The sequence below is a fragment of the Gordonia hongkongensis genome, from assembly GCF_023078355.1.
In the GTDB taxonomy this organism is placed as follows: domain Bacteria; phylum Actinomycetota; class Actinomycetes; order Mycobacteriales; family Mycobacteriaceae; genus Gordonia; species Gordonia hongkongensis.
The window spans coordinates 230,687-288,357 of sequence record NZ_CP095552.1; the positions used below are offsets into that span (position 1 = coordinate 230,687).

A 57,671-nucleotide genomic window follows, 5' to 3' on the forward strand; every position below is an offset into this window, starting at 1 on the left:
TCGAATCGTTGACTCCATCCGAACGCGCGGTGTTCGTGCTTCGTGAGGTCTTCGCGTTCGAGTACAGCGAGATCGCGGCGGCGGTCGACAAGTCCGAGCCCGCGGTGAGACAGATCGCGAGTCGCGCGCGAAATCACGTGCGCGCCAGGCGAAGCACGGCTGTTTCGGAACCGTCCCAGGCACAGGCCGTTGCTGAACAGTTCCTTGCAAGCGCCATCACCGGCGATGTCCAGGGCTTGATGGACGCACTTGCTCCTGGCGCGGTGTTCCTCGGTGACGGCGGTGGCGTCGTCTCGGCCGCACGGCGCCCCGTACGCGGGGCCGACCGAGTCGCGCGACTGCTCGTCGGCCTGCTCTCGAAGGGGACGGCGATGGGCGAACTCGGCTTCCGAATGACCGTCGTCAACGGAATGCCCGCGGTGCTCTCGTCGATTGACGGCACGATCGACAACGTCACCTGCATCGAGGTCGTCGACGAGCAGGTCACGGCGGTGTACGTCGTTCGAAACCCCGCGAAACTGACGTCGCTGAGCCTCTGAGGCGAGAACAGCGGGGAACCGGCGATCCCGAGTCGTGACGAGTGCGGCGGGCTCGCTCGTCGTCCGCATACGATCGAGGCCATGAGCGCACCCCACTCCCGAACTCTCGATCGCGACACGGTCCTCTGCGTCTCGCTCGCCGCCCGGCCGTCCAACATCGGGACGCGGTTTCACAACTATATGTACAACGAGCTCGGCCTCAACTACGTCTACAAGGCGTTCGCGCCCGCCGACATCGAGGCGGCAGTCGCCGGGATCAGGGGGCTGCCGATCCGCGGTGCTGCGGTGTCGATGCCGTACAAGGAGGCGGTGATCCCTCTGGTCGACGTGCTCGAGAAGTCGGCCGCGGCGATCGATTCGGTGAACACGATCGTCAACGACGACGGCGTTCTTCGGGCGTACAACACCGACTACCAGGCGGTGGCGGACCTGCTCGCGGCGTCGTCGTTCGATCGGACGGCCCCGGTCGCGGTGGCGGGCAGCGGCGGCATGGCGAAGGCCGTCGTCGCCGCATTGCGTGACGAGGGGTTCACCGATGTCACGGTTGTTGCGCGAAACGTCGAGACCGGCGGGGCGCTCGCCGCGAAGTACGGATTCGCGCACGCCGTGGAACTCGGCGACTCCCGCCCGACGACGTTGGTGAACGCGACACCGATCGGAATGGCCGGCGGCCCGGCATCGGAGGACCTCCCGTTCCCGCAGGACGCCGTTGATGCCGCGCAGGCCGCGCTCGACGTCGTCGCGATGCCCCCGACCACGCCGCTGATCCGCGCACTCCGCGCACGCGGCGCTGAGGCCATCAGCGGCGATGCGGTCATCGCCGGTCAGGCGGCCGCGCAGTTCGCTCTCTACACGGGGATCACTCCGACGCCGGAGCAGGTTCGTGCGGCGTCGGAGTACTCGCGGGCATAAAATCCCAGCATGCTCATCGCAGGTCTCGTCTTCGCCGCAGTGGCGGCCCTCGTGCACGTGTTCATCTTCTATCTCGAATCCATCGCGTGGACGACACCTCGGGCGCGTGCTGTGTTCGGGACCTCCGAGGCGGAGGCGGAGGCGACCAAGCCGCTGGCTCTCAACCAGGGCTTCTACAACCTCTTTCTCGCGATCCTCATCGGTGCGGGCATCGTGGTGATCGCCGCGGGGCAACAGGCCGTCGGTGCGACGCTGGTCTTCGCAGGTGCCGGAAGCATGGTGGCGGCGGGCATCGTGCTGATCGTGTCGGATCCGTCGAAGACGTCCGCAGCGCTCAAACAGCTCGTCCCACCCGCGATCGGTGTGCTGCTCCTGGCGATCGGGCTGCTGGCGTGATCAAGGTCCTCGCGTTCGACACCTTCGGGACGGTCGCCGACTGGTACACGGGAGTGTCGACGGCACTCGCGGAGACGTTCCCCGACCTCGATTCATCCAGGCTGGCGCTCGACTGGCGACGCACCTACGTGCCAGGCCTGCTCGAGGTCGAGTCAGGTGAACGTCCGTGGAAGCTGCTCGACGACCTGCATCGCGAATCGCTCCAGCGGCTGCTCGCCGACTCGTACGGCGTCACTGCGACCGCCGCACAACTCGACGCCGCCGTCCATGCGTGGCACGTGCTCCCGGGATGGCCCGACTCCTCGGACGGGCTGCGTCGCCTCAAGACCCGATTCACGATCGGGGCACTCAGCAACGGAAACGTCGCATTACTGACGGAGATGGCGAAGAACGCCGACTTCCCGTGGGACTTCGTCGGCGGGGCAGACCTGTGGCGGCACTACAAGCCCGCGGCCGAGGTGTACCTCGGCGTGGCCGACCTCATGCAAGTGCGGCCGGAAGAAGTCCTGATGGTCGCCACCCACGTCTCTGACCTCGCGGCAGCGCGATCGTTCGGACTTCAGACCGCGTACATCGAACGGCCCCGCGAGTGGGGTCCAGAGCCCAAGCCTGCCGAACGCGATCCGCTCGACCTGTTCCACGTCTCCGGCATCGATCAACTGGCAGACGCGCTCGGCTGCTGAGGTCGCACTAAGCGATCCCGCGGCCGGAGACCGTCAGCAGCAGGTCGAGGGCTGTTCCCTCCACGTCGCGGCCCTCACCCGCGACGTAGTCGCAGTCGGTGGCGATCAGGCGCAGTCCTTCGGCGCGCTCGGCTCCGCCGCCCCAGCTGACAGCAGTTCTCAATTGGTAGTCGAGTGCGTCGAGGACGGCGTCCACGGGATAGTCGCCGACCAGCCCGAGGGGCCGCCGCACGTCCTCACCGTGGACGATCGCCTCGACCAACCGGGTGGCCGGCGGCGCCGGGGGAGTGCGTGTGAGGTCGACGGCCGCACGGATGTCGGCCACAAGGTCTGCCGGTCGGGGACGGCGGCGTCGTTTCACACCGAGATCGTTGGCCCGGTCGAAGTCGAAACGCGCGAGCAGCATGTCGCGGACGAACGCGAGACGACCCATGTGGGCGGTGTCGACGATGTGCGCGACGACGTCGGCGACATCCCAACCCGGGCACAGCGACGCCGCCCGCCACATCTCGTCGGGGATCTCTGCGAGGTCGTCGGCGAGGCGTCGACGTTCGTCGTGGACCGCCGTCCACACCTCGTGCCGGCTGAGTCTCATAGAGGGGCCCATGCCGTCCATTGTCGACCGAACAGATCAATCGGGGGAGGTTTCGCGTAGTCCGGGCGTCGGCGCCTGCCTCGGTCGGTCGACTGACCATGCCGACCGGCGTGGATACGCTCCGAACCGTGAGCACACACGCGGGAGCAGACGAAGCGTCGGACGTAGCGCGACCGCACACGTCGATGGTGGGGGCGGTGATCGCACTTGCGTTGACTGCCGTCCTATCGGCCCTGGCAGGATCGGTGACCGCAGCCGATGTCGTCGAGCCTCTCCAGATGATGGTCTGGCTTCCGGCCGCCTCGTGCGTGATCTCGGTGGCGGCGATCCTGGCTGCGGGATGGAACCTCGCCGGTCGGGGAGCCTCGCCCATAGTTCGGGGCGCGGCTGTTCTCGCAGCACTCGCACCCCTGGTCGTCGTGGCCTCCGCATCAGGCGACTGGAGCGGCGCCCGGTTCGTCGATGAGGCGGGCGCGGTGGTCTGGACGCTCACCGCGGTCGTCGCGTCGTCCACCGCCCTGCTGGTGTGGGCGGGGGCGCCGCGTCGAGGAGCGCGCGGATCGATAGGACTCGGCATCGCGGTCGGAGCGGGCTGCGCGATGCTCGTCGTGCTGCTCGCGATCACGGCCGCTGTGCCGTACCTCCAGAAGACGGAAGCGGTGGTTCACAGCGAGGGCTCGCAGACATCCGAGCCCGCCGACGTGGGCACGCCACGATATCGACTGTCCGTCGCGGGACCGATCCACGCCGTCGGCCCCGGGTTCGCGCATGTACGCGGCTCGACACTCGAGGTGGTCGACGGGCCGACCGGAAGGCCGGTGTGGTCGTACGACCTCGGCGAGGTCACGGACGCCGGTCCCACAGTGGTCGTCGACGCGTCGACGAACCGGACTCCATCGGTGACCGTCCGGCGAGGACACCTTCTCGCCGTGCTCGACTCGTTCTCCGGCCGGGTCGAAGACACTCGATGGGCGACTGACTCCGCTGTCGACGACGGCGCCTCGCACAGTGACCTCACCTACGACGGCGCGCAAGTACAGCTGTCGACTCTGCCAGGCGAAGCGGTGACCAGAGCTGTCATCCGCGACCCGCACGGGGTGACGATCGACGTGTTCACGATCCGGGTCGAGTTCGATACTCGCTGCAGCGGTGGACCACGTCGACCCTGGCCGTTGTGCGCGCGCAATACACAGGGAGGCATACAGCCGCCCCGTGCTTTCCTGCGTTGTTAGCATCCCAGCGAAATGACGACGGTAGGTGTGCTCATCGAGAAGTTGAGGGATCGCTGACAGCGGCAGATCGATCAACGCGTCGTGATGATCGATCTGCAGGCCGACATGGCGGCGGGCTGAAAGCACCTGGACCACCAGCCAGCTCAACACCGGACTCTTTGCCGCGCGATTGACGATCCATCCTCTCGGGCCGCCCGGGACGTCCGGGATCAGATCGAACCACTCGGCCAACCGTGCGACGGCGTCCGCACTCTTCGGACTGGACAGAATCCCATCCGCCTCCGCCAGTGCTTCACCGCGGGTGACTGCACTTGTCGGCGGCTGAATACCCCACCGAGGCCCTCGAAGCTCAGTTGTGCGACCAGCGGCTTCGGCTTGGAGCTCTCCGGCCCATTCGACGAAACCCCTTGCGCGAGCCCGGGATGCGAGGTGAAGCAGAAGAGTGGTTAAGTTTCGGACTTCTGCGAGGTACGCGGGGGGCGCGAGAGCGCCATCGAGAACGCTCGTTTCTTCGCCTTCGATAGCGGCCGTAACCCGCTTTGCGGTCCGAATTGCACCTTCGGATGCAGCCGTCGGTTTCTCTCTCAGGATGGAGTGTCGGCAGGGAGCCGAGAATCCGAGCGGATTTCCGCACGGCTGGTGTTCATCGAGCCGAGGACGCAGCGGACTGTGGTGTCGCGTTCGAAAGCGCCGGCCACAGCTTGAACACTCAGCGACCAGGTAGACGCCGTGGTCGGGACACACTGTCGACACCGGTAGCTTCCACGACAGCTGCCAGATTCCGTCGTGCGATAGGCAGAGTGGGCATAGTTGCGTCCCATGCTGCGGGAACCACCCCTGGCAAACGATGGCGCGGTAGCTCGCCCGATCGATGTCCATGGCCATGAGAAAGTCCCCACTGGTGGCCAGGTCGAGGTCCCCGCTGGTGGCCAGATAAAAGTCCCCACCCTGTGTTCGTCGTGTCGACCCGGAACTGAGGGCCCAGGCGATGACGGTGAAGGTGCCAACCGATCACCATCACCGCCTGGGAGTTCCATTGAAGTCTGCGAAGGACCGTATGGACATCATTTCTGCTTACCGAGAACTCGGAAGCTATCGCGCCGCAGCCGAGGTGTGCGGCACCACCCACAAGACCGTCAAACGTGTGGTCGACCGGTTCGAGGCCGACGATCAACCACCCGATCGCAAGGAACGGGCCCGCAACTACGACACCGTCGCCGAGCTGGTCGCCGAGCGAGTCGAGCGGTCACACGGCCGGATCACCGCCAAACGTCTGCTACCAGTAGCGCGAGCGGCGGGCTATGCAGGCTCGGCCCGCAACTTCCGTCGTCTCGTCGCCCAGGAGAAAACACAGTGGCGCCGTGATCACCATCGTGGGCGTCGCCCGGCAGTGTGGGCTCCGGGTGACTACCTGGTCATCGATTGGGCCGTGATCGGCGGCCTGCACATGTTCTGCGCGGTGTTGGCGTTCTCACGCTGGCGGTTCGTTCGGTTCGCCACCAATGAAACATCCACCACCACACTCGGATTCATCGCTGAAGCCTTTGAGGAGATCGGTGGAGTACCCAACAAGGTACTCGCTGATCGGATGGGCTGCCTCAAAGGTGGAGTCGTCGCCAACGTCGTCGTACCCACCCCCTCGTATGTGCGGTTTGCCACCCACTACGGGTTCGCCCCGGATTTCTGTCACGGCGCCGATCCGGAATCGAAAGGGATCGTGGAGAACCTCTGCGGGTACGCGCAGTCAGATCTGGCGCAACCGTTGTGGACCGAAGCCAAGATCGCCGCTGGTCGTGACGACGTGCAGCTGGATGTGCACGCAGCGAACCGGGCCGCGCGGGACTGGTGTGTCGAGGTCAACACCCGCCGCCACAGCGACACACTGTGCGTGCCTGCTGAGCAACTCGATGTGGAACGAGAAGTGCTGTCGACGTTGCCATCTGCGGGCCCAAGTCGGCCCACCGCCGGTCACCCGAAAGGTCGATCGCCTCTCATGTATCCGGTACGCCTCGGCCCGCTACTCGGTACCCAACCGGCTCATCGGCACCACCGTGACCCTCATCCAGGACGGTGAACGGCTCCTGATCGCCGAACCCGCCTCAGGCGAGGTGATCGCCGAACATCTGCTGGCCGCACCCGGAGAGGTCGTCCTCAACGATGACCACTACGGCGGGCCACGCACACCGCCCAGTCGTGCACCACGACCCAAAACCGCAGCAGAGAAGCAGTTCTGCGCTCTCGGTGAGGTTGCTGAGCAGTTCCTGGTCGGTGCCGCCGCGATCGGTAACACCCGCCTAAGCGGTGAACTCGACGACATCCTCGGGCTCGTCACCTCCCACGGCCACGAACAGGTGCTCACCGCCCTGACCAGGGCGGTGGCATTCCGACGGTTCAAGGCCGCCGATGTGCGTTCGATCCTCGATGCCGGAGCCGGCACCCCCAACCCGCGACCGGCCGGCACAGCACTGCTCGGGCACCTGCCTACCGCGCCCACCCGCTCGCTGGATGCCTACAAGCTCGGCGCCGGCGACAAGGAGGTGTCATGACCACCACAACATCGACATCAGTTGCACCAACAGTGCCGCCACTACCGGCCGACCTCGACCAAGCGCTACGCCGATTGAAGCTCGCCTCGATCCGCCGCACCGCACCCGAGGTACTGCTCACCGCGAAAACCCAGCGATGGACACCCGAAGAAGTGCTGCGGACCCTGGTCGAAGCCGAGATCGCCGCTCGTGATGCCTCCAACATCCGCAACCGACTCAAAGCTGCCGGGTTCCCGGTCACCAAAACCCTGGAATCGTTCGACGTGGCCGCATCCTCCATCCCGGCCAACACCTTCGAATACCTATCCTCACTGGAATGGGTTCGAGCCCAACACAATCTGGCCTTGATCGGCCCAGCCGGGACTGGCAAGAGTCACACCCTGATCGGGCTGGGGATCGCCGCAGTACACGCCGGACACAAAGTGCGGTACTTCACCGCCGCCGACCTCGTGGAGACCCTGTATCGCGGACTGGCCGACAACACCGTCGGCAAAACCATCGACACCCTGCTACGCCAAGATCTGCTCATCCTCGACGAGATCGGATTCGCACCACTCGACGACACCGGCACCCAACTACTGTTCCGGCTCGTCGCCGGCGCCTACGAACGCCGCTCTCTCGCGATCGCCAGCCACTGGCCCTTCGAACAATGGGGACGATTCCTGCCCGAACACACCACCGCCGCCAGCATCCTCGACCGGCTCCTACACCACGCCACCATCGTCATCACCGACGGCGACTCCTACCGCATGACACACCGAACGGAGGTACCACCCACCTAGAACATCCCGCACAGGGTGGGGACTTTTACCTGGCCACCAGCGGGGACATCAAACTGGCCGTTGACACCGATCGAGCGGGTCGAAGCCGTCGAGGTTGAGTGGCGCGCCTCCGTCGTAACGCAACAAGGTCGAATTCTCGACGGCCGATGCCCCCAGCCCAGTGAGATCCACTATTCGGCCGACGAGCTCATCGCTAGGCCGGACCAGCATGAAAGCCGTCGAGACCGACGATCCGTCCCGGTTCTCCTTGAGCATGCGGACAAGACTCTTGGTCGTCAGATCGTTCACAAGTGCAATCCGCTCGAGGTACGAATCAAGCGACTCGCGTGGATCGATTGCAACTCGAGCGGGGAGCATTAGCTCAGCGGCTCCGTCGCCGTCGCGGTTTGGTAGCGCCCGCAGTCGGCGAGCGACTGGAAGTCACGCGCCCACACGAGTCCGGTCCTCTTCTGAGACTCGGTCCGAATCCACCACACCGAAGTCTCCACTCCCAACCTGACGCACAAGATCTTCGTCGGCGACGCAGATCGCTTCGGCGGCACTGCGAAGGATGAGACGGCCTTCAGGGTTGAGCGCAGCGTCAAATGCTTTCAGGTGTTCGGCGTCTGGCCGTGTACGCGGGCTATCACAGGTTGCATCGAACCACATCCAAGATGCGGCGAGCCGGGCGCAGCCATCGAAGTTCCGGGCGGCTGCGGGCAGGGTGCCGACCAGGTCCGGCGGGGCGGCTTCAATCCTTCTTAACGCGTCGCGGCGCTCACGGTAGTTGACGAGCTCATCGAGGCATAGGGCTCGCGCCAGATTCATCGCATGGGCAATGTCGCTCTCGCGGTGGAAGATCGGAGTCCATTTCGGCCACGCCCCTATGCAAATCGAGTAGCTACCAGCTTTCGTCAGACGGTAGGTCGGCTCGTCGGCAAGGCTCCAATGATCGCGCAACCGAACACATTGACTGAGAAGTAGCGCGACTCTGGAACGCCACAACCACTGGGCGGGGTCGAGCACGAACGGTTCGCCTTCTTGCCGGTAGATCCCTGGGATGTGGTCAAGCGTCAATTGCGTATGGCCAAGCGCCAGCCGGATCAGATCTTCGCCGCGTGGATGGCGGACTGAGCTCTTCGGTAACCGCATGGTCTTGACAGTCTTCGCGCCTGTGCGGAGTACCCGTCGAGTGAAGACCTGCGAATCGGGTATTTCAGAATTCTCTGGTCGGACAGGAGTGGGACGTGGATGTGGAGATACTCGTGGTGTCAGCCACGTTCGCTGTTCTTCCCAGGCCATTGCGATGGCCAGTGCACGAACGGCAGGAGATCGCGGTAGCTCTTCCTCGGACTCGTGACTCGTCGCAAGATCTGCCGTCGCAGTGGTCACCAACTGAGCATCCGCTGGGATCCAGTGTGCAGATCCTCGACTGAGCCGACGAGCCACCGAGGGTAGTTCCGCGCGGAGACACTCAAGTCGGTCGAGTGCATCGAAGTCATTCGCAGATCTGTGCGCAGCGGACGAGACCTCCTTGCAGACCGACAGAATCCGGTCGGGAACTCTGGTCAGCTGCGCAGTGCCGCTACCGGGCATGCCGATGAGGTGCCCGCAGTAGAAGCAGACCGGAGACAAAGCCAACGCCCACTCTCGCCGTGCCACTCCGTTTGGTGCGCAACGGCAATGCTGACCCCACTCACTTGCCAGCCAGCCTTCCTTCGCGAGCACTCGACTATGGCAGTCATCAAGGGTCATCGCCGAAATGCGCGAGAATGGCTGGCGCGTCAGCGTGGCCAGGTGCCGCAGAATCGGCTCGTAGTCAGACGCTGATCGCGGTAACTGACTTCGACCAAGGATCTTGGTGACGGTGGTGCAATTCGCCGTCGCCGCGCGCGATACGAAGGACTCCAGCGATTCATCGTCGGCTGGAATCGGTCGAGCAGGCAGATAGCCGATACGAGGCTCTCGCATGGATAGCCCCCTTCCGTTGTCTGCCGGTGACATCACACCCTGCTCTGCTTGCTGCGGCGCCGAAGATCGATTTCCGCCTCTGCTGCGTGCGCTCGTTTACTGAGGCGGACTTCCTTCAGGTGTTCTGGGTTGATCGTGTGCGTGCCGTCGGCGATCGCTGCAAGTGTCGCAATGCGGAGGAGGCGTGTCGCGTCACCGACGTAGCCCTGAGATCGCTTCCAGATGGGCCCCGCGAGCTGTGAAGTGAGAAGCCCTTCGCTTGCCCGAGGGAGATGCGGAAGGAGATAACCTTCCAGCCCGTAGAGCAGTTGCTGCCACGCGTGTTGCTCCTCCGAAGTCTCGATTCCGTACGGACTGAAGCTCATTGGCTGGAGGCGGCCGATAAGCTGGGCATCGCTCATGGCTTCACTGGATTCGAGGTCTGTCCCAACCAGAATTAAGCTGGCGTTGAATTCGCCGAGCTCGGTGTTCATGTACTTCACGTGATCGAGGACCTCCCGGCCGCCCTTCCAGTTGGTACGCAGTAGATGGAAGTCGTCGATGAGAAGGGTGCGCACGCCGTGGCGTGCCAATGCCCTGACCGCGGCGGTTGACGTCTGGTGGGCGGCGCCGCTGGCGGATAAGCGGAAGAAGTCAAGGACTTGGGAGTTGAATCCTTTGACCATCGAGCCAGATTGCAGGTTGACCCAAACGACGGGGCATAGGTCTGCGTCGATCGTTGGCTGAGGGTTCCACGTGGGCAGTTCTGCAGGGCCTTTCGGTGCGCCTACGATCCATTCCACGTATTTCCTTGTGGCCCAGCGGCGGACCGCCGTGCTCTTCCCGAGCGTGCTTGCACCTGTGACCGACGCTATTGCCTTCGCACCGGGGCCCGTTTCAGAATTCTCCTGCACGATCTCAGTGAGTCGGTCTGCGACTGCGCGGGTCTCGGCCGTTTCGACGTAGAGTCCATTCATCCATTGACGCAGCGCATCGACCGCCCGCGCGCGGTCCTCGGATGTCATCCTGTCCCAACCAGCCGACGTGTACAGAGGTGGTTCTGGCAACTCCGGTTTGGTGCAAGCCAAATGCCAAGCGAGGGAGTCCATCAGGAGTCGGCCCGCATCGTCGGCCACGGGACGTCGAGGATGTCCAAGGGAACGTCGTCCTGGGGTGAATCGGTATGGGGCGTCTTGGTGCGTGCTTCGTTGCCGCCCGACTGAGTGGCTTCGTCGCGGGTTGCACCTTGGGCTGCCTGAGCTTCTTCGTGGTCTTTGCGCGATTGTTCAACTCTGCGGTGCGCGGCTGACAGTTTGGCAGTCCAGTCAGTTGGAACGGGCCCAGAGGTGAGTTCCGTGAGCTCGTCGAGGATCTGCCGCTGCGCTGAGCCCCGACTCAGAATGTGGTTGCCGCCGCGTTCGCGGACGCGCCGCCTAACAGCCTGAACGATCGTATCGGTCATCGGCGCGTCAGTGAAGAAAGATCCTCGCCACGCAACGGGGCGTACACGGCCGGTCTCGGGGTGCGGGAACCAGATGCTCGACAAGTCGTGCGGGTCGACAAGAAAGGGAACCTTGTTGTCGTCGTCCCTGAACTGGCCCCGTGCGACATTCCGGAAATCATCGAGTAGCTTGCCGTCGTAGACCATCTCAGCAAACTCGACACCTGCGACTCCGACTGTGCCCCACTTGACCGGAAGCATCTGATAGATCATGTCTGCACGCTGCGGTACGTCGATACGGCCGGTGACGTCGAGCATGATGTCCCAGAGCTCCAAAGGACTGGTGCGAGCGGTGGGCTCACCACCGATAACCAAGCCTGTGTGCCACGACCGGTGGTAGTCCAAGGCGACGAATCGCCGAAGGTGTTCTTCCAGTTCGGCGGCCGTGACCAATGCCTCCTCGGCGACCAATCGGCCGCGCTCCGAGGTATTGCGACCTTTGTAGCCAGGGAGCTGTTGAACGGCCCGCTGTAGCGTCTCGTGCCAGCGTTCAACGTGGGGGTTGTCCGTTGGCTTTTTCCCGCGACTGAGCAACAAGTCAATCCCGAAGTCACGCAGAATCGCGCGGAAGTGATCGGACACGAAGATCGAACCGTGGTCGGCGCGGATCGCGTCCGGCATGACGCCAGGGATGTGGTGCTCTCCTTGAAGCGTAGTGAAATCGGGTGCAACACTTCTGCGCCCAACCTTGACCGCGACATCAGAAGCGTCGACGACTTGGGGCAAACCGGCCCAGCGCCAGTGACTGATGGTGGTGCCCTCCACCATCATCGAGAACGGGCGGCAGATGTCGTAAAGAAGTAGCCCGGCATCGATTCCATCGGCGCTCTTCGGCACCACGCGCAGTGCGAGGATCACTCTGGTGGCGACGTCGATCGCAGTGAGGATTTCGACGCTGAAGGGTCGCCCGAGAAGCGGGTCATATACGAGGTTATCCGCCCTCGTGGCGTCGATGGCGACTATTTGCCCAGGCCTGATTGCGGGGAAGTGCTCTTTGCCCGATACGCGCTGTAGCGACCGGCTTCTCTGGGTGCGGGTTGTTGCGCCCGCGCCCCGTTTGAGGTGCGCGAGATACTCTGCCGTCAGGCGCTGCGGCGTGGAGACATTCACGTGCCCTGCACGCTTGAGCTCAACCTTGATCCGCCGATCAAGCTCGCTGATGTTGACGTCCGCCCGATCTCCGTCCAGGGTGGCGAAGACCAACTCAGCAACAGTCCGATAGCGCTCATCGATTCGCTCCCACGTCTGTTCGCGACGCAGGGATCTGGCATCGAGGAGCCCGAGTAGTCCGTCGCGTTTCCAAGCACGCACCCAGTTGCGGATGGTGCTGTCGACCGGAGCCGATCGCTTGATCTCACCGTTCGCGATGCGGCGTTGTAGGGCACGATCTCCCGCAGCTTCTTGCTGCAACGCGACCGCCATCGCGCGACAGCGCGCCGCCTCGGAGACGCCGAAGCCTTCACCGAAGGGTGGGCGCGGTTCGCCGTCGCGCGCGAGTTCGGCGTGACCGTCCCGGTAGCCGGTCAGTATCTCTTGCACGATTTCAAGTTTGTCGAGGGCGGCTCGGCGCGTTTCCTCAGACAGGCCATCCCAGTACGGGCGGAGCGCCGGTCTGATTGGCGCTACATCGCCATCGACCACGAGTCGCACCTCGGCGAGTTCGGGCCAATCGACGTGCAAGGAATCGCCGACGCTGGTGCGGAGGTCTACGCCGGCCGCTGATACCGCTGTCACCAGACCGGTTCCCCACTCAGTCAGAAGTCGGCCACCGACCTCAACCACTGTGCGACTTGTGTCCATTACGCCACCAGTCCTGCGCGCACTGGCGTTTCCATCGTCAATCGCTTCGAGAGGTTGGTATCCAGTTCGCCGGACCAGACCATGTGCCAGACCACGGCGATGGCCTCCCCGTTTCCGGTATCCAGACGAAATAGGGAGCCCAGAGTCGCGGCGTCGTTACTTGCTTCCTTCCCGATCTCGCCAGCCACCTGGTCATACCAGGAAGGCCTTCGGCGGTAGCCGTGCAGCCACAGAAGGTTTAGGCGTTCTACGCGGTCGAGCCCGTTGAATACCTCGTGGCGCCATCCCACATTCGCGCAGGCGGCCTCGACCATTGCGACCTGAAGCTTGAATTTGTCGTCCATCTTGTGCGGCAGGCGTGCATTCCAGAGCGTTACCGACCCGGTGTCGTCAAGGCTGAGTAAGTCGGGCGTGTTTTTCGCCGAGGACGATCCGCCCCGCTTCAGCTGACACGGTTGCGGTACCAGCGCGACGACATCGTGGAGCCGGTCCAGGCGTCGCAAGAGGTCATGCTCGAGGCCCGACTCGAGTTCAAGGTGGTCGCGCATGGTCAGTGAATACGCAGTGACCGGTATGTGCCGTTGTCGCTCCGACGATCGAGGCTTGCGAATCGGAACTACACGTGCAAGATCCGGCGGACCGTCAGACTGCCAGTTCCACACACGGGACACCTTGTCGCCAGCGAATCGGAACCGCCAAGTCACCGCCGCGCCGGAACTCTCGGTCAAGTGACACCTCCGCTTCGGCAGGAATTAGCAGCAAATCTAGCAAGAAATCGAGGTCGGAGAGCCGCTAAGGGAGGAAGTCGACAAACGGTCAGCGAGGCATTTCGCGTGATAGGCCGACGTCTCCTCCGCCCCATCAGCGGTCCGTGTCGGAAGGTTGCTATAGGTTGCTCCCATGGCCAAAGGCGATCAGGTCGCGCCGTCGACGAAGTTCGAGCAGACGCTGCGGGCATCGGCTCAACTGCCGGGTGTGCAGATCAACCGGGAGGCCTTCCTCCGCAGAGAGCTGAAGCGATACTGCACCGACGAGCAGATCAAACTCGCTATCGCCACAACACCGGCCGAAGCAGGCGTAACACCTCAAGTGATCGACAAGATCGCCAACAGCGTGATCAAGTACGAGACCGGCAAGGTGACGACACTTTCCACGGCAGCTGGCATCCCCGGAGGCCTCGCAGCGATCGGCACGGTCCCGGCCGATATCGCACAGTACTATGGCTACCTTCTTCGCGTCGTCCAGAAACTCGCCTACATCTACAGCTGGCCGGAGCTCTTCGACGACAACGCCGACGGAATGGACTCCGCGACCGAAAGCATGCTCACGCTGTTCATCGGCGTGATGTTTGGCGTGAACGCGGCCCAGGCCAGCGTGGCGCAAGTCTCGAAGTTGATCGCAAGTGAAGTGGCCAGGAAGCTGCCGCAGAAGGCTCTCACCAAGGGTGCGATATATCCGGTGGTCAAGAAGGTTGCAGGGCTCCTGGGCATTCAGATGACCAAGCAGGTCTTCGCCAAGAGCGCAGCCAAGGTCGTGCCGCTGGTAGGAGCGGTTGTCTCGGGAAGCCTGACCTTCGTCACGTTCATGCCGATGTCGAAGCGGCTCCAGAAGCACCTCGCAACCCTTCCGCTGACCAAGCCCGGTCACGGAGTCACCACACAAGCGCCGAATCCGCCGAGCACATCCCCAAAACCAGCGCCAACGTCATCTGCGAATTAGACGAGCTCATCCCACTGGCCAATCGCCGATGGCCGGCCGCCAGACGCCGGTCACTTCAGACCCTTCGTCGCCCGGTTTCACCGCGCAATCGGCGATTCCCAGGCATAGATTGCCCGGCAAAATTAGCAGGAAATCACGCGAAAACGCGGGCTACGGGCAACGCTCGACCGACCATGTTTGCCCTAGTCAGGGCGGTTCTTACGCCGTGATCAGGCTTGTTAAACAAGCTGGACCACCTTGTTAATCTTCGCTGCATCTCGACACTCGCCCAACTGGCCGCGGTCGACGCGGTTCCACCCGCCTCGCTGGTCGGGCCGGCCCAGTCGGCGATCGACGCCGGGATCGTCGGCGTCGACGACGGGGGAGCGCTGCGGTTCACCCACGATCTGTACGCCGATGTCACCTATCGACAACTCGATCCGATGCTGCGCTCGGTGCTGCACGATGCGATCGCCAGCCATCCCAGTACCCGGCACGATCCGCAGTCCGTGGCTCATCATCGAATCGCTTCGGGCAGTGACGAATCCGCGATGTTCGCGGCGGTACGCCGCGCCGAGAGCGAACTCGCCAGCACACCGGCGGTCGCGGCGGAACTCCTGCAGACGTTGGCCGGCACCGCACGTCCGTCGGCGGGGGTCAACACCGCACTCGCGCTCGCCCTCGCCCGAACCGGGCAGCTCGACCGGGCTTCACGCGTCGCCGAGGACGGCATGGCACTGGCGACCGAGATCGCCGAGTTCGCCGAGCTGCATCGGATCCTGTTGTTCGCCCTGATCGCCAAGGGGGACACCGACCGGGTGCGGGACCTGATCGACGAGACCCTGCAGCTCCCGGTCGGCGACGACGTCGCCGGCACGCTCACCGACCTGCGGCACTACGTGGGCATTCTCGACGGACGAAGACCCGCGCCGGACACCCCGTTCTTCGACGTCGAGCGGGACGCGTCCACCCGATCGGTGTCCGGCCTGATCGCCGAGGCGCTACGCCGGTTCCTGCGCGGCGAGGTGGAGGAGGCGCTCGGGATCGCGCTGCTCGCCTCGCGTCGGGACGCGGCGGAATCCGCCGGCGGCACACTGTCGACGTCGTCGGCCGACATCTGGCCGTCGCTGATCGAACAGTATGCGCACGGCCCGGCGGCGGCGGCCGACCTGCTCGCGGGTGCCGCCCGGTTGCGATCGAGCCGGGGCGCCGACTGGATGACCGCCTACCACGAGTTCACCCGCGGCGGAATAGCTCTCGGGCTCGGCGACCTCGACGACTCGGCGGCATCTTTCGATGCCGGACTGGATCGCGCGGACTCCGCGGACATGGGCTGGAAGTCGATGGCGGTCGGCGGGCGGGCCATGGTCGACGTGCTGCGCGGCGACCTGGCGGCCGCGTCGACTCGCCTCGACGCGTGGGACGACACGGGGTTACCGGACCAGTTCGGTTTCCCGGTGCCCACCCGCGCCCGCGCCCTGCTGCTCGAGGCGAACCGGAAACTACGTGCGGCCGCGACGACAGCCGGCCGCGCATGGGACCACGGCCGCCGGTTCGGTCTGTACTCCTGGCTGCCCACCGTCGTTCTCGAGACCGCGCGGATCGGCGCGCGTGCGGGCGACACCGCGCTGCTCGGCAGCATTCTGGACGGGCTCGACGAGTTCCCGGTACCGCCCGCGCGGCCCATGTCCGGGCCCGTCGCGGTGGCCCGCGCGATGTGTTCGGTGGTGCTCCACGACGCGGACCCGTTGACGATCGTGCACGCCGCCGACGAGTACGCCGAGATCGTGCAGGCGGTCGGGGACCGGCAGTCCGAGGCGTGCATGTGGGAGGAAGCCGCGTGCGCGGTCGCCCTTTCGGGAGACCGGGACCGCGCCCGCGAGCTCGCCCGGCGAGCGATGCGACTGACGCGTGCCATGGGAGCAAGCACCAGCTCCGCACGCGTGGCCTCGCGGTTGCGTCCGTTGGGGATTCGGCTCGACCCCGCGGCACGCGACCGGCCGACCCATGGTTGGGACAGTCTCACCAAGACCGAGACGACCGTCGCCGAACTGGTCGCGGCCGGCATGAGCGGCGGCGAGATCGCCGACCGACTGTTCATCTCGACCCGCACGGTGCAGACCCACGTCTCCCACGCCCTCGCCAAACTCGGCCTGCGCACCCGCGTCGAACTCGCCGCGTTCGTCGTGGGTCGGCAGCAGAACTGAGCATCGTCGCACGGTTGGCGCAGATTTCTCCGTCATGACGCAGATGTACGCGTCATCGGCCCGGCGGACAGTGGATGTACCCCAACGAGGACCCACCTCGGCCGTACCGAAGGAGACCAGCCGTGAACGCCAAATCCATGATCTTGGGACTAGCCCCCTGGTTCGTGTTCGCCTGGGCGGCCGAACGCCTGGGTGCCGACCACGTCACGCTCGCCGCGATCGCCGCCTGCGCGCTGGCCCTGGCCGTCACCATCTACGAGGCCGTCCGCACCGGCGGCGGTTGGAAGATCATCGACGTCGCCGGGGTCGTCCTGTTCGGCGTCATCGCGCTCATCGGCATCGTCGGTGACACCCAGGTCGATGAAGCGCTCGTGTTCTTCGGTCGCGGTGGTTCGGCGTTCGTCCTCGCCGCGGTCATGGCCGTGTCCGCGTTCACGGTTCCGTTCACCGAGCAGTACGCCCGCGAGACCGTCGATCCCGCCCTGTGGCACTCACCGGTGTTCCGCGCGAAGAACCGCCAGATCAGCCTCTTGTGGGCCGGGGCGATCGCACTCATGGGCTGCTCGCACATCGTCGCCGGATTGCTGGCGTCGTCGGCATCGGTGTCCGGCAGCCACCCGGGCAACATCCTGCTCAACTGGGTCGTGCCGATCGCGCTGATCGTGTTCGCGGTCAAGCGGACCCGGGCAATCGCCGACGCGGCCCCCAGCGCGCCCGCCGCCTCCACCGCCCCGACCGCCGGCTGACCCCCGCGGCACAGCCCTCCTACCGACCCGCCCTAAGGACATCCGATGACCATCACCACGCCCCCCACCCCCGCCCCCGTCGACCTCGCGCATCACGCCCACCTCACCGGTGTGTACGCCCCGCAGCGGGAGGAGGTCGATGTCACCGACCTGCCCGTCCGCGGCGAGATCCCCGCGGATCTGCGCGGCAGCTACCTGCGCAACGGCCCCAATCCGCGTTTCGATCCCATCGGATCGTTCGTCTATCCCCTCGACGGTGACGGCATGGTGCACCGGATCAGCATCGACGGCGGTCGCGTCGGGTACACCAACCGCTTCGTCCGGACCCCGATGGTCATCGCGGAAGAGGCTGCCGGACATGCACTCTGGTCCGGGCTCACCGACGGGTACACACCACCCGCGAGCGTTGTCGGGGACGAACTCGCCGGCACCTACCGCGAACTGCCCGACATCAACATCGTCCGCCACGGCGGACGGTTGATGGCGATGGCCGAATCCGACCAGCCCTACCTGCTCGAGCCGTCGACGCTGGCGACGCTGGCCAAGACCGACTGCGACGGCGCGATGCGGGTCGGCAGTACCGCCCACCCGAAGATCGACCCGGCCACCGGAGAGATGGTCTTGTTCAACTACGGACTCGAGTCGCCATACCTGACGTGGTCGGTGGTGTCCGCGGACGGGACGACGACCACCGGGCCCACGCCGGTCGACGGTCTGGACAAGTCGGTCATGATCCACGACATGGCCCTCACGTCGCGGTACCTCGTACTCTTCGTGTGCCCGTTGATCTTCGACCTCGAAGCCGCGATGACCGGTGGCTCGCTGCTGTCTTGGCAACCCGACGACGGCACGCGCATCGCCCTCATCCCGCGCGACGGCGGTCCGGTGCGCTGGGTCCAGACCGACCCGTTCTGGGTGTGGCACTTCGCCAACGCCTTCGACGGCCCGAGCGCCGAGGACGGTGTCACCGTCGACTACGTGGAGTGGAGCTACCCGGGTGGTTTCGCCGCCGAACCCCGGCCGGCGACGTCGGCGCTCACCCGCGCGATCATCCGCCCTGATGGCACCATCACCCGGAACACGATCAGCGACAACGCCTTCAACATGGAGTTCCCGCGAGTCGACGACCGGTTGCTCACCCGGGACCACCACCGCGTGGCAACGGTGGCGAAGGGGCCCCGCGACACCGATGCCACCGACAGTCTCTGGTTCCACGATCTCTCCGCCGGCACCGAGACCTTCTGGAGTCCCGGAACCGCGATCGGCGAACCGATCTACATCCCGGGCGTCGAACGCGATCACTGGGGCGCGATCGGCACCGACCCCGCCGACATGCGGTCGTACTTCTACCTTCTCGCCGCCGACGAGCCGACGGCCGGACCGGTCGCCACCGTCGAACTCCCGATCCGCGTCCCCGCCGGGCTGCACGGGGCATGGCTCGCGGACCCTTCGTGACGCGCCCTCCGCAGGCTCCGGGCGCTCCTCAGGGGGCGGGGGGTGAAGCGGGGATCGTAGACTCGTGCCTCCTTCCTGAGCAGCGAGCTTCATTCTCTGTTCCCTGAGGTGCGAGCGAAGCGAGCCGCGAAGGGTCTCGCAAGGCATCTCACCAGGCCCTTCGTGGCTCGTCGCTATCGCTCCTCGCACCTCAGGGACCAGTGCTCTTGCGATTCCTTCGGTTCAGGGAAGAGTGAGTGTGCGAATTATTCGGATTTGATTCTGTACGAGGGGCCCTTCGGATCATGTAGCAACCGGCGCGGTCAACTCGATGAACCGCGCAGCGATGTCGATGGCCGACCGCGCCTCGGCCGACAGGCGGGGGATCAGCTGGAAGACGTGCCCCTGGTCCGGCCAGGCCTGGATCACCGAAACCCCTCCGGCGCCGGTGATCTCGTCGTGGGTGGCCCGGGCGTCGGCCCCCATCACCTCGCGCGCCCCGTATTGGATGAGCGTCTTGGGCAGGGTCATGTCCGGGGTGAGACGGACGCGCATCCGTGGATGATCGGGGTCGGCGGTCCGGGTGTAGAGCCGCAGGATCTTGCGGGCGGACATCGCGTCGATGATCGGGTCCCGTACCCCGGTGCGCTGATTGCGCACGGCCAGTTGGAAAGTCGGGTCGTAGAGCGGCGAGAACAGCACCATCGAACCCGGTTGCGGGGTCCCGGTGGCGTGGTTGACGGCGAGCAGGTCGAGAGCCAGGTGGCCGCCGGCGGAGTCACCCGCGACCACGATGTCCTCGGCGCGGTACCCCTGGGACAGCAGCCAGCGATAGCCGCGGACGGCGTCGTTGCCCGCGCACGGCCAGGCGTGCTCGGGGGCGAGCCGGTAGTCCAGGCTGAAGGCGGGCAGCCCGGTCTTGTTGCCGAGCCGGCCGACCAGGCCCCGGTGCGTTCGCGGCGAGCACACCACGTACCCGCTCCCGTGCATGTAATACAGAATCCGCGAACCGGGGATCGGAGCGCTCGCCTGCCGGCCGATGACCCACTCACCACGGACCTGCCCACCCCGGAAGTTCTCGCGCACGATCTCCACCCGGGTGTTGGCCGGGGGTGGGTTGATCCGCTCGATGGTCCGGTTCAATGCCGGGCGCGTCCGCTGGATCATCTGCGCGGTGACGCGGGGGTGGCTGACCCCGGCCGCGGTCATCATCGGCCAGGTGACCCGGGCCAGATAGGCGTTGACCGCACGGGAACGCCGCGAACCGTACGGATCGACGCCCAGACGGCCGAACGGATGCGCGAGGAGATCCGCTTCCGGGGTGGGCTCATCGGCCGGTACGGTGACGCTCATCACCTGACGGTAGTGGCTCGACGACGTGCGGGTGCGGGATCGGTCAGGGCGAGACCCGGCCGCAATCGGGCCGCGACCGTCGACGCTCCCGAACCGCCCGCGCGGGCCGTCTCCGGGGCGGACCCCGAATCGCCGGATTTCCGTCTGACGTGCACCGGCGGTGTCTCTGTGGTAACCGGATTTCGAGAGTGAGCCCTTCGCGTGGAAAAATGACTCACAATGCTCATACGGCTGCCCGGGGGCGCTCTGGCGTGCTGCGCGCGGTAGCTGCGATGAGCAGGGTGGTTCGGGTCCCGACGATGCGGCCCGAAGGGACCGTCAGCAACGGCGCTGACCGGGACTCACCGCCGCTGTGATCGTCGGCTCTGCCCAGGTCAGCCCCGATGCGGGTGGAGCACGACGACGCCGGGGACATCGTGGTCCGCGGCCCGACACGGCCGGGTGTGGCCCCAGACATCGACGACGGGTAGTGCGTGCACTCCTCGCGCGCAAAGTGAGGCGAACTATGAAGCAGGCTCCGGGACCGGTGGGTCTCTACGACCCACGCAACGAGCACGACTCGTGTGGCGTGGCGTTTGTCGTGGACATGCACGGGCGGCGCAGTCGCGACATCGTCGACAAGGCGATCATGGCGCTGGTCAATCTCGAGCACCGCGGCGCCGCGGGTGCCGAGCCCAACACCGGCGACGGTGCGGGCATCATGATCCAGGTCCCGGACCGTTTCCTGCGGGAGACCGTGGACTTCGAGCTGCCCGCGGAGGGCAGCTACGCGACCGGTATCGCCTTCCTGCCCCAGGGCTCGGAAGACGCCCGCCTCGCCTGCGAGGGCGTGGAGAAGGTCATCGAGGCAGAGGGTCTGACCCTGCTCGGCTGGCGCGAGGTGCCGACCAACGAGAACTCGCTCGGAGCACTTGCCCGCGATGCCATGCCGACCTTCCGGCAGGTGTTCGTCGGCGGCGCGGAGGGCATGGAACTCGAACGTCGCGCCTACGTCGTGCGCAAGCGGGTCCAGTACGAACTCGGCAACAAGGGCGCCGGCGCCGACGGGCCCGGACGTGAGACCGTCTACTTCCCGAGCCTGTCCGGACGCACCTTCGTCTACAAGGGCATGCTGACGACGCCGCAGCTGCGGGAGTTCTACGTCGACCTGCAGGACTCGCGTGTCGAGAGCGCGCTCGGTCTGGTGCATTCGCGCTTCTCCACCAACACCTTCCCGTCGTGGCCGCTGGCGCATCCGTTCCGCCGCGTCGCCCACAACGGCGAGATCAACACCGTCACCGGTAACGAGAACTGGATGCGGGCCCGCGAGGCGCTCATCGACACCGCGGCCTTCGGGGCCGACGCGGCGTCGAAGATCTTCCCGATCTGCACCCCGGGTGCGTCGGACACCGCCCGGTTCGACGAGGTGCTCGAGCTGCTCCACCTCGGTGGACGTTCCCTCCCGCACGCCGTGCTCATGATGATCCCGGAGGCCTGGGAGCGTCACGAGTCGATGAAGCCCGAGCACCGGGACTTCTACCGCTACCACTCCGCGCTGATGGAGCCCTGGGACGGACCGGCGTCGGTGTGCTTCACCGACGGCACCGTCGTGGGTGCCGTGCTCGACCGGAACGGCCTGCGGCCCAGTCGGATCTGGGTCACCAAGGACGGGCTAGTCGTGATGGCCTCCGAGGTCGGCGTGCTCGACATCGATCACTCCGACGTCGTGCAGAAGATGCGTCTTCAGCCCGGCCGCATGTTCCTGGTGGACACCGCTGCCGGCCGCATCGTCGACGACGAGGAGATCAAGGACGAGCTCGCCGCCGAGCACCCCTACGGTGAGTGGCTCGAGCAGGGACTGGTCGCGGTCGACGACATCGAGGCGCCGCCGCATCAGCACATGCCGCACGACCGGGTCGCGCTGCGCCAGCAGGTGTTCGGCTACACCCGTGAGGAACTCGACCTGCTGGTCGCGCCGATGGCGAAGACCGGTGCCGAGGCACTCGGCTCGATGGGTACCGACACCCCGATCGCGGTGCTGTCCAAGCGCCCGCGCATGCTGTTCGACTACTTCCAGCAGCTGTTCGCCCAGGTGACCAACCCGCCGCTCGATGCGATCCGCGAAGAGATCGTCACCAGCGTCGGCGGCACCATCGGCACCGAGGCCGACCTGTTGAACCCCGGCCCCGAGTCGTGCCGTCAGATCGAGCTGCCGTCGCCGGTCCTCGACAACGACACGCTCGCGAAATTGGTGGAGATCAACTCCAACCAACGACGCACTGCCCGGTTTCCGCAGCGTCCACATCCACGGCCTCTACCCGGTGGCCGAGGGTGGCGCCGGTCTGCGCAAGGCCCTCGACGAGGTGCGTGCGAAGGTCAGCGCCGCGATCGACGACGGCGTGAACCTGGTCATCCTGTCCGACCGCGAGTCGGACGAGACCTACGCACCCATCCCGTCGCTGCTGCTGACGGCTGCGGTGCACCACCACCTGGTGCGGGAACGCAAGCGCACCCAGGCCGGTCTCATCGTCGAGTCCGGTGACTGCCGCGAGGTCCACCACGTGGCCGCACTCGTCGGTTTCGGTGCGGCAGCGGTGAATCCGTACATGGCCTTCGAGTCGATCGAGGACATGACCGAGCGCGGTGTGCTCGGCAACCTCGACTTCGCCACCGCGCAGAAGAACTACATCAAGGCCGCCGGCAAGGGCGTGCTGAAGGTGATGAGCAAGATGGGCATCTCGACCCTCGCCTCGTACACCGGTGCACAGCTCTTCCAGGTCATCGGTATCTCGCAGGAGACCGTCGACGAGTTCTTCACCGGGCTCAACAGCCAGCTCGACGGCATCGGTCTCGACGAGATCGCCGCCGACGTCGCGACCCGCCACGCGCTGGCGTTCTCCGATCGCCCGTCCGAGCGCGCCCACCGCGAGCTCGAGGTCGGCGGCGAGTACCAGTGGCGCCGCGAAGGCGAGTACCACCTGTTCAACCCGGACACCGTCTTCAAGCTCCAGCACTCCACGCGCACCGGCCAGTACAAGGTGTTCAAGGAGTACACGAAGCTGGTGGACGACCAGTCCCGACAGATGGCGTCGCTGCGCGGCCTGTTCGACTTCAATTTCGGTGACCGCGACCCGATTCCGATCGAGAAGGTCGAACCGGCCCGCGAGATCGTGAAGCGGTTCTCGACCGGCGCGATGAGCTTCGGTTCGATCTCCGCGGAGGCGCACGAGACCCTCGCGATCGCCATGAACCGGCTCGGTGGTCGCTCGAATTCCGGTGAGGGCGGCGAGGATCCGCGGCGCTTCCATCACGACGAGAACGGTGACTGGCGCCGCAGCGCGATCAAGCAGGTCGCGTCGGGCCGCTTCGGCGTCACCTCGCACTACCTGTCGAACTGCACCGACATCCAGATCAAGATGGCGCAGGGTGCGAAGCCGGGTGAGGGCGGGCAGCTGCCGCCGCACAAGGTGTACCCGTGGGTCGCCGAGGTCCGTGGTTCGACGCCGGGCGTCGGCCTCATCTCGCCGCCCCCGCACCACGACATCTACTCGATCGAGGATCTCGCGCAGCTGATCCACGACCTGAAGAACGCCAACCCGCAGGCCCGCATCCACGTGAAGCTGGTGTCCGAGGTGGGCGTCGGCACCGTCGCGGCCGGTGTCTCGAAGGCGCACGCCGACGTCGTCCTCATCTCAGGGCACGACGGCGGTACCGGCGCAACGCCGTTGACCTCGGTCAAGCACGCCGGTGCGCCGTGGGAAATCGGCCTGGCCGAGACCCAGCAGACCCTGCTGCTCAACGGACTCCGCGACCGGATCGTCGTGCAGGTCGACGGCCAGCTCAAGACCGGTCGCGACGTCGTGGTCGCCGCCCTGCTGGGTGGCGAGGAGTTCGGTTTCGCCACCGCGCCGCTGGTGGTCGCGGGTTGCATCATGATGCGGGTGTGTCACCTCGACACGTGCCCGGTGGGTGTCGCCACCCAGAACCCGCTGCTGCGTGAGCGTTTCGCGGGCAAGCCGGAGTTCGTCGAGAACTTCTTCCTGTACATCGCCGAAGAGGTCCGGGAACTGCTGGCGCGCCTGGGCTTCCGCACCCTACAGGAGGCCGTCGGTCACGTCGAGGCGCTCGACACGACCAAGGCGCTCGCGCACTGGAAGTCGGAGAAGGCGGGCAAGCTCGACCTGTCGTCGATCCTGGCGATGCCCGAGTCGCCGTTCATGAACCAGGACCTGTACTGCTCCGGCGTGCAGGACCACGGCCTGGACAAGGCGCTCGACCAGCAGCTCATCGCGCAGAGCCGCGAGGCCATCGACCACGGCACGCGGGTGTCCTTCACCTCGAAGATCACCAACGTGAACCGCACCGTCGGCACCATGCTGGGCCATGAGGTCACCAAGGCCTATGGCGCACAGGGTCTTCCCGACGGGACGATCATCGTCGACTTCGCCGGATCGGCCGGCAACAGCTTCGGTGCCTTCGTTCCCAAGGGCATCACGCTGCGCCTCGAGGGCGACGCCAACGACTTCGTCGGCAAGGGTCTCTCGGGCGGTCGCCTCGTGGTCCGTCCGGCACGCAACGCGCCGGACGACTTCGTCGCCGAGCACAACATCATCGCCGGCAACGTGATCGGCTTCGGTGCCACCGCGGGCAAGATCTTCCTGCGCGGCATCGTGGGTGAGCGCTTCTGCGTTCGCAACTCGGGCGTCACCGCGGTGGTCGAGGGTGTGGGCGACCACGGCTGTGAGTACATGACGGGTGGACGCGTCGTCGTCCTCGGCGACACCGGCCGCAACTTCGCGGCGGGCATGTCCGGCGGTATGGCGTTCGTCTTCGACCCCGAGGGCAAGCTGGCCGACAACCTCAACACCGAGCTCGTCGACCTCGAGCCGCTCGAGGACGAGGACATCGAGTTCCTCGCCACGATCATCGAAGAGCACCGCGCCGAGACCGAATCCCCGGTCGCGGCAGCGCTGCTCGGCGATTGGGACAGCGCCCAGACCAAGTTCGCCAAGGTCATGCCGCGCGACTACAAGCGTGTGTTGCTGGCCATCTCCGAGGCGGAGAAGACCGGGCGAGACGTGAACGAAGCGATCATGGAGGCCGCACGTGGCTGACCCCAGAGGATTTCTCAAGCACCCCGAGCGGGAGCTGCCCGACCGCCGCCCGGTGGAACTGCGTCTGCTGGACTGGAAAGAGGTCTACACCGACTTCGACAAGGGCCATCTGAAGACGCAGGCGAGCCGCTGCATGGACTGCGGTATCCCGTTCTGCCACAACGGCTGCCCGCTGGGGAACCTGATCCCCGAGTGGAACGACCTGGTCTACAAGGACCAGTGGCGCGACGGCATCGAACGTCTGCACGCGACGAACAACTTCCCGGAGTTCACCGGCCGCCTGTGCCCGGCTCCGTGCGAGGCGTCGTGCGTGCTGGGGATCAACCAGCCGCCGGTCACCATCAAGCAGGTCGAGGTCGAGATCATCGACAACGCCTTCGACAACGGCTGGGTGACCCCGGTCATGCCGTCGGAGAAGACCGGCAAGTCGGTGGCCGTCGTCGGCTCCGGGCCCGCGGGACTCGCTGCGGCGCAGCAGCTCACGCGTGCCGGACACGACGTGACGCTGTTCGAACGGGCCGACCGCATCGGTGGCCTGCTCCGCTACGGCATCCCCGAGTTCAAGATGGAGAAGCGCCACATCGACCGTCGTCTCGCGCAGATGGAGGCCGAGGGCACCGTCTTCCGCACCGGCGTCAACGTGGGTGTCGACGTCACCGTCGAGCAGCTGCGCGCCGACTTCGACGCGGTGATCCTCGCCAACGGTTCGACCATCGGTCGCGACCTGCCGATCCCCGGGCGTGAGCTCGACGGCATCCACCAGGCCATGGAGTTCCTGCCGCAGGCCAACCGGGTGCAGCTCGGCGACGAAGTCGAGGGCCAGATCTCGGCCAAGGGCAAGAAGGTCATCATCATCGGCGGTGGCGACACCGGCGCCGACTGCCTGGGCACCTCGCTGCGTCAGGGCGCGGAGATCGTCCACCAGTTCGAGATCATGCCGAAGCCGCCGATCGAGCGTGCCGAGTCGACCCCGTGGCCGACCTACCCGCTGATGTACCGCGTGTCGTCGGCCCACGAAGAGGGCGGCGAGCGCGTCTTCTCGGTCAACACCGAGCAGTTCCTCGGCGAGGACGGCAAGGTCACCGGACTCAAGGCGCACGAGGTCGTCATGCGCGACGGCCGCTTCGAGAAGGTGGAGGGTTCGGACTTCGAGCTCGAGGCGGACCTGGTGCTGCTGGCCATGGGCTTCGTCGGACCCGAGCGCGAGGACCTCCTCGACAAGATGGGCGTCGAGTACGACCCCCGCGGAAACGTCAAGCGCGACGGCAACTTCGCGGCTGTCGGTCAGCCGGGTGTCTTCGTCGCCGGCGACGCCGGGCGTGGACAGTCGCTCATCGTGTGGGCCATCGCCGAGGGGCGCTCGGCCGCTGCGGCCGCCGACGCGTTCCTCACCGGGGCGTCGGACCTGCCCGCACCGATCGTGCCCACGCAGGTCGCGCAGCGCTGATCGCGCGTCGCACTCAGCAGTACTCGACTCCCGCTCACCCGCTCAGGGTGGGCGGGAGTTTTGCGTAGGCAGATCCGTCGTTCCACGGGAGTTCCGCAGGCGGCAACACGCCTGCCGGATGCCCGACCTAGACTCGGCGGTAAAGCTGCCTCCTCGGCGTGTACGAAGGGAACGGACCATGCGTCGGATCATCGCGACCGTATGCGCCCTGCTGTGTGCAATCCTGGCCGGCGGTGTGCTCGCCGTCCCGACGGCGACCGCCGCGCCCCGGGGCTGCCCGGAGATCTACGTGCTCGCGGTCCCCGGGACCTGGTCCAACGGTGCCAGCCCGGGTGTGCTGGGGGAGGTCACCGCCGGGCTCGGACCGGAAACCCGCGTGCAGTACGTCGGATACGACGCGACGGCGTTCCCGTGGGAGAAGGCGATCTACGGCAAGTCCAAGGCACAGGCGGTTGCCAACACCACGGGGCTCGCCCTTCAGATGCTCCGACGATGCCCCGGTACCCGGATCGCGCTCGTCGGCTACAGCCAGGGCGCCGACGCCGCCGGTGACCTCGCATCCGAGATCGGCACCGGTCGCGCTGCGATCCGTCCGAGCCAGGTCGCGGGGGTCGTGCTGATCGCAGACCCGCGGCGGTCGAAGCGGGACAATCTCATCGGCCCCGCCCTGAGGGGTGAGGGCAGTGGCGGACCACGCCTCGATGGCATGGGGTGGGTCCTGCCCAGGGCCTTCACGATCTGCGAACCCACCGACGTCTACTGCAACGTGCCCCGCGACTACTACGTGACACGGATCGTCGGCTACCTCGCCGAGACCAGCGACCCGACGCCGAGCCAGATCGTGCAGTATCAGGCCGAGGCGGGCGCGATCTTCTCCGAACTGCTCACCCTCGGCGGCCCCGGCGAGATCGCGCAGGAGCTTGGTGACGCGCGCGCTCGCGAGCAGATCAGGTCGTTCAACCAATTCCTCCAGTCCGGGTCGCACGGCACCTACCGGGACTTCGAGGTCCGTCCCGGCGTGACCGCGGTGCGGTGGGCCAACCGGTTCCTCGCCGGCCTCGCGTGACGACGCCGGTCGGCTGACCTGCACGAGAACCGGATGAATCGGACGTCCGACTAGAGTGGCGGCCGAAGTGGTCACCGATCCCGGGGACCAGCCGCCCGCCCTCGGACAGACGGAACATCTCCTTGCCAACGCAGCTCGCCGCCGTACTCGCCCAGACCGACCCGTCGCAAGGTCACAGCGGTTTCATCGGCTGGATTCTCGACCTCATGGACACGCTCGGCGAGCTGGGCGTCGGGGTGGCGATCCTTCTCGAGACCTTCCTGCCGCCGATCCCGTCCGAAGCCGTTCTCCCTGGCGCCGGGTTCCTCGCCTACGAGGGCCGCATGAACGTCTGGCTCGCCTGGGCCGCGGCGACCATCGGTTCGCTCGTCGGGGCCTGGCTCTGGTACTGGATCGGCGCGGCTCTGGGTCGCGACCGCACCCGGCGACTCGTCGGCCGGATGCCGCTGCTCGACTACGACGACTTCGACAAGGCGGAGGAGTACTTCGTCCGCTGGGGCGGAATGGCGGTTCTCCTCGGTCGGTGCGTGCCCCTCGTCCGATCGTTCGTCTCCATCCCGGCCGGGATCGAGAAGATGCCGTTCTGGCGTTTCACCGCCTACACGACGCTCGGCTCCGGCGTGTGGAACGCATTGTGGATCGGGATCGGCTTCGGCTTCGGTCCGGCCATCGCCCCCGCGCTCGAACGGTGGAGTGGCGTGCTGAGCAACATCGTGATCGCCGTGCTGGTCCTCATGGTCGCCTGGTTCGTCGTGAAGCGGGTCCGCCGACGCCGCGCCAGTGCCGCGGGATAGCGGGCCGGAAGAGTGGGACGACCCGTGGAATACCTCGTGCGGAAGCGCGGTTGTACCCCGCGACGGTGACGGACTCAATGCCCCGGGTCCCACCCTTTGCCGCTTCGAGCGGCCTGTTTGCCGAGAGGCGCACTGACCGCCATCGTCGTCCATCACACCGAAGCCGCCGGCCCGATTCCCGGGTCGGCGGCTTCGGTCGTTCGACGGCAACCGCGGTGGGCGAGTGGTCGCCTGCCCGCCCGGGTCATTCATGCAGGTGAGGGGCGCGTCGCTACGCGCGAGGTAACAGTTCTCGTGCGACGATCGATCTAGCCGTCGTGTGCGGCACTCGCCGTTTCGGGAACCGGAGCTGCGGGATTCACACGTGTCGGCAGTCGCGGGGGCGTGGCGAAAGCCACTGCAAAGTCCGGCGACACGACCGGGAACAGCCGCTACAGTAAAACAAAGTTCCAGTCCGTTGTAACGAATGTGAAGTATCAGGAAGTGATTGGTCATGAAGTTGGCTGACACATTTCACTCGCCCCGCCGGGGCTCTCTGTTGAACTCGCTGACCGGCTGGCGACTCGGAGGCCGCCGCGGTTCCACGACGATGTTCCCCGCCGAAGCGGAACGACTCATCACACCCGCCGAGCTCAGACGGTTCGGCGTCCGGTCCTAGCGCCCTTCGAGGCTCGCTTCGCTCGCACCTCAGGGAGCAGGAGGTCGTCGCTATCGCTCCTCAGGGAGCAATGGGGGACGCTTCTTCGGATCAGGGGGCAGGTGGCACGTCGCCTTCGGTGACGACACGCACGCTCATCCCGCCGACCGACACCACATCGCCGATCGTCAGCTGACGGCCGCGCCTGGTCTCCACCTCGTCGTTCACGGTGACCAGACCGTCGGCGATCACCTCCTTGGCCTCGGCCCCTGACTCGATCAGGTTGGCGAGTTTGAGGAATTGGCCGAGTCGGATGGAGTCGTCCCGGATCGTCACGTCGTACACGGCTTCGATCATGCCGGTCCACCGCCCGCCGGGCCACCTCGGCCGTCGGGGACGCAAGACGATCTGTGCCGGACGGGGCCCATCCGCGTGGAGTGCCGGGACATACCTCTCATCCCGACTACCTTTTACGCATGGCCACCGACACCCCCCTCGCGCCGGTCGACCCCGAGAATCCCGGCGAGCACCGCGACGTGGGACCGCGGACGCCCACCGCGGCCGACCGCAGGTCCCACGCGCTGCTCGACAAGATCCGACGGCCCTCCGGGTTCGGGTCCCGAGCCCCGCACATCGCCGGCACGATCGTCGGTGTCCTGGCGGCAATCGCGTTGCTGTCCAGCCTCTTCCCGGCGATCCGGCATCTGATCCACGACCCCCGCCGCTACGTCGACGACTACATCATCACCCTCCCCGACACCAGCTTCGCCTGGGCGTTCGTGCTCGCCCTCATCGCCGTCGCGCTCTCGGCCCGCAAGCGGATCGCCTGGTGGATCAGCGTCATCTACCTGATCCTGTTCATGGCGACCAACGCGTTCTATCTCGTGCCGTCGCTGGCCGACGACCTGGGCGTGACGCGGTGGGACCGCACGAACATCTACCTCGGACTGTTCATCGACGCGCTTGCCCTGATGTTCCTGCTGTCGACGTACCGTCAGTTCTACACACGGGTCCGCAAAGGCGCCGTCCTGGCGGCGTTCGGCACCCTGATCGCCGGACTGGCGATCGCGACCCTGCTGGGCTGGGCCTTGGTGTGGGCGTTCCCGCACACGCTGACCCGAGGCGACCGGTTGCCGTACGCGTTCAACCGGGTCGTGGCGTTCGGCGCCATCGACCAGGATGCCTCGTTCGACGGTCGGCACACCCACCTGTTCGTCAACGGCCTGCTGGGACTGTTCGGCGCCCTGGCGCTGATCGCCGCGGCCGTCGTGCTGTTCCGGTCGCAACGGCTGCGCTGGCTCATCACCGCCGAGGACGAGGCCCTCATCCGGGCGCTGATCACGCGGTTCAACGACGACGATTCGCTGGCGTACTTCTCGACCCGCCGCGACAAGGCCGTCGTGTTCTCGCCCGATGGTCGGGCAGCGATCACCTACCGGGTGGAGGTAGGCGTCGGACTGGCGGGCGGTGACCCGATCGGCGATCCGGAGTCGTGGCCGGATGCCATCGCCGAATTCCTCACCCTGTGCGAGAAGTACGGGTGGCACCCGGCGTCAATGGGGTCGAGCCCGCGCGGCGCGGCCGCCTTCGACGCCGCCGGTTTCGTCTCGCTCAACATCGGCGACGAGGCCATCCTGCACACGCGCGAGTTCAGTCTCAGTGGGCCGGCCATGAAGGCGGTGCGCCAGGCCGTGACCCCGACCCGTCGTGCCGGGGTCGGTGTCCGTATCCGACGGCACAACGAGATCGGCGACACCGAGATGGCGAAGATCGTCGCGCGCGCCGACGACTGGCGCGACACCGACGAGGAACGCGGCTTCGCGATGGCGCTCTCGCGCATCGGCGATCCCGCGGACGGCGACTGCCTCCTGGTCGAGGCCGTGATGGACGAGGGCACCCCCGACGAGCGGGTCGTCGGCATGCTGTCCTTCGTGCCGTGGGGGCGTCGTGGTGTCTCGCTCGACCTGATGCGTCGTGACCGGCACGGGCCCAACGGCGTCGTGGAGACCATGGTCGCCGAATTGTGCCGCAACTCCGAGCAATTGGGTATCACCGAGGTCTCGCTGAACTTCGCCGCGTTCCGGGCGTTCTTCGAGCAGGGTCCCCAGATTGGGGCCGGGCCCGTGATGCGGATGGGCTACTCGATCCTCATGTTCGGCTCGCGGTTCTTCCAGATGGAGTCGCTGTACAAGTCGAATGCGAAGTATCTGCCGGACTGGCAGTCGCGCTACCTGTGCTTCGAGGACAGCCGGATCCTGCCCCGGGTGGGCCTCGCCGCGATCGTGACCGAGGGTTTCATCACGTTGCCGCGCTTCGGACGGGCCAAGCACTACACGCAGGGGCCGCCGTCGATCCCGCCCGGTGTCAACGCGCCCGCGCTCATCGCCGAGCTCGACGCCGAGGCAGCCACACCCGAGGGTGCGGTCGTCCACCGGCCGGAACAGGTGCGCGTCCGACTCGAGAAGATGGACCGGCTCGTCGAGCGCGGCTTCGATCCGTACCCGCCGGCCGATCAACCCACTCATACGATCGCGGCGGCCAAGGCCGAGCCCGAGGGAACCGTCGTCACCGTCGCCGGGCGCGTGACGCGACTTCGGGACTTCGGCAAGGTGGTGTTCGCCGACGTCCACGACTGGTCCGGCGAGGTGCAGGTGCTGGTCGAGGATTCCCGGATCATCCCGGGCACACCCGATTTCGGTACCGACGTCGACCTCGGGGATCTGATCCAGGCCCGCGGCGTCGTCGGCACGAGTCGTAAGGGCGAGCTGTCGATCCTGATCGATGCCTGGCGGATCAACGGCAAATGCCTGCGCCCGCTGCCCGACAAGTGGGCCGGTCTCACCGATCCGGAAGCGCGTGTCCGGCAGCGCTATGTCGACCTCGCCATCAACGAGCAGACGCGCAAGTCGCTGGCGACCCGCAGTCTCGTGGTGAAGTCGTTGCGTGACTTCCTCGGCGCTCGTGGCTTTCTCGAGGTCGAGACACCGATCCTGCAGCAGATCCACGGCGGCGCGAACGCCACCCCGTTCCAGACGCACATCAACGCCTACAACCTCGACCTGTATCTGCGGATCGCCCCGGAGCTCTACCTCAAGCGACTGTGTGTCGGAGGTGTCGAGAAGGTCTTCGAGATCGGCCGCAACTTCCGCAACGAGGGTGTCGACTTCAGCCACAACCCCGAGTTCACGAGTCTGGAAGCCTATGAGGCGCACAGTGATTACCTCAAGATGCTCGACCTGACGCGCGAGATGATCCAGTACGCGGCGACGGCGGCCTACGGGGAACCGGTCATCGTGCGCACCGATGCCGACGGAAACGAAGAGCGCGTCGACATCTCCGGGGAGTGGCCGGTCAAGACCGTTCATCAGGTGGTCTCGGAGGGCGCGGAGCAGGAGATCACGCCGGAGACCTCCGTCGAGGAGTTGCGCGCGGTGTGTGACCGCCTGGAAATCAATCACCGGCCCGACTGGGACGCCGGGCAGATCGTCCTGGAACTGTACGAGCACCTCGGCGAGGATCGCACCACCTTCCCGACCTTCTACACCGACTTCCCGACGTCGACGTCGCCCCTCACGCGCGCACACCGGAGCAAGCCGGGCGTCGCCGAGCGGTGGGACCTCGTCGCCTGGGGCGTCGAACTCGGTACGGCTTACACCGAACTCACCGATCCGGTGGAGCAGCGGGCACGCCTCACCGAACAGTCGATCCTGGCTGCCGACGGTGATCCCGAGGCCATGGAACTCGACGAGGACTTCCTGCAGGCACTGGAATACGCGATGCCGCCGACCGGAGGTCTGGGGGTCGGTGTCGACCGGGTGGTCATGCTCATCACCGGACAGTCGATCCGCGAGTCGCTCGCGTTCCCGCTGGCGAAACCGCAGGACGCCTGAGGCGCCTTGGCGCCTTGGGCTCCTGTGTGATGAGCGTTCCTAAGCGTGATGTACACCATCCTCAATCTGTGCGACGCTGAAGACGCTGTGCAGCGCAACTTGTCTCATGAATAGCTGACCTGGAGGCTCAGAGAGATGAAAAGTGCGCGGAGAGTTGTCGTTTCGATCGCCGCGTCGGCCGTGATGCTGACGGGGTCGGGTGTGGGACTCTACGGCGGTGTGGCCGGGGCGGCACCCATTGGCGAGGGTCACGGCCTGAGTACCCCTGCGGGAGCGGGTTTCAGCTCGTTCCCGACGATTTATCAGAACTGGTTCTGGCCCAACATCGGTGTCCGTATGGAGTTCAATACGCTCTTCAATGCGGCGCAGACGCGTGACATCGCGCGTACCGGGATCGTGCCGGCTTTCGCCGGAACGGATCTGCCGTACAGCGGGATCGGCAGGTGGCTCGATGGAGGGGAACTCCAGAAACTCGTATCGAACGGTGGGTGTTTCGCGGTCGGCATCCGGCGGACCGAGGTGCTGTCTCCGGTGACGAAAAAGAAGGTCGCGTGGGCCGTCCAGACCTACCGCACTCCCGGGAACACGCCCCGGGATGTCGCGGCCGTCTGCGAAACCGGCGGGGACAACGGAGGCGGCGGGGACAACCGAGGCGGGGATTCGAATCAGGGCCTCTGATTCTGATCCGGCCGCCGCTCGCCGAAACCCGCCTGACCCGGGGTGGCAGTTGAGGTGTCGCACGGGACAGGTCCATGCGTGTGACTTCTTCACGTGTGAGCCCGCCCCCCAGTTCACCTCAGCCGCAGAGTGCTCCGACGGCGTCATGGTCGTGGGTGGGGATCACGCGCACGGTGTGGCGGGCCAGGTGGAGGCGGTGCAGCGTCGCGAACGCCGCGTCGCGGTCGTCGTCGACGAATTCGCCGGGGATGCTCGGCTTCTGGCGCAGGCGCGCCACCTGCTCGAAGTGCCAGGCCGCATCGCCGGCGAGCAGGACCGGGCCGGAGGACGTGCGGGCCAGGACGCCGACGCTCCCGGGGGTGTGCCCGCCGAGGTCGACGACGACCACGGAGCCGTCGCCGAACAGGTCGTGGCTCGCGACGAATGTGGACACGGGCGGGCCGTCGAGTTCGTAGTCGAGGATCGGTCGGCCGTCGGTCAGAGCCGCCCGCACCCCGCCGACCGGTGGTCGCGTGCCCGCCAGTATCCATTCGCGTTCGGGCCGAGGTAGCCACACCGGCAGGCCGGGCAGGTCCAGCAGGCCGCACACGTGATCCCAGTGAGCGTGCGTCGGCAGGGCGAAGTCGGGGGAGCGGTGCAGCGGCCGCAGCTCGAGACCGTCGGCGGTGCTGACCGTCGACCGCGGCGGGGTGATCAGCGGGCGCAAGATCGTCGGCAATTCGGGCAGGACGCGGTGGTGGGCGTCGCGGCAGAAGCCGGGATCGACCAAGAACGTGGCCTCGGGGTGCTCGACCACGAAGGTCGTCATCGCCGACGACGCGCGACGCAGGGTACGAGCTCCCTCGACGAGGCCGGCGAGCGGTACCCGTCGCGCAACCTGGGGCAGGGCGCGCACCCGGACCGTCACCTCGCCGTCGGGGAGCCCGGCGTCCTCGATGGCGTCGAAGAGTCGCCGGTCCGGCGGGCGCGGACGGAACGCGCCACGCACGGCGAGCGCACCCGTGCGCAGCATCTCGGCCGGCGCCGGGCCCGGCTGGCGAAAGGTGGCCACCGCGTATTCCTACCCCGGCCGCCAGGTGTGCGCGCCGATTCCGGGTAAGCGGATGTCATGTGTAGTTCACCGAGGAGAGGTTTTGGGTACCACTCCGCCGTCGTTGAATGGTCCTGGCCCCTCGAAAGGCCTGCTGTCCTCCCAGCGGGCTACAACCGAACACAATGTGTAACGACGCGCTAGGGTCCAACGACCTACTCATCGACCCCCGACGTCTGACGAGAGGTACCGGAATGGTTGTCGAAGAGCTCGTACACCAGGACCGTCGGGCGGACCGTCGCTGACATGCACCCGACCCTCATCTGGTTCACGGCGACTCCCAGGCAGCCACTGAGCCTTCCCGTGCCTCGTCCTCGACCCGGCAATACCTGAAACCGTGGCGCCGAGGGAGAGCGACGCCACCGCGAATGCGGATCATGGGGGCGGGGGAGAATCGCAGGTCCTACGCGACCTGCTGGCTCTGGTGGCCGCAGGGGACCGAGCGGCGTTCACGCGCTTCTATGACCTGACCAGTTCGCGGATCTACGGTCTGGCCGTCCGGGTGGTGCGTGATCGGCACTACGCCGAGGAGATCGTCCAGGAGGCCTACCTGCAGTACTGGCAGCGGGCGGCCGACTACGACCCGACCCGCGGATCGGTGATCACGTGGATGATGACGATCGCGCACCGGCGCGCCGTCGACCGGGTCCGTACCGAGGACATGCAGACCGAGCGGTTGTCGGAGTACGGCGTCCGGGCCGCCGAACCCGAGATGACGCAGGATCTTCCGCTCGAAGCGGTGCTGCGGTCGGTGGAGGTGAGCGCAGTGCACACCTGCCTCGGACATCTCACGGAACTGCAACGAGGAAGCCTCGAGATGTCGTACTTCGGAGGACTCACCTATCCCGAGGTGGCGGCGCGCACCGACACGCCCCTGCCCACCACGAAATCCCGTATCCGGGACGGCCTGAGACGGCTGCGGAGCTGCCTGGACGCGCAGGACGACCGCTGACGGATCGGCGGTGAGCGCGTCGTGCCGTCCGGCGACGCCGCGCCATCCGCGCGGGCACACTGGACGGGTGCACGAGACGACACCCGACGCGGGTCTGGATTCACCCGGTGAGTTCGTGACGGTCGGGGAGCATCGGCTCCACGTGCTCGACGAGGGGGCGGGTCCGCCGCTGCTGCTCATGGCGGCGCTCGGGAGCAACTGGTTCGACCTCGATCCGCTTGTCGCGCGGCTCGTCTCGTCGTGGCGGGTCGTGCGGTACGACCGCCCGGGTTACGGGCTGTCCGATCCCATCGGTCGGCGTCACCATCCGTCGCTGCTGGGCGAGGTGGAGCGGATGGCCGCGGTGCTCGACGCTCGGGGTATCACCGAACCGGTTGTCGTCGTGGGGCATTCGCTGGCGTCGCTGTATGTGGAGGCGTTCGCACGCCGATATCCCGAGCGGACCGCGGGCGTCGTCATCCTCGACGGATCGTTCGTCCTGGTGCCGTGGCGGATCGTTCCGCTGTCGTTCCGGGTGGGCAACGCCCATCGGGTGGTCGGTGCGGCGCGCGCGGTGACGAGCCGCGTCGGGATTCGTCGCTGGCCCAGTTTCCAGGTGTGGAGCCGCGTCGTGCCCGCGCCACCGGAGGGTCGAGGCGAGCAGCAGCGCCGATGGAGTACGCGCGTCTTCGGGCAGCCGCCCTACCTCCTGGCCCTTCTCGTCGAGAACGCCGCCTTCGGATCGATGAACCAGACGTTGCGGAGTCTGCGACGGTCCGAGCCGATGCCGGACGTCCCGGTGATCGTCGTCGTGGCGTCGTCCAGGCTCCCGGGGTGGCGCCACTTCTGGGAATGGAAGCAGCGACGGTACGCCGACGTGCTCGGTGCCCGCGAGATCGCGGTACTCCCGAGGGCGCGGCACTTCCTCGTGTCGGAGCGCCCGGACGACGTCGCCGAGATCATCGGCGGGGTGCGGCCCATCCCTACCCGCGAGTAACCAGCTACTTGCGGTTACACCTAAACTGTTCGGCATGAGCGAGCTGACCTTCACCCCGACGGCCGACCTCGTCGACGACATCGGCGCCGACGTCCGAAGCTGCGACACCCAGTTCACGCAGTTCGGCGGAAACCGGGAGTTCGTCGGACGGGTGTCGACGGTCAAGTGCTTCCAGGACAACGCCCTGCTGAAGTCGGTTCTGGGTGAATCCAACCCCGGCGGGGTGCTCGTCGTCGACGGCGACGCGTCGGTCCACACCGCACTGGTCGGAGACCTCATCGCCGAGCTCGGCCGCTCCAACGGCTGGGTGGGGATCATCGTCAACGGCGCCATCCGCGACGCCAAGACCATCGGCGGGATGGCGATCGGGGTCAAGGCCCTGGGTACCAACCCGCGCAAGTCGACCAAGACCGGCGCCGGTGAACGCGACGTCCCGCTGACCATCGGCGGCGAGACGTTCACCCCCGGCGACATCGTCTACTCCGACGACGACGGCATCGTGCTCGTCGCGGCGGGAGACAACCAGTAGAGCCCCGACCGCAGACCACGATCGACATCGAAGACCGGACACCCGCACAGCGCTGAGGAGCACCGCCATGCCGAAGCCCACCGCCGACTATTTCGCTCGCCTGGGTGCGCTCGTCGCCATCGACGACGCCGCGAGTCGTCCCACGCGCCCCGTCCTCGAGGCGTTCAGCGGGACGGAGATGGCGACCATCCCGGTCGCCACCGCCGACGATCTCGAGGTGGCGGTCGCCCGGGCCCGCCAGGCGCAGGAGGGATGGGCGGCCCGCACGCCGGCCGACCGCGCCGCGATCATCGACCGTTTCTCCGACCTGGTCCACCGCAACGCGGCGTCGTTGATGGACATCGCGCAGGCCGAGACCGGCAAGGCGCGCATCTACGCGCAAGAAGAGGTCATCGACGTCTCGATCACCGCGCGGCACTACGCGACGAACGGACCCAAGCTGCTGGCCGATCGCAAGGTCAAGGGCATGCTGCCGGGCGCGACCAGCGTGCGCGTGCGGTACCTGCCCAAGGGTGTGGTCGGCATCATCAGCCCGTGGAACTACCCGCTGACACTGGCCGTGTCCGATGCGGTGGCCGCCCTGATCGCCGGCAACGGCGTCGTGATCAAACCCGACAGCCAGACGCCGTACTGCGCGCTGGCCCTGGCCGAGTTGCTGTATGAGGCGGGTCTGCCGCGTGAGCTGTACGCCGTGGTGCCCGGACCGGGAAGCGTTGTCGGGCAAGCAATCATGGCCAGCACCGACTACGTGATGTTCACCGGCTCCTCGGAGACCGGGGCCACCCTCGCCGAACAGGCCGGGCGTCGGCTCATCGGCTTCTCGGCCGAACTCGGCGGCAAGAACCCGATGGTCGTCACCGCGAGCGCCGACATCGCCAACGCCGTGCGCGGCGCGGCGCGCGCGTCGTACTCCAACTCCGGGCAGCTGTGCATCTCGATCGAACGGATCTACGTCGACAAGAAGATCGCCGACGACTTCGCCGAGCGGTTCGCTGCGTATGTCTCCACGATGAAGCTGTCGGCCTCCTACGATTTCAGCGCCGACATGGGTTCGCTGGCCTCGGCCGCGCAGATCGACACCGCCGAAGCACACGTCGAGGACGCGGTCGCCAAGGGCGCGAAGGTGCTCGCCGGCGGCAAGCGTCGCGCGGACCTGGGCCCCTTCTTCTTCGAGCCGACGGTCCTCACCGACGTCACCGACGACATGGTGTGTTTCGCGAACGAGACCTTCGGACCGGTCGTCTCGATCTACCCGGTGGACTCCACCGACGAGGCGATCAAGCTCGCCAACGACACCGACTACGGTCTCAACGCCAGCGTCTTCGCCGGTAGCAGCGCCGAGGCGCAGCAGGTCGCCGAACAACTGCGCGCCGGGACGGTGAACATCAACGAGGGTTACGCCGCCGCATGGGCGTCGACGGCGGCCCCGATGGGCGGCATGGGCATCTCCGGCATGGGACGCCGCCACGGTGACGAGGGCCTCCTGAAGTACACCGAGCCGCAGACCATCGCCGAGCAGCGTTTCATCGGCATCGATCGCATGCCGGTGGTCCCGACGAGCATCTACCGCGCCATCACGCCGACCGCCGTCCGCGCGTTGAAGTACCTGCCGGGGCGGTAAAAGAGTTCACACTCTGCTTCGTTCGGGAGCGGGATGACTCGTTCCCTCGACGGGCGTCGAGTAGGACGAATCTCCGTCCACCTCAGGGTGTGGGAAGGGCAGATCGCCCTTCGACCTCGCTCACAGGGACGCAAATTCCTCACCTCGGACGGCGTCGCCACCACCCGGTCGCTCCGGTCGGGCCGCGACGTCTCCATCTGGCGTGCCTCGGGAGCACGATTTCGCTGATCGAGACGCCCGATGTCCTGCCCCGTCGGTGTGAGCGTGGTTACGGTAGGCCTCGTGACCCGAACACGTCATGGACGCAGAAAATCCGTCCGATCACCGGCCCGTGGGCTTGCGACGATGACCGCGTCCGCGGCCGTCGTGGCTGGGTTGTTCATCGCCGGCCCGGCGGCTCATGCTCGAGTGCCGCTGCAGGTCACTGCTGTGACTGGCGGGATGACCATCCCCTGGGGTGTAGTTGTTGCACCCGACGGCACCGTGCTTTCCGGTGAGCGCGCGGGGCGGTTTGTTGCGGTGCGCCCCGGTGGAAAACGTGTGAACGTCAGAGCAGATCTGTCGAAGATCTTCGCGGTCCACGAGGCGGGCCTCATGGGGCTCGCCATCGACCAACGGTTCTCGGACAACCGGCGTGTGTATTCGTGTCAAGCGGAGTACACGGTGCCCGGCGCCTTTGTCGTGCCGGAACCTCTTGGCGGCGCACCTCTTCCGGCCCCACAGACTGGTCAGACCATCAAGGTGGTGTCGTGGCGGGTGAGTGCGGACTGGACGCAGATGATCCGTGAACGGACGGTCCTCGGTGGAATCCCCGTGACGTCCTCCGGCAGTCGTGCCGGATGCGGCCTATCCGCTACCGCCGACAGCCTCTGGGTCGGTACCGGCGACACAGGCACACCATCCGTTGCCCAGGACCGGAAGTCGCTGGGCGGCAAAGTTTTACACATCAAATTCGACGGTACGCCCGCTCCGGGAAACCCGAACCCGCGCAGCCCGATCTACAGCCTCGGGCATCGCAACGTACAGGGCGTGGCGGTCCAGCCCGGCACGGGTCGCGTGTACGCCATCGAGCAGGGCACGAGCCGCGACGACGAGCTGAACCGCATCGTCGCCGGGGGCAACTACGGTTATAAGCCCGATCGCACACCGATCATCTACGACGAATCGGTGCCGATGACCGATCCGGTACGGGTCCCCGGCGCGATCGGTCCGGTCTGGAGTTCGGGCAACGAGACGATCGCTCTGCCCGGAATCGCATTCCTGCCCGAAACCGGTTGGGGCGCATACAACGGCGGCGTCGTGCTGACGGCGCTCAAGGGCAAACGACTGGTGTTCCTTAAGCTCTCTGACGACGGACGCCACGTGGTGTCGCGAACCGAGGCCCTGAAGGACGAGCATGGTCGCCTGCGCGGGGTGACCGTTGCGCCCGACGGCTCGCTGATCCTGACAACCAGCGACGGCGAAGGCGCAGACCGCATCCTGCGGGTGCGCTGGGACGGCTGAGCAATGTGCGACAACTTGGCCGTCGGACACGCAATCGACCGTGATCGTCGGCGCACCGAAGTTCGCCGGTGGTACCGGCGGTCCGGCGCGCGTGATCGCCATGGTGTGAATCGGACACAGAAAGGTCATCGATGACGACGCGCATCACCCGGTTCGACCGCGGACCCCACACCTTCGACGTCACCGACGAAGGTCCGATCGACGGTGAACCGATCGTGCTGTTGCACGGGTTCCCCCAGCGGGCCTCGTGCTGGGAACTGGTCGCGGAAATCTTGCACGACAACGGGTTCAGGACCCTCGCACCGGACCAGCGTGGGTACTCGCCCGGTGCTCGCCCCGCACGCCGACGGGACTACGTGCAGAGCGAACTGACCGCGGACGTGCTCGCCCTGCTCGACGCCGCAGGCCTCGAACGAGCCCACGTCGTCGGCCACGACTGGGGCGCACTCGTCGGGTGGGCGGTCGCCGCGCACCATCCCGAGCGGGTGAAAACGCTGACCGCCCTGTCTGTTCCGCACCCAGGGGCGTTCCTGCGCTCGATGCGCCACGGACAGATCTTCCGGTCCTGGTACATGGCCGCCTTCCAGATTCCGGTCCTGCCCGAGAAGTTCCTCGGCTGGGCGATGCGAACACAACCGGACTTCGGGGAGCGGATGGGACTTCCGCAACCGTTCGCGTCGCGGATCGCCCGTGAGATCGGTGACTACGGCGCCCTTCCCGGCGCGCTGGGTTGGTATCGCGCGATGCCGCTCCCCGACAAGCGATCCGCGCCCCGGCGGGTCCGCGTCCCGACCACGTTCGTGTGGGGCGACGCGGACCCGGCGATCGGCGAGGAGGCGGCCCGCCTGTGTTCGGGGTGGGTCGACGCGAAGTACGAGTTCATCGCGTTGCGCGGTGCCGACCATTGGCTGCCCGAAGCGCACGCCGACGACGTTGTCGCCGCGGTTCTCGACCGGGTCGGCGATCTCGCCCCGGCGAACGGGTCGACCACCGCCCCGTCGGCGGCGGGACCGTCAGCGCAGGACTCGGCGTAACACGACGAAGACGATCAGCGCGACCACAGCTGCGAGCCCGGCATACGCGGGCGTGAGATTGGTGGTCGGGGGTTCGGTGGGCGAACCCGATCGCAACTGCGCGAAAGTCGCACGGGCGGCGTCTGATTCGGCGACCACATCGACCGGCGGGTGCGCGGGCGTGGGATCGGCGGGCGCGGGGGCCGAGGACGCGGTCGGGGCCGGCTTCGGGGAGTGCGTCACCGGCGGCTCGGGGGGCGACGCCGGGGTCGTGGCCGACGACACCTGAGGCGCTTCGGGTTCCGGGGTCGGAGTCGGCGGATCCACTGGCTCCGGGGCGGGCGGCGCCGACTTCGGCGGCGCCTTCTTGGCCGGTGCCTTCTTGGCTGCCGACTTCTTCGCCGGTGCGGCCCCGGCGGCCTTTTTCGCGGGGCTCTTCTTGGCCGGTGCCTTTTTCGCGGGGCTCTTCTTCGCCGCCTTCTTCGGCGGAAGCTTGTCGCCGCCGGATTCCGCGGCAGCCGTCTCCGGCGAGGCCTTCTTCGCTACCGGCGCGGCGGGTACGGCGTCGGGTACGGAGGCGGACTCTTCCGGTGCGGCGATCGGGAACAGCGCCTGCTCGTCTTGGTTCGACTCACCGGCGGACGGCGTGGCGTTCGGATCCGGCTCGGTCATACGGCGCTCCCTCGCAAGTATCCGGCAGGCGCCCGGCAACTGCTGCGCCGCGCGACACGTTCGCACCCATCCTAATGGTGTGCCCCGGAACCGGGCACCGGCGACCGGATCCCGCAGCCTGTTCCACACGTGCCGCTGATCGCTCGCCGATCTCACCCGACGGGCCGCCGTCCACCGGCGCGGCGAGGACCCGGCTCGGACCGTGGGTCAGGAACGGACCCCGAGCCGCGCGAGGATGTCGGCGTCGACGGCTTCGAGTTCGTCGGCGATGGACTTGTGGGCGGTGCGGCGCTGACCGGCCGACATCGTCTCGGCGGTCTGCACCGCGATGTCCAGATTGTCGAGGCGCTTGGTCATCGCCGCGACGAAATCCGTGGAGTCGGAGCTGGTGTCCTGCGCGACGACCTTCTCCAGTGCCGTACGGGTGGTCGCGATCCGCGCGGACAGGGTCGCTCCGTGACCGCTGAACTGGCGCAACACCTCCGGTGAGACCCCCGCGCGGTTCGCCTGCAGTGTGGAGAGCTGTTCGCGTCCGGCGACCGCGGCCCGGTAGACGACGGGTGCGGCGATCGGTGCCACGAGCCGGGCGACGGTGAGGTAGCGCTTCACGCTGGCCGGGCTGAGAGCCTTCGCGTCGGCGGCGGCCTGCGCCTCGACGGCGAACTTCTTCGCCTCGGCCTTGCTCACCTTCGTCTGGGACTTGGCGAGCTGCTTGGCGGTCTTGCGCTCGGCTTTCATCTCCTTCTGGAAGTACTTGTGCTCGTTCTTGCGCCGGGCCTTTTGTTCCTTGCGCCGCGACTTGGCGTCGAACTTGGCCTCCAGCTTGGCTTTCGCCTTGAGAGCCTTGGCCTCTGCCTTGCGCTGAGCACGAGTCGTACCGTCGGAGGAGAACAATCCCATCGAATGCCCTTTCGCTGCTGCCGAGAAGACCGCAGTGGACCCCCGGCCTGCTCTCGTTCCGCTCCCGGCGCCGGTGTCGACCGGCTCGCTCGATCGCGTCCGGCGCCGCACTTCGTGGCCCCGCTCGCTTCGCTCCCGACGTCAGGCGCGCGTGATAACAAGTACAAGCATGACATGTGGTTGTATCCGACCACGTGTCCGTCCGTTCGAGCCCGGAAAGGGATGGCGTGGTCCCTGTCGTGTTGTCGCCGCGCGACCTCGCCGGTTGCGAGCACCGGGTCGCCCTCGATTTCGCGCACGACAGACGTCCCGCCGACGAACCCGATCCGCCTGGCGTGCAGCGCCGCAAGGAGGCCGCGGCCGACCATCGGGCGGCGATCCGCGAGCTGCTCCGGGGGGTACACAGCGATCAGCCGGGCGCGTTCGTGGTCGTCGACGCCGATGCGAGCACCGCTGAGCGCGTCGCGGCCACGCTGCGTGCCTGCGACGCCGGGGCGTCGTGGATCTGGAACGCGACCCTGCCGACCGACCGGGAGCACGGGCGCCGTGGCCATTCCGAACTGCTGGTGCGGGTCGGGGACGGTTACACACCCGTCATCGTCGTCAACCACCGGGTCAGCCAGCCGGCGAAATCGACGCCGGAACCGGACGGGCGCGCGCCCAGCCTGGTGACCAGTCCGTTCTGGATGTGGGCACCGAGCCCCGACCCGTATCGGACCGGCCGGCCGAACCGACGGGACAACCTCCGGCTGGCTCATCTCACCGCCATGCTCGTGGAGATCGGCAGGGCGTCGTCGACCGACACGACAGAGTTGCGCGGCGGCGTGATCGGCGTGGACGCGGACTGCATCGTCGTCCTGGACACCGGGGCGATGCTCGAGGACTACTCGGCGATCCTCGAGCATCGGCTCGCGGTCGCGGGTGGGCAGGTCCCCACCGAGCCCCGCCGGATCAGCGAATGCCGTTCGTGCCCGTGGTGGGTGCGCTGCGGACCGGAGCTCGAGGAGAAGCGCGACGTCAGTCTCGTGGCGAGCGGCAACCAGGGTTCGGTCCTGATTGATGCCGGGATCACGACGATCGACGAACTGGCCGCACAGCGCGGGGCCCCACCGGAGGGCTGGCCGGGAGGCGTCCGGTTCGGCGACGCGATCATCAACGCGATCGCCTGGCTCACCGGCACCGAGCTCGTCCGGCGCGTCGACTCGCCGCGGGTCCACCGCGCCGACATCGAGATCGACGTCGACATGGAGAGCTACGGCGAGCACGGGGCGTATCTGTGGGGGACACTGCGCACCGACACCACCGACTCGTCCGCGCCCGTCGAGTACCGCCCGTTCGTCACCTGGGACCCGCTGCCCACGCGCGATGAAGCGCGGTCGTTCGCCGAGTTCTGGGGATGGCTCATGGCCGAACGCGCCGCCGCCCGCGAGGCCGGGAAGACGTTCGCGGCCTACTGCTACTCCCAGCAGGCGGAGAACCGATGGCTGCTGGGGTCGGCCGACAGGTTTGCCGGCGAGCCGGGCATCCCGGCGCGCGCCGAGGTCCAGGCCTTCATCGCATCGTCGGAATGGGTGGACATCTACGAGGCGGTCGGCGAGAACTTCATCTGCCCGCGGGGCAAGGGCTTGAAACGAGTGGCGCCGGTCGCCGGGTTCTCGTGGCGCGACGACGACGCGAGCGGCGAGGCGTCGATGGAGTGGTACCGGGCGGCTGTCGCGCTCGGGGGCGGGCGCCCCGACGACGGGCAGCGCCGGCGACTTCTCGAATACAACGAAGACGATGTCCGTGCCACAAAAGTGTTGCGCGAGTGGATGACCGACGGCGCGGCCGCGCAGGTGCCGCACGAGCGGGATCTGCTCGACCGGTTCCGGGCGAGCTGACGACCTCAGCCGAACCGCGGGGTCGAACGTCTCGTCGCCGCGTGTCAGGGACGCATCGAGCGCAACGAGTCGAGGAACGACCCGCTGCCGAGCAGGGCGACGGCGCCGAGCAGCAACAGTGCTCCCGGCGCCACGCCGAGGACGAACTTCCGCACCGACGTCAACGTCGAGTCCTCCGGCACACCGGGCGAGGCCTGCGGCGGATCGACCGGCGGACCCGCTGCACCCGCAACCGTCTGCGAGGTGTCGGAGCCGTCGGATTCGACACCGGTGTCGGGCTGTGGAGAACGACGATCGGTGTCCGGCCCGCTGCCGGAGCCGGAGTCCGGAGTCGGCCCGGTCGAACCACCTCCACCAGGCGGGGCGACCGTCGGTACGTCGGTGACGGCCGGACCGGTGTTCGCGGGGACCCCGGCCAGGTCGGACCCGCTCACATCGCCATCGGACGCCGAGGGAGCGTCCTCCTCCCGGCGGATGCCGCGGGACGGGTCGTCACCGTCGCCATCGCGCCCGGACGTGGTTTCGCGCCCGGACGTCGACGGATCCGGATCGCCGGTACTGGTCGTGGTCGTGGTCGTGGTCTCGCTCGTCGTGTCCGACGTCCCTGGCATGGGCGACGATCCACAACCGCAGCCCGTGGGATGGGACGGTGCGGAGGACTCGTCCGTGGTCTCGGGGTCCGTGGTTTCGGGTTCGGTCGTCTCGGGGTCATCGGTTGCCGAGCCCGCGGGTGTGTCGGTGTCGGTGTCGTCGACCTCGTCCGTGTCATCGGGATCGCTGTCGGAGTCGGAGTCGGAGTCGGAGTCGGAGTGGGCGTCACCGGCCCAGTCCGCGCCTGGCGCATCGGGGCCGGGTGGGGCTGTCGACGCCACCCCGGGCGCGACGACGATGAAGAGAATCGCGGCGAGAGCGATCAGAAGGACGGCGAGACCACGCGGCTTGGCACGGGCGCCGCGGGGGTCGGGAGACGGTGGCTCATCGTTCGTCAGGCGTACAGTCGAGGGGGTGAAACATCGTCGCTGACACCGTGCGGCGGATCGACGCGCACCGCGGGCCGAACCCGAATGTTCATCTGACGGATCCGCGTCGGCAACCCATGACCCCCATGAATGTGAAGAACGCCACACTATCGATCGTTACACCATCTTCACAGGTGATACGCGCAGAGCGCGGCGGTCCGGTACTTTCTGATCGTACCGATCGTTGCAACGGCCGTGTACAGCGGGCTTTAATGCTTGCAAATTCAAATTTTGCGTTTCGGAGAAGATTGTCATGACTTCAGGAGGGGCGGAGAAGCCTATGGGCGACACCGGACGCACCGACTCCGATCGTTCGAGGACGACGGACGCGGATGCTCTCGACCCCGGGCTGTTCGCCCGGCGGCTCGAGGAACTGTTCCGGACGGTTCCTGGTCCGAACGGTAGGGCGTACAGCGCGAAGGCGATCGCGGCGGGTGGATTCCGGCGTGGTGCGCGCTCGTGATTCGATGAGCTCATGCGTCGATCCGAGCGCGCATTGCGCGCATTGTGCCGCGCCGAGCTGAAGGGGCTCGATCTCGATCTGCCCCTCGACGTGGCTCAACTCTGCGAACGGTACGGTGACCGTCGCGGTCGGCCCATCCGCTTGATCGAGCATGCCTTGCCCGCGGGGGTTCCCAACGGCATCTGGCTGGCCGCGACCGACGCGGACTACTTCTTCCACCAGGCCCACACCTCACGCTTGCACCGCAACCAGATCGTCGTCCACGAGTTCGGCCATCTGATCGCCGGCCATCAGATCCTCGGTGAGGCCTCGGCGGCGGGGATCGCCGCCCTGACGCAGGACGAGTCGGCAGCCGCGCTCCGGCGCACGTGCTACTCCGACGACGCCGAGTGGGAAGCCGAGATGCTCGCCTCGTTGATTCTCGGCTGGGCCGAGGACGCCGGCACCGGCGTCGGGAGCACCGCGTCGCACGGCGAACTGCGTGGACTCCAGAAACTGTTGGGGGGTCATCGCGGATGGCTGTGACACGCCGGTCGGTTGCGGCACCGGGAAGAATGTGAGTCCCTGTTGGGCGTGATCACTGTCGCGGGCGGGGGCCCGACGGTCAATCTGCTGGCCTCAGGGGTGGACGTCGGGATCGGCGCGGTCAACGCCGTCGCCGCGGTCGTCTTCGCCCTCGCGTTCTGTTGGCGCCTCGATCAGATCCGCCGTGCGGGATGGGGGTTGCAGCCGCTGGCGATGATGATCGCCGTGGCGGCGCTGACCCTCGCATTCGTCGTCGTCGACGACTCGGTCGCCGACGTGCTCAACGAGGTCGGTTTCACCGGCCTGTCGAGGGTGGCGTTCTACGCGCTCCTCGCGATCGGGGTCGCGGCGCTCGTGGTGGTGTTCTTCTTCCCCGGCAAGGTCACGCGCGAACGCCGGGCCGGATGGGAGGCGTTGCCCCTCGTCGTGGCACTCGTCGGGCTGCAGGTGACCATGCTGGTCATCCCGGTCGAGATCCGGACCGCGACCATCGACGAATGGACCGTCCAGAACTGGGGTTTCGCGCTGTTCATGCTGATCGCCAGCGGCTACCTCGCCTACGGCTTCGTCGCCTGCGTCAACAGCGTCCGCAAGTTCTATGCGACGGCGGACGGCTATCTCCGTGTGTCCCTTGGCCTTCTGATGACGGGTCTGACGTGTCTCGCGGTCGGCGCGGTCTGTCAGATCGTGTTCGTGATCGTGTCCGCGACGAACGTCGTCCGGTCGCCGTGGCTCCTGACGACGAATCGGGCCGTCGCCATCGTCGGCGTCGTCACGTTCCTGATGGGGATCAGCTATCCGATGGTCTACGCGCGGGTTCAGTCGGTCGCGGCCAACCGGCGTCGTCGACGCCTCGACGCCGAACTCGTGCCCCTGTGGCGACTGGTGACCGACGCGGTCCCCGAAGTGGTGCTACCGGATGCCGGCCGGCTGACACCGACCACCCGATTGCATCGGCGCGTCGTCGAGACCCGAGACGCGTTGACGCAGTTGAGTCCTCGGGTCCCGGCGGTGTTCGGGTATGCCGAACCCGAGGTGCAGGCGAGGCTGTTGCGGGCCGCCGTGGCCGGACACGATCCGCGAGAGGGTGACGGCGGTGCCGTCCGAGACCTGGCGCCGGCCGATGGCGAGGGTCTCGAAGCTGATGCCGTGCCGTTGATCAGACTGGCCCGGGCGCTCGACGCCGTGCAGTTGGTCGAGGAGCGGGCCGACCGGTGACGCGCCGGCCGGCCCTCGAACAGGCGAAGTCGCCTCAGGTGAACAAGGCGGGTCGGTCGGACTAGCGCGGCGCCATCCGGATCGCGCCGTCCATGCGGATGGTCTCTCCGTTGAGGTAGTTGTGCGCGACGATGAATTCCGCCAATTGCGCGTACTCGTCGGGCTCGCCGAGACGTTGCGGAAACGGGATGCCCTCGGCGAGGGTCTTCTGGAACTCGGGGGTGACACCAGCCAGCATCGGCGTGCTGATGGTGCCGGGGGCGATGGTGCACACGCGCACGCCGACGCGTGCGAGGTCGCGAGCCGCCGAGATGGTCATCGCGTGCACACCACCCTTCGACGCCGCGTAGGCGATCTGACCGATCTGGCCTTCGAACGCGGCCACCGATGCGGTGTTGATGATGACGCCGCGCTGACCGTCGCCGTCGATGGTGGACTCTTCCTGCATGCGGTTGGCGGCCAGTCGCATGACGTTGAAGGTGCCGACCAGGTTGATGTCGATGACCTTGCGGAAGAGGTCGAGCTCGTGCGGGCCCTTCTTGCCGAGTATCCGTGCGGCCCAGCCGACGCCGGCGCAGTTGACCGCGACACGCAGCGGTGCCCCGGACTCGGCGATGGTGTCGATGACGGCCTGGACCTGGGTCTCGTCGGTGACGTCGGCCGCGACCAGCGTGACTCCGTCGGTGGGCGCGGCCTTGTCGATCGAGGCCTGCAGGTCGAGGCCGAAGACCTGGGCGCCGGCTGCGGCGAAACGCCGTGCGGTGGCCGCACCGAGGCCGGAGGCCCCGCCGGTGACCAGTACGGAAGCGCCTGAAACGTCCATGTGTGAGGTGATCCTTTCGCGGTACCCGACCCGTTCTCCTGCCGGCCGCGCCGCCGTCGTCGGCGACGCCGCTCCGGCTCGTGCTGCAGTTTCACGATAGTCAGACGGCTCGCACCAACCGCGAAAGACCCCCTGAATTACCGAACGAGCGCTCGGACGCTCTCGTCGGAACGGAGGCGGTTCTCCCGGCGGATCAGCACGATGCCGATCCCGGTGATGATCACGACCGCACTCAGCGTGCCGGCGATCACAGGTACCGACGCACCGATCAGACCGTCGGTGATGAGCCAGGCCGCGAAGGCGAAGAAGAGAACTGCCGCGCCGATCGCGATGACGCGCTCGGGAAGGTGGCGGCCGAGCAGGACACCCACACCGATGGCGAGAGCGTCGGCGGCGACCATGCCGAGCGTGGACCCGATCCAGACCCCGAGCCAGTCGTTGTCGGTGGCCAGCGTGATGGTCGCGAGCATGGTCTTGTCGCCCAGTTCGGCGAGGAAGAACGCCGACATGACGGCGAAGAACACCGAGGCGCCGACGCGGGTCGCCCGGTTGGACTCCTCGTCGTCGAGCCGGTCTCCGCGCAGCGTCCAGAGGCCGAAGACAAGCATCGCCAGGCCGGCGAGGATCGTCAGGAGCGTGGTGGGTATCGACAGACCGAGGAAGTGGCCGAAGAACACCGAGACCGCGTGCACTGCGGTGGTGGCCACAGTGATCGCGAGGAGGATGACCCACCAGCGATAGCGCAGGGCGTAGGTCATCGCCATCAGCTGTGACTTGTCACCGAGTTCGGCCACGAAGATCACGCCGAAGCTGAGGAGCAGGGCGGCAATCACGGACGCCAGGTTAGTCAGCGCTAACTCGCGGAAGCAACTCGTCGAAGACCCGTATTTCCGCAGGTAGGGCCATCAAAATCAGATGTTCGGGGACCCGTATCCACGGGGTCGGTGACCCGTCGTATGGCCTTCGGACAGCCGCCCCGCCCTACGCTGCGAGAAGCATGGCCAGCACGGCGGTGTCGGGGTCGGCGTTGGGGTCGATACCCACCTGATTGCGTAGGTTGACCACCGTGCCGTCGGCCTCCGCCTCGGCCCATCCCGCCCGGTGTTCGAGCCCGAGTTCGGGGAGTCCGGGTAGCAGCACGCAGCCGGAGGCGACCTGGGAACACTCGGGCAGGGACGGGCGCGTCTGCGACGGGGGATGCAGCATGACCAGCGCCGGCGGATTGTTCAGGAAGCGGCCCGCCTCGACGAAGCTGTCGTCGACGACATTGCCGATCGCGACCATCATCCCGACGGTGTCCGCCTCACCCTGCTCCGGACGCTGCTCGACCACGCCGAAGATCGTCGTCGTGGGCAGGAAACCCGGCCGGCAGGCGATCCGGACCGAGGCCACCAGCGTCTGCGTCCACTCGAGCGTCGACTCCGGCCAGCGGCCCGAGATGAGAATGCCGTTCAGCGTGCCCTCGTGCTGGAACGGTGTGAGGCCGATCGGAATCGATTGCATCATGTCCTCCTCCGACCCGGGCACGACCTCGGGTGATCCACGGACTGGGGACCGACGGCCGACCCTGGTGAGAAGACCTTCCACCGGTGGCGAGGCGTCGACAACTCGAATCACCGTGTTGTGATGGATCTTTAACATGCGAACGAACGACAGCGGTGGTCGCGGAGCACTGTCCCCGCCGGTGGGGGCGACGACACCAGGCACACTGGACCGGTGAAGAACTCGCCCCCGCTGCGACCCATGGAGTTCGCGTCCGTCGCGATCTTCGGCGGACTGACCGTCGCGGCGGTGGTCATCGCGTCGGTCATCCCACTGGCCCAGGCCGCCGGACTGCTCGCCCCGGTGCCGCTCGCACTCATCGCGGCGCGTACGCGGCCGCGGGCCCTGGTCACCGCCACGGTCGCCACCACCGCGGTCGCGTTCGCGATGGCGGGCACCGGCGCGATGGCAACCGTCCTCGGATCCGCGCTGGTCGGCGGCCTGGTCGGCGACATCAAGCGCCGGGGCCGGGGGATCGGTGTGCTCGGGGTCGCCACGCTGGTCGCCTCGCCGGTGCTCGGTGGGATCTCCGTGCTGATCCTCCTGATCCTGGTGCCGCTGCGTGAGCTGACGATCGAGGCGATGACCAACTCCATCCACGGCGTCGCGAAGTGGCTGCACGGATGGGGCCCGACCGGCGGCGTCGCCGATGGGCTCGACGCCATGAGCCGGAGCATCGCTGACGACTGGTGGGTGTGGGTCTGGGTGTCGGGAACCCTCGGCACCGCGATCTCGCTGCTCGTCGCGTGGTGGATCCTCGGTTCCGTGATCAGCAGGCTGCGGGACGTGCCGAGCGAGGACACGCTCGATGCCGTCCCGTCGGGGTTCGCCCCGGCCGCGGTGGTCACCGCGGCCCACGATCCGGGCATCGCGCCGCTTCCGGTGGTCTTCGAACATGTCGGATTCGCCTACGCACCGGAGGCGCGCCCGGTGCTGCACGACATCGACCTGCGGATCGATCCCGGTGAGTTCGTCGCCGTCGTCGGCGCCAACGGTTCCGGGAAGTCGACGCTGGCGAAGATCCTGGCCGGGCGTGACCCGTCCACCGGTGTGGTCCACCGGCCGGGCCTGCCCGGTCTGGGCGCGCACGGCGGGACCGCGCTCGTCCTGCAGCGTCCAGAGATACAGATGCTGGGTTCCCGCGTTGCCGACGACGTCGTCTGGGGTCTGCCGCCCGGCGTCGACGTCGACGTCGAAGCACTGCTCGACGAGGTCGGTCTCGCCGGACTCGGTGACCGGGAGACCACGGACCTGTCCGGCGGTCAGCAGCAGCGGCTCGCGATCGCCGCGGCGCTCGCCCGTGATCCGCAGCTCCTCATCGCCGACGAGGTGACGTCCATGGTCGACCCGGAAGGCCGGGGACAATTGCTGGCGCTGCTGGCGGGCCTGCCGGCGCGCCGGGGGATCGCCGTCGTCCTGGTGACGCACCGCGGCAGCGAGGCGGCGGCGGCCGATCGGGTGATCCACCTGGCCGGGGGACGCCTCGTGCCGCACGCGCCCGACTGGATGCCGGGTCCCGACGCCGACCTGGGCGCGCCGAACCCGCGCCCGTCGCCCCCGCCCGCACCGACCTCGCGGATCGGCGGGCCGCTCCTCGTGCTCGACCAGGTGGGTTACGCGCACCTGCCGGGCTCACCGTGGGAGGTCGTTGCCCTGCAGGACATCTCGCTGACGGTCTACCGCGGCGAGGGACTCCTCGTCGTCGGCGGCAACGGATCGGGCAAGACGACTCTCGCGTGGATCATGGCCGGCCTGCTCCCGCCCGGGACCGGTACCTGCCGTCTGCTGGACATCCACGAGAAGATCACTCCCGGAGCGGGTTTCGACGCCGGAACACCGATGACGGAGCGGGTCGGCGCGGTCGGACTCGGATTCCAGCACGCGCGTCTGCAACTGCAGAAGGTCACCGTCGCCGACGAGATCATGGCGGCCGGTGGTGAGAAGGTGGGCACCGCCGAGGTCGCCCGGGTCCTCGAACTCGTCGGGTTGCCGCGCCGGATGGCGGTCACCAAGGTCGACGCGCTGTCGGGCGGACAGATGCGGCGCGTCGTGCTGGCCGGTCTCATCGCGCGCCATCCCGACCTGCTGGTCCTGGACGAGCCGCTGGCCGGTCTCGATCCGCCGGCACGCGAGGAGATCGTCGCACTGCTGGCCCGGCTCCGCGCCGACGGGATGACCATCGTGATCATCTCGCACGACTTCGAGTCGTTGGAGTCGGTGTGCACCCGGCGGGTCCGACTGGTCGACGGGCGTCTCCTGCCCGATTCGCAGCAGATGATCGACCAGGCTCACGGCTGGGACGGAGGAACCCGATGACGATGCGTACCGTCCCGCTGCGGCAGGTGCCCGGCGACTCGTTCGTGCACCGGCTGTGGGCGGGGACCAAACTCGTGATCGTGCTGATCCTCGGGATCATGACCTGGGTGCTGCCGTCGTGGCCGGCGCTGGGCATGGTCGCCGCGGTGGTGGTGATCACCGCCCTCGTCGCGGGAATCCCGTTGGGCGCCATACCTCGTCCGCCGTGGTGGTTCTGGGGTCTGATCGGCATCGGCGTCGCGTTCAACGTGTCGTTCGCCGGCATCCCCGGCGCCCTGGTCTTCCTGCGCGCGATCACCCTGGCGCTCGTCCTCGTCGCCAGTTCGATCCTCGTCATCTGGACCACCCCCATGGCCGACGTGGCGCCGGCGCTGGCGCGGCTGATGCGCCCGCTGCGGTGGCTCCGGCTGCCCGTCGACGAGTGGGCGGTCGCGATCGCGTTGTGCCTCAGGGGTCTTCCGCTGCTCATCGAGGAGTTGCGCATGCTGCGTGCGGCGCATCGCCTCCGGCCGACGGCCAAGGGCCGCAGCGACCATCCGTCGGCGGAGATGGGGATCATGGATCTGATCACCGCGGCGATGTCGTCGGCGCTCCGACGCAGCGCCGAGATGTCCGAGGCGATCACCGCCCGTGGCGGCACCGGCCGTCTGACCGCCCATCAGGCCGGCCCCGGGCGCGCAGATGTGGTGGCGCTCATCGTGATAGGTGTGGCCTGCGCGGTTGCCATCACGGTCACGCTCGTTCTCTGAGGGTGACACTCGTAAGCTCGCTCCTCAGTATCTGCGGCCCGACGGCCGTCGTGGACCGCGACGGAATTCGTTGTCTCGGAGCGGGCCCACCCACTGCTCCCTGAGGAGGCCGGAGCTTGCGGAGGCCGTCACGAAGGGTCCTGGTGAGATGCGTCGCCAAACCCTTCGTGGCTCGTCGCTAACGCTCCTCGCACCTCAGGGAGCAATGGATGTGTCGCACTCTCGGATCAGGGAGCAGGGGGGCTTCGCCTCGCACGTCGGGGGAGCAGGGGTTTGCTCGCAGCAGAGAACGTGGCCCCGAACAACAAACAGCGCCGGTCACCCGAAGGTGACCGGCGCTGTTGAGGTTCGGCGAACCGGGATCAGGCCGGGACGACCAGGCCGCTGCCCTGGCTCTTCGCGCGGGCGAGACGCTCGTTGGCGTCGGCCCAGTTCACGACGTTCCACCACGCCTTGACGTAGTCGGGCTTGACGTTCTGGTAGTCGAGGTAGAAGGCGTGCTCCCACATGTCCAGCATGACGACCGGGATGATCGCGGCGGGGATGTTGCCGCTCTGGTCGGTCAGCTGCAGGATGACGAGCTTGCCGCCGATGGTGTCGTAACCCAGGATCGCCCAGCCCGAACCCTGCAGGGTGGTGGCGGCAGCGGTGAAGTGGGCCTTGAACTTGTCGAAGCCACCGAACTGTTCGGTGAGGGCGGCCGCGAGGTCGCCGTCGGGCTCGCCACCGCCGTTGGGCGACAGGTTCTTCCAGAAGATGGAGTGGTTGGTGTGACCGCCCAGGTGGAACGACAGGGTGGCGGAGAGTCCGTAGACCTTGCCGGCGATGCTGTCGTCGTCGCGGGCCGCGGCCAGCTTCTCCAGGGTGTCGTTGGCGCCCTTGACGTAGGTGGCGTGGTGCTTGCTGTGATGGAGCTCCATGATCCTGCCGGAGATGTGCGGTTCCAGTGCCGCGTAGTCGTAATCGAGATCCGGCAAGGTGTATTCAGCCACGATGTTCCTCTCTGAGGTGCTACTCGTTTCCCTGTCCACGCATGGCTCCGACGACTCGGCCGGGCGCCACGCGAATGCTTCCAGCCTTCCCCAGAGCATGGGTGATTGCAACAATCCCGCGCCAAGAAACATCAAGTGCGGTTGAGATGTCAACGATGCGAGAGTGCGTCGGCTGAGAGTTGACCAGGCCGCATCGAGGCGGCTGGGTTCAGATGAGGACGAGCAGGATGAAGACCGCGATGAGCGCGAGAATGGTCAGGGCGCTTGTGCGGCAACTCCTCGCGACGTCGTAGTTGGCGCGTGGGGCGGTCCGACCGAGCCCGGGGGCGCGTCGGAGATCTCCGGTCGCGTGCGTCGCCATCGTCGCCTCTCGTCCCTGGAACGGCTGCACATCCCTGCCGGCGGACGGGCCGCGATGGCGTTCGAGTGATCGGTATCACAGTGCCACGGATGTGACCGCCATCATAAACAGACTCGAACGGTCAGCTCAACTCGTCGTCGCCGGGCCGTATCCCACCGCGCGTAGACTCGGCGCATGTCATGGCTCGACCAGCTCTTCGCCGCCGGTTCACGCAAACGGGATCTCGTCGCCGCCGACGCAGCACTGCCCGGCCGCTCGTCCGAGATCACGGTCCCGGGCGAGCACCTCGTTCTCGGAACGCCGATGCGGGGTCGGGCCGAGGCCGACGGCTCCCACGTACACGGCATCGGACGCTTCGACGACGGCCTCGACGCGATCGTCCTGGCCGGTGGCTGCTTCTGGGGGATCGAGGAGATCTTCTGGCAGGTCCCCGGTGTGTACACGACTGCCGTCGGATACGCGGGCGGTTACACGCCCAACCCGACCTATGAGGAGACCTGCACCGCGCGGACCGGTCACACCGAGTCGGCGCTGGTGGTCTTCGATCCGGCCGTCGTCGATCTCGAAGGCCTGCTGAAGGTCTTCTGGGAGTCGCATGACCCGACGCAGGAGATGCGTCAGGGCAACGACATCGGCACCCAGTACCGGTCAGCCGTGTACGCCCTGACCGACGCGGACCTTGACGTCGTCCGCAGCACCGCCGCAACCTTCCAGACCGCACTCGACGCTGCGGGCGAGGGTGCGATCGCCACCGAGATCAAACCGCTGGCGCAGGCGGGCGACGGACGGTTCTACTACGCCGAGGACTACCACCAGCAGTATCTGGCGAAGAATCCGCATGGATACCGCTGCCATGCCGCGACCGGTGTCGCCTACCCGGCCTGACGTCGCGGTGCGCCGCCGTACCCATCGGTCGCAGACCCGACGAGACACGCGGTGACCGAACGGATCTCGCTGCGGCAGTGGAATCGCACCCTGCTGCAGCGTCAGCACCTGCTCACCCGCGTCGCGGAGGACGCCATCGAGGTTCTGGACCGCTGCGTCGGACTGCAGTCCCAGGACCCGCGGGCGGCGTTCTTCGGATTGTGGTCGCGGATCGCGGATTTCGATCCCCTCGAGCTGGACGATCTGCTCACCGACCGCGAGGTCGTGCGCATGACGCTGCTGCGCGCGACGATCTTCCTGATCGACGCCGAGGACGCACGCTGGATTCGTCCACTCGCCGAGCCCACGCTGCGGCGTGGACTCACCGACATCCACGCCCAGCGACTGGTGAACGCCGACCCGGCGCAGGTCGTGCGGTCCGCCGCCGAGATTCTCGCGGGTCGCGAACTCGCCGTCGCCGACCTCGGGAGCGAACTGGTTGCCCGCCATCCGGCGGAGGATGCGTCGACCCTGACCGCCATCGCACGGTGCGGGCTGCCACTGGTCCAGGTCCCCCCGCGTGGTTTGTGGCGCGGGCGGGGCGCTCCGACGTACCGCCTGTTCGACGAGTGGGCCGGCCCGGGCGAGCCGGCCGTCGTCGACGACGAAGCCCGTGCCGATCTCGTCCGGATGTATCTGCGCGGGTTCGGCCCGGCCACCGTGAAAGCCATCCAGACGTGGTCCGGGCTCACCCGGTTGCGACCCCTCGTCGAAAAGCTGGAGGCGGACTGGGAGCTCGTCCGGCTCGATGGCCCGAACGGCGAGGTTCTCTACGACCTCGACGGGCTCGCCCTCGCCGACCCGGATGCGCCGGCGCCGGCGCGGCTGATCGCCCCCTTCGACCACGTGATCGGCGCCCAGGCCGACCGAATCCGGGTCGCCGACCCGGAGATGTACCGGCGCACCGTGACTCCCAATGGCCGGTCGCCCGGATTCGTGTTCCTCGACGGATTCCTCGCAGGGACATGGTCTCTCGACGCCGAGGACGTTCCGGCGGTCGAGTACCTGCGTCCGGTGACCGCCGCCGAACGGCGCGAGGTCGACGCCGAGGTCGACCGGCTCCGTGAATTCCTGGTCGATACCTGAAGCTCGGAGCGACGGGGCCCGGCAGATGTCGCACATCGTGGCGCCGAGCGCAACGACACACTACGTCTGCGAACCGGATCGAAGGAGCCCGCGACTCAATCGCCGGTGCGCGGGTTCCGCGAGGTGATGCAGTAGCGGCGACCGACCGGATCCGCCATCGTCGTCCAGTGCGGGAAGTGCTCGATCGCGCGGGCGCCCCAGTCCTCGTGTCGTGCGACCTCGTCGGGGACGGAATTCGTGGCGATGTCGAGGTGTGCGGTCGCCACATCGCCGTCCGGTGACTCATCCTGCGTGCGCTGCAACAGGATCCCTAGGGTCACCGCGGGGTCGCGGCGGAGCGCGACCAGCTCGGGCCGACCCCGGGGCTTCGTCGGCCAGCCGGTGAACCCGGTCCAGAAGTCGACCTCGGCGTCGAACATGCCGGCGGGGATGTCGATGCACAGCTGGTCGATGATGCTGATGGTGTCGCCGGGCCAACGGATGGGCCGCGACCGCTTCGATTCGCCCTCCCACGGCACGAGGCAGAACACGAAACCGGCGGGTGACCGGAGGGTGAGGT

Annotated in this window: 46 protein-coding genes and 5 pseudogenes (2 of these 51 running past the window's edge); 31 read left to right on the plus strand and 20 right to left on the minus strand. The window is 67.2% G+C overall.

What is annotated here, in order from left to right; translation table 11 throughout:
• The 4 genes from MVF96_RS01070 to MVF96_RS01085 form a co-directional block, all read left to right on the plus strand.
• Window positions 1-539: the 3' portion of an RNA polymerase sigma-70 factor gene (locus MVF96_RS01070; RefSeq protein ID WP_247450859.1), read on the plus strand. The gene continues 322 nt to the left of window position 1, outside the view; the window shows 539 of its 861 coding nt (coding positions 323-861); its start codon lies off the left edge, out of view; its stop codon occupies window positions 537-539.
• Between the two features lie 81 nt (window positions 540-620).
• Complete coding sequence (locus tag MVF96_RS01075) at window positions 621-1,451, plus strand: shikimate 5-dehydrogenase (protein ID WP_247450861.1); 831 nt, start codon at window positions 621-623, stop codon at window positions 1,449-1,451.
• Between the two features lie 9 nt (window positions 1,452-1,460).
• Window positions 1,461-1,847, plus strand: a complete 387-nt coding sequence (locus tag MVF96_RS01080; protein WP_247450862.1) for a DUF1304 domain-containing protein — start codon at window positions 1,461-1,463, stop codon at window positions 1,845-1,847.
• Window positions 1,844-2,530 (plus strand): haloacid dehalogenase type II, encoded by a 687-nt coding sequence (locus MVF96_RS01085; RefSeq protein WP_247450864.1) that lies wholly within the window; start codon window positions 1,844-1,846, stop codon window positions 2,528-2,530. Before MVF96_RS01080 ends, MVF96_RS01085 begins: the two co-directional genes overlap by 4 nt.
• Window positions 2,531-2,537: 7 nt before the next feature.
• Here the strand turns inward: MVF96_RS01085 and MVF96_RS01090 are convergent, their stop codons facing one another.
• The gene (locus MVF96_RS01090; RefSeq protein WP_336283402.1) at window positions 2,538-3,137 is read right to left on the minus strand and encodes a maleylpyruvate isomerase family mycothiol-dependent enzyme; all 600 of its coding nucleotides are present in this window, start codon (window positions 3,135-3,137) and stop codon (window positions 2,538-2,540) included.
• 233 nt (window positions 3,138-3,370) lie between these two features.
• Here MVF96_RS01090 and MVF96_RS01095 point away from each other — a divergent pair, with 233 nt between their 5' ends.
• Window positions 3,371-4,357 carry a hypothetical protein gene (locus MVF96_RS01095; protein WP_247452186.1) on the plus strand — a complete coding sequence of 329 codons (987 nt, stop codon included), beginning with the start codon at window positions 3,371-3,373 and terminating at the stop codon, window positions 4,355-4,357.
• A gap of 729 nt (window positions 4,358-5,086) precedes the next feature.
• Here MVF96_RS01095 and MVF96_RS01100 read toward each other — a convergent pair.
• Window positions 5,087-5,242: pseudogene (locus tag MVF96_RS01100) on the minus strand (TniQ family protein); the annotation flags it as partial.
• Between the two features lie 151 nt (window positions 5,243-5,393).
• Here MVF96_RS01100 and istA point away from each other — a divergent pair.
• Window positions 5,394-6,903, plus strand: a pseudogene (gene istA, locus MVF96_RS01105) (IS21 family transposase).
• Entirely contained in the window at window positions 6,900-7,685 is a 786-nt protein-coding gene (istB, locus tag MVF96_RS01110; RefSeq protein ID WP_006361228.1) for an IS21-like element helper ATPase IstB, read from the plus strand. The pseudogene istA and the gene istB overlap by 4 nt, the downstream one beginning before the upstream one ends.
• Before the next feature lie 48 nt (window positions 7,686-7,733).
• On the opposite strand, the gene MVF96_RS01115 is transcribed toward istB, so the two are convergent.
• From MVF96_RS01115 to MVF96_RS01140, 6 genes and pseudogenes are all read right to left on the minus strand, one after another.
• A complete protein-coding gene (locus MVF96_RS01115; RefSeq protein ID WP_247450867.1) occupies window positions 7,734-8,042 on the minus strand; it encodes a TniQ family protein in 309 nt (102 codons plus the stop codon).
• Window positions 8,043-8,105: 63 nt separating this feature from the next.
• A complete protein-coding gene (locus MVF96_RS01120; protein ID WP_238553849.1) occupies window positions 8,106-8,816 on the minus strand; it encodes a hypothetical protein in 711 nt (236 codons plus the stop codon).
• 480 nt (window positions 8,817-9,296) lie between these two features.
• Window positions 9,297-9,668, minus strand: a pseudogene (locus tag MVF96_RS01125) (TniQ family protein); the annotation flags it as partial.
• Entirely contained in the window at window positions 9,668-10,639 is a 972-nt protein-coding gene (locus MVF96_RS01130; protein ID WP_238553839.1) for a TniB family NTP-binding protein, read from the minus strand. The gene MVF96_RS01130 and the pseudogene MVF96_RS01125, both read right to left, overlap by 1 nt.
• 83 nt (window positions 10,640-10,722) lie before the next feature.
• A complete protein-coding gene (locus MVF96_RS01135) occupies window positions 10,723-12,537 on the minus strand; it encodes a transposase (protein WP_247452178.1) in 1,815 nt (604 codons plus the stop codon).
• Between the two features lie 377 nt (window positions 12,538-12,914).
• The gene (locus tag MVF96_RS01140) at window positions 12,915-13,619 is read right to left on the minus strand and encodes a TnsA-like heteromeric transposase endonuclease subunit (RefSeq protein WP_306302404.1); all 705 of its coding nucleotides are present in this window, start codon (window positions 13,617-13,619) and stop codon (window positions 12,915-12,917) included.
• Between the two features lie 196 nt (window positions 13,620-13,815).
• On the opposite strand from MVF96_RS01140, the gene MVF96_RS01145 reads away from it, so the two are divergent.
• The 4 genes from MVF96_RS01145 (at window position 13,816) to MVF96_RS01160 (ending at window position 19,021) form a co-directional block, all read left to right on the plus strand.
• Window positions 13,816-14,634, plus strand: coding sequence for a hypothetical protein (locus MVF96_RS01145; protein ID WP_014924716.1), 819 nt, complete (start codon window positions 13,816-13,818; stop codon window positions 14,632-14,634).
• A 215-nt stretch (window positions 14,635-14,849) separates the two neighbouring features.
• A complete protein-coding gene (locus tag MVF96_RS24470) occupies window positions 14,850-16,820 on the plus strand; it encodes a helix-turn-helix domain-containing protein (RefSeq protein WP_272498762.1) in 1,971 nt (656 codons plus the stop codon).
• A 122-nt stretch (window positions 16,821-16,942) separates the two neighbouring features.
• Window positions 16,943-17,566 carry a hypothetical protein gene (locus MVF96_RS01155; RefSeq protein WP_065631305.1) on the plus strand — a complete coding sequence of 208 codons (624 nt, stop codon included), beginning with the start codon at window positions 16,943-16,945 and terminating at the stop codon, window positions 17,564-17,566.
• Window positions 17,567-17,611: 45 nt separating this feature from the next.
• Window positions 17,612-19,021: a carotenoid oxygenase family protein gene (locus tag MVF96_RS01160; RefSeq protein ID WP_247450869.1), complete on the plus strand. Its 1,410-nt coding sequence runs from the start codon at window positions 17,612-17,614 to the stop codon at window positions 19,019-19,021.
• Between the two features lie 282 nt (window positions 19,022-19,303).
• Here the strand turns inward: MVF96_RS01160 and MVF96_RS01165 are convergent, their stop codons facing one another.
• Entirely contained in the window at window positions 19,304-20,353 is a 1,050-nt protein-coding gene (locus tag MVF96_RS01165) for an alpha/beta hydrolase (protein WP_247450870.1), read from the minus strand.
• 505 nt (window positions 20,354-20,858) lie between these two features.
• Here MVF96_RS01165 and gltB point away from each other — a divergent pair.
• From gltB to MVF96_RS01185, 4 genes and pseudogenes are all read left to right on the plus strand, one after another.
• Window positions 20,859-25,446, plus strand: a pseudogene (gene gltB / locus MVF96_RS01170) (glutamate synthase large subunit).
• Window positions 25,439-26,893: a glutamate synthase subunit beta gene (locus MVF96_RS01175; protein WP_247450871.1), complete on the plus strand. Its 1,455-nt coding sequence runs from the start codon at window positions 25,439-25,441 to the stop codon at window positions 26,891-26,893. Before gltB ends, MVF96_RS01175 begins: the two are co-directional and overlap by 8 nt.
• Before the next feature lie 178 nt (window positions 26,894-27,071).
• Window positions 27,072-27,959 (plus strand): cutinase family protein, encoded by an 888-nt coding sequence (locus tag MVF96_RS01180; protein ID WP_247450873.1) that lies wholly within the window; start codon window positions 27,072-27,074, stop codon window positions 27,957-27,959.
• 122 nt (window positions 27,960-28,081) lie between these two features.
• Window positions 28,082-28,753 carry a DedA family protein gene (locus MVF96_RS01185; protein ID WP_058253696.1) on the plus strand — a complete coding sequence of 224 codons (672 nt, stop codon included), beginning with the start codon at window positions 28,082-28,084 and terminating at the stop codon, window positions 28,751-28,753.
• 748 nt (window positions 28,754-29,501) lie between these two features.
• Here the strand turns inward: MVF96_RS01185 and MVF96_RS01190 are convergent.
• The gene (locus MVF96_RS01190; protein WP_137809839.1) at window positions 29,502-29,747 is read right to left on the minus strand and encodes an RNA-binding S4 domain-containing protein; all 246 of its coding nucleotides are present in this window, start codon (window positions 29,745-29,747) and stop codon (window positions 29,502-29,504) included.
• A gap of 119 nt (window positions 29,748-29,866) precedes the next feature.
• On the opposite strand from MVF96_RS01190, the gene lysX reads away from it, so the two are divergent.
• Together lysX and MVF96_RS01200 are read left to right on the plus strand one after the other, a co-directional pair.
• Entirely contained in the window at window positions 29,867-33,280 is a 3,414-nt protein-coding gene (gene lysX / locus MVF96_RS01195; RefSeq protein WP_247450875.1) for a bifunctional lysylphosphatidylglycerol synthetase/lysine--tRNA ligase LysX, read from the plus strand.
• A 336-nt stretch (window positions 33,281-33,616) separates the two neighbouring features.
• The gene (locus tag MVF96_RS01200; protein WP_247450877.1) at window positions 33,617-33,958 is read left to right on the plus strand and encodes a hypothetical protein; all 342 of its coding nucleotides are present in this window, start codon (window positions 33,617-33,619) and stop codon (window positions 33,956-33,958) included.
• Window positions 33,959-34,076: 118 nt separating this feature from the next.
• Here the strand turns inward: MVF96_RS01200 and MVF96_RS01205 are convergent, their stop codons facing one another.
• Window positions 34,077-35,009 (minus strand): MBL fold metallo-hydrolase, encoded by a 933-nt coding sequence (locus tag MVF96_RS01205; RefSeq protein WP_247450878.1) that lies wholly within the window; start codon window positions 35,007-35,009, stop codon window positions 34,077-34,079.
• A 376-nt stretch (window positions 35,010-35,385) separates the two neighbouring features.
• On the opposite strand from MVF96_RS01205, the gene sigK reads away from it, so the two are divergent.
• The 6 genes from sigK to MVF96_RS01235 all read left to right on the plus strand — a co-directional run bounded on the left by sigK (window position 35,386) and on the right by MVF96_RS01235 (window position 41,663).
• On the plus strand, window positions 35,386-36,000 hold the full coding sequence (gene sigK, locus MVF96_RS01210) for an ECF RNA polymerase sigma factor SigK (RefSeq protein WP_065631299.1): 615 nt from the start codon (window positions 35,386-35,388) through the stop codon (window positions 35,998-36,000).
• Window positions 36,001-36,067: 67 nt separating this feature from the next.
• Window positions 36,068-36,976 carry an alpha/beta fold hydrolase gene (locus MVF96_RS01215; RefSeq protein ID WP_137809843.1) on the plus strand — a complete coding sequence of 303 codons (909 nt, stop codon included), beginning with the start codon at window positions 36,068-36,070 and terminating at the stop codon, window positions 36,974-36,976.
• Between the two features lie 34 nt (window positions 36,977-37,010).
• Entirely contained in the window at window positions 37,011-37,505 is a 495-nt protein-coding gene (gene rraA, locus MVF96_RS01220; RefSeq protein WP_078111901.1) for a ribonuclease E activity regulator RraA, read from the plus strand.
• 67 nt (window positions 37,506-37,572) lie between these two features.
• The gene (locus tag MVF96_RS01225; protein WP_137809844.1) at window positions 37,573-39,126 is read left to right on the plus strand and encodes a succinic semialdehyde dehydrogenase; all 1,554 of its coding nucleotides are present in this window, start codon (window positions 37,573-37,575) and stop codon (window positions 39,124-39,126) included.
• A gap of 345 nt (window positions 39,127-39,471) precedes the next feature.
• Window positions 39,472-40,629, plus strand: a complete 1,158-nt coding sequence (locus MVF96_RS01230) for a PQQ-dependent sugar dehydrogenase (protein WP_247450880.1) — start codon at window positions 39,472-39,474, stop codon at window positions 40,627-40,629.
• A 131-nt stretch (window positions 40,630-40,760) separates the two neighbouring features.
• Entirely contained in the window at window positions 40,761-41,663 is a 903-nt protein-coding gene (locus MVF96_RS01235) for an alpha/beta fold hydrolase (protein ID WP_137809846.1), read from the plus strand.
• Here MVF96_RS01235 and MVF96_RS01240 read toward each other — a convergent pair.
• Window positions 41,643-42,314 carry a hypothetical protein gene (locus MVF96_RS01240; RefSeq protein WP_247450882.1) on the minus strand — a complete coding sequence of 224 codons (672 nt, stop codon included), beginning with the start codon at window positions 42,312-42,314 and terminating at the stop codon, window positions 41,643-41,645. The two genes, MVF96_RS01235 and MVF96_RS01240, sit on opposite strands and share 21 nt — an antisense overlap.
• 207 nt (window positions 42,315-42,521) lie before the next feature.
• On the minus strand, window positions 42,522-43,214 hold the full coding sequence (locus MVF96_RS01245) for a DUF6474 family protein (protein WP_068969999.1): 693 nt from the start codon (window positions 43,212-43,214) through the stop codon (window positions 42,522-42,524).
• Window positions 43,215-43,441: 227 nt separating this feature from the next.
• Here MVF96_RS01245 and MVF96_RS01250 point away from each other — a divergent pair, with 227 nt between their 5' ends.
• Window positions 43,442-45,094 (plus strand): TM0106 family RecB-like putative nuclease, encoded by a 1,653-nt coding sequence (locus MVF96_RS01250; protein WP_058253705.1) that lies wholly within the window; start codon window positions 43,442-43,444, stop codon window positions 45,092-45,094.
• A gap of 44 nt (window positions 45,095-45,138) precedes the next feature.
• On the opposite strand, the gene MVF96_RS01255 is transcribed toward MVF96_RS01250, so the two are convergent.
• Window positions 45,139-45,966 carry a hypothetical protein gene (locus tag MVF96_RS01255; RefSeq protein WP_247450883.1) on the minus strand — a complete coding sequence of 276 codons (828 nt, stop codon included), beginning with the start codon at window positions 45,964-45,966 and terminating at the stop codon, window positions 45,139-45,141.
• A 400-nt stretch (window positions 45,967-46,366) separates the two neighbouring features.
• On the opposite strand from MVF96_RS01255, the pseudogene MVF96_RS01260 reads away from it, so the two are divergent.
• The 3 genes and pseudogenes from MVF96_RS01260 to MVF96_RS01270 form a co-directional block, all read left to right on the plus strand.
• Window positions 46,367-46,570, plus strand: a pseudogene (locus MVF96_RS01260) (XRE family transcriptional regulator); the annotation flags it as partial.
• Window positions 46,571-46,588: 18 nt separating this feature from the next.
• Complete coding sequence (locus MVF96_RS01265) at window positions 46,589-47,101, plus strand: hypothetical protein (RefSeq protein ID WP_058253708.1); 513 nt, start codon at window positions 46,589-46,591, stop codon at window positions 47,099-47,101.
• Window positions 47,102-47,143: 42 nt separating this feature from the next.
• Window positions 47,144-48,319 (plus strand): MAB_1171c family putative transporter, encoded by a 1,176-nt coding sequence (locus tag MVF96_RS01270; protein WP_247450885.1) that lies wholly within the window; start codon window positions 47,144-47,146, stop codon window positions 48,317-48,319.
• Window positions 48,320-48,380: 61 nt separating this feature from the next.
• On the opposite strand, the gene MVF96_RS01275 is transcribed toward MVF96_RS01270, so the two are convergent.
• The 3 genes from MVF96_RS01275 to MVF96_RS01285 form a co-directional block, all read right to left on the minus strand.
• Window positions 48,381-49,142, minus strand: coding sequence for an SDR family NAD(P)-dependent oxidoreductase (locus MVF96_RS01275; RefSeq protein WP_165629234.1), 762 nt, complete (start codon window positions 49,140-49,142; stop codon window positions 48,381-48,383).
• A 137-nt stretch (window positions 49,143-49,279) separates the two neighbouring features.
• Complete coding sequence (locus MVF96_RS01280) at window positions 49,280-49,975, minus strand: TMEM165/GDT1 family protein (protein ID WP_205333921.1); 696 nt, start codon at window positions 49,973-49,975, stop codon at window positions 49,280-49,282.
• A gap of 148 nt (window positions 49,976-50,123) precedes the next feature.
• Window positions 50,124-50,645, minus strand: a complete 522-nt coding sequence (locus MVF96_RS01285) for a hypothetical protein (protein ID WP_058253731.1) — start codon at window positions 50,643-50,645, stop codon at window positions 50,124-50,126.
• A gap of 213 nt (window positions 50,646-50,858) precedes the next feature.
• On the opposite strand from MVF96_RS01285, the gene MVF96_RS01290 reads away from it, so the two are divergent.
• Both MVF96_RS01290 and MVF96_RS01295 read left to right on the plus strand, forming a co-directional pair.
• Window positions 50,859-53,000: an ABC transporter ATP-binding protein gene (locus MVF96_RS01290; RefSeq protein WP_247450887.1), complete on the plus strand. Its 2,142-nt coding sequence runs from the start codon at window positions 50,859-50,861 to the stop codon at window positions 52,998-53,000.
• The gene (locus MVF96_RS01295) at window positions 52,997-53,749 is read left to right on the plus strand and encodes an energy-coupling factor transporter transmembrane component T family protein (protein WP_211539251.1); all 753 of its coding nucleotides are present in this window, start codon (window positions 52,997-52,999) and stop codon (window positions 53,747-53,749) included. The genes MVF96_RS01290 and MVF96_RS01295 overlap by 4 nt, the downstream gene beginning before the upstream one ends.
• Window positions 53,750-54,111: 362 nt before the next feature.
• Here MVF96_RS01295 and MVF96_RS01300 read toward each other — a convergent pair whose 3' ends face one another.
• Window positions 54,112-54,741 (minus strand): superoxide dismutase, encoded by a 630-nt coding sequence (locus tag MVF96_RS01300; protein ID WP_004021423.1) that lies wholly within the window; start codon window positions 54,739-54,741, stop codon window positions 54,112-54,114.
• 208 nt (window positions 54,742-54,949) lie between these two features.
• The gene (locus MVF96_RS01305) at window positions 54,950-55,102 is read right to left on the minus strand and encodes a hypothetical protein (RefSeq protein ID WP_165629232.1); all 153 of its coding nucleotides are present in this window, start codon (window positions 55,100-55,102) and stop codon (window positions 54,950-54,952) included.
• Window positions 55,103-55,276: 174 nt separating this feature from the next.
• Between MVF96_RS01305 and msrA the strand changes: the two genes are divergently transcribed.
• Window positions 55,277-55,987, plus strand: a complete 711-nt coding sequence (gene msrA / locus MVF96_RS01310; RefSeq protein ID WP_247450888.1) for a peptide-methionine (S)-S-oxide reductase MsrA — start codon at window positions 55,277-55,279, stop codon at window positions 55,985-55,987.
• A 51-nt stretch (window positions 55,988-56,038) separates the two neighbouring features.
• Complete coding sequence (locus tag MVF96_RS01315) at window positions 56,039-57,112, plus strand: winged helix DNA-binding domain-containing protein (protein ID WP_247450889.1); 1,074 nt, start codon at window positions 56,039-56,041, stop codon at window positions 57,110-57,112.
• A 95-nt stretch (window positions 57,113-57,207) separates the two neighbouring features.
• Here the strand turns inward: MVF96_RS01315 and MVF96_RS01320 are convergent, their stop codons facing one another.
• A protein-coding gene (locus MVF96_RS01320) for a VOC family protein (protein WP_247450890.1) crosses the window boundary here: on the minus strand, window positions 57,208-57,671 show its 3' portion. It continues 286 nt past the right edge of the window; 464 of the gene's 750 nt are visible here — the last part of the coding sequence; its start codon lies beyond the right edge, outside the window; it ends in the stop codon at window positions 57,208-57,210.

Excerpts from the sequence above, each read along its gene's own strand:
- MVF96_RS01075 (WP_247450861.1), top strand. The coding sequence starts at position 621 with ATGAGCGCACCCCACTCCCGAACTCTCGATCGCGACACGGTCCTCTGC.
- MVF96_RS01080 (WP_247450862.1), top strand. The coding sequence starts at position 1,461 with ATGCTCATCGCAGGTCTCGTCTTCGCCGCAGTGGCGGCCCTCGTGCAC.
- MVF96_RS01090 (WP_336283402.1), bottom strand. The coding sequence starts at position 3,137 with ATGGGCCCCTCTATGAGACTCAGCCGGCACGAGGTGTGGACGGCGGTC.
- istB (WP_006361228.1), top strand. The coding sequence starts at position 6,900 with ATGACCACCACAACATCGACATCAGTTGCACCAACAGTGCCGCCACTA.
- MVF96_RS01115 (WP_247450867.1), bottom strand. The coding sequence starts at position 8,042 with ATGCTCCCCGCTCGAGTTGCAATCGATCCACGCGAGTCGCTTGATTCG.
- MVF96_RS01120 (WP_238553849.1), bottom strand. The coding sequence starts at position 8,816 with ATGCGGTTACCGAAGAGCTCAGTCCGCCATCCACGCGGCGAAGATCTG.
- MVF96_RS01130 (WP_238553839.1), bottom strand. The coding sequence starts at position 10,639 with ATGACATCCGAGGACCGCGCGCGGGCGGTCGATGCGCTGCGTCAATGG.
- MVF96_RS01135 (WP_247452178.1), bottom strand. The coding sequence starts at position 12,537 with ATGGCGGTCGCGTTGCAGCAAGAAGCTGCGGGAGATCGTGCCCTACAA.
- MVF96_RS01145 (WP_014924716.1), top strand. The coding sequence starts at position 13,816 with ATGGCCAAAGGCGATCAGGTCGCGCCGTCGACGAAGTTCGAGCAGACG.
- MVF96_RS01160 (WP_247450869.1), top strand. The coding sequence starts at position 17,612 with ATGACCATCACCACGCCCCCCACCCCCGCCCCCGTCGACCTCGCGCAT.
- MVF96_RS01165 (WP_247450870.1), bottom strand. The coding sequence starts at position 20,353 with ATGAGCGTCACCGTACCGGCCGATGAGCCCACCCCGGAAGCGGATCTC.
- MVF96_RS01180 (WP_247450873.1), top strand. The coding sequence starts at position 27,072 with ATGCGTCGGATCATCGCGACCGTATGCGCCCTGCTGTGTGCAATCCTG.
- MVF96_RS01190 (WP_137809839.1), bottom strand. The coding sequence starts at position 29,747 with ATGATCGAAGCCGTGTACGACGTGACGATCCGGGACGACTCCATCCGA.
- lysX (WP_247450875.1), top strand. The coding sequence starts at position 29,867 with ATGGCCACCGACACCCCCCTCGCGCCGGTCGACCCCGAGAATCCCGGC.
- MVF96_RS01200 (WP_247450877.1), top strand. The coding sequence starts at position 33,617 with ATGGAGTTCAATACGCTCTTCAATGCGGCGCAGACGCGTGACATCGCG.
- rraA (WP_078111901.1), top strand. The coding sequence starts at position 37,011 with ATGAGCGAGCTGACCTTCACCCCGACGGCCGACCTCGTCGACGACATC.
- MVF96_RS01225 (WP_137809844.1), top strand. The coding sequence starts at position 37,573 with ATGCCGAAGCCCACCGCCGACTATTTCGCTCGCCTGGGTGCGCTCGTC.
- MVF96_RS01230 (WP_247450880.1), top strand. The coding sequence starts at position 39,472 with ATGACCGCGTCCGCGGCCGTCGTGGCTGGGTTGTTCATCGCCGGCCCG.
- MVF96_RS01235 (WP_137809846.1), top strand. The coding sequence starts at position 40,761 with ATGACGACGCGCATCACCCGGTTCGACCGCGGACCCCACACCTTCGAC.
- MVF96_RS01240 (WP_247450882.1), bottom strand. The coding sequence starts at position 42,314 with ATGACCGAGCCGGATCCGAACGCCACGCCGTCCGCCGGTGAGTCGAAC.
- MVF96_RS01245 (WP_068969999.1), bottom strand. The coding sequence starts at position 43,214 with ATGGGATTGTTCTCCTCCGACGGTACGACTCGTGCTCAGCGCAAGGCA.
- MVF96_RS01265 (WP_058253708.1), top strand. The coding sequence starts at position 46,589 with ATGCGTCGATCCGAGCGCGCATTGCGCGCATTGTGCCGCGCCGAGCTG.
- MVF96_RS01275 (WP_165629234.1), bottom strand. The coding sequence starts at position 49,142 with ATGGACGTTTCAGGCGCTTCCGTACTGGTCACCGGCGGGGCCTCCGGC.
- MVF96_RS01285 (WP_058253731.1), bottom strand. The coding sequence starts at position 50,645 with ATGCAATCGATTCCGATCGGCCTCACACCGTTCCAGCACGAGGGCACG.
- MVF96_RS01295 (WP_211539251.1), top strand. The coding sequence starts at position 52,997 with ATGACGATGCGTACCGTCCCGCTGCGGCAGGTGCCCGGCGACTCGTTC.
- MVF96_RS01305 (WP_165629232.1), bottom strand. The coding sequence starts at position 55,102 with ATGGCGACGCACGCGACCGGAGATCTCCGACGCGCCCCCGGGCTCGGT.
- msrA (WP_247450888.1), top strand. The coding sequence starts at position 55,277 with ATGTCATGGCTCGACCAGCTCTTCGCCGCCGGTTCACGCAAACGGGAT.